This window comes from Mesorhizobium sp. B2-4-3, assembly GCF_006442815.1.
Taxonomy (GTDB): Bacteria; Pseudomonadota; Alphaproteobacteria; order Rhizobiales; family Rhizobiaceae; genus Mesorhizobium.
Genome location: NZ_VFVL01000022.1, coordinates 53,558 through 98,236 on the forward strand (window position 1 = coordinate 53,558; position 44,679 = coordinate 98,236).

Here is a 44,679-nt window from a genome sequence, read left to right on the forward strand (position 1 = left end):
TCGCCTGCGGCATGTCGGAGCGGCCAAAGCCCGGCAGGTCGGGCGCGATGATGTGGAATCGGTCGGCGAGCAGCGGAATAAGATCTCGAAACATATGGCTCGAACTTGGAAAGCCATGCAGCAAGAGCAGTCTTGGCGCGCCCGGCTGGCCCGCCTCGCGATAGAAAATACTGAAACCATCGACATTTGCGGTACGGTAAGCGGTCATTGTTGTTTCTCTCCGTTATTAGTAACTGACATGTTTTGTTAGAGGAGGTTATTGCGCGAGCATTAGGTGTCACGCTTCCCGCGCCAGCGTCCGCTCCAGCGCCGTGGTCGCGTCCTCGAACGATGCGGCAGCGGCGGCGCCACCAAGATATTGAGCCTTGCGCGGCAAGCGCCGCCCATGGACCGGCACGACTCTCACGTCCTGCGGGGCATGCAGCTTCCTCCTGTTGAATTGATAACCGCACTGAATATTCCGAAACGGTTACCGCTGTAAGAGATAACTTGTCAAGAAGCCTCAAGCCGGTTATCACGGAGTCGTGTTTACGGATGGACGCCCCAGGGCAGACGATTGCCGGGCGTGAACTGGAGTTTCGATGATTCGCTCACCCGCGCTTTTCGTCGGCGACGCACCCGGCCTGGATTTCCTCAACTCGATCGCCACTCCGCTCGACAGGCCCGTCGATTGGATCGACGGCGGAGAGGGGCTGCTGGACTGGCTCGGGCAGGCGCGGCTGGTGCCCGCGGAAGCGCTGGCAACCGTCAGGAGTAGGGCGCTGCCCGGCGAGCTCGACAAGGTCGCCGATCAGGCGCGGCATTTGCGCGAATGGTTCCGGGGCTTTGTGCATGGGCACAAGGGGCGGGCGCTGGCGGCGGCGGATCTGGCGGAGCTCGATCCGCTCAACCGCCTGCTGGAACGCGACGAGACCTTCAGCCGGATCGCGCCGGCCGACGGCGGCGCTGCGTTTGCGCTTCAGACGGCTCGCAAATGGCGCACGCCCGAGGCGCTCCTGCTGCCGATCGGCGAGGCGCTGGCCAAACTCGTCTGCACCGAGGATTTTTCACATGTGAAGGCTTGCGAAGGTCTCGCCTGCACGCTGCTTTTCGCCGACCATACGCGCGGTCACAGGCGCCGCTGGTGCAGCATGGCCGCTTGTGGCAACCGGGCAAAGCAGGCCGCGCACCGGCACAGGCACAAGGATCATGACCACAACTAAGTCGAGCGAGGCGCGGCGCACCTCGCTCGACCGGTAGGTCGGATCAAGGGGCTACCTCGATATGGCCCTTCATATTGGGATGGAAGCGGCAGAAATAGTCGACCGCTCCCGCTGCCTTCAGCATGACCTTGCCCTTCGATTTTGGCGGGATCATCACGTCCCAGCCACCTTTGACCGTGGCGGTGTGGGCGAGAATATCGTTGTTCGTCCACTCGATCGTATCGCCGACCTTGGCCTGAATGCTTGCCGGCGAGAAGACCAGCTTGTCGATCGTCACCTCGATCGTGGTCGAAAGCGCCGGCGATGCGATGAGCGCCAGCGCCATGGCAAGAGGCAGCGGCCTCATTTCAGCATGCCGGCGACATGTTCGGCATGCTGCTCATGTCCCTGGAAGATCTTGAGACCAGTCTCCAGCAGGCTCTTCAGTTCGGCATTGCTGGCCGAAGGGATGAGCAGGGTTTCGAGCGCGCCGTTGACCTGCTTGTGATAGGCCACTTCGTTGTCGATATAGGCCTTGTCGAAGGCAGCCCCTTTCAGCTTCGCCAGCTTGGCGCGTTCTTCCTTCGCCGCCTTGGCCAGCGCCTTGCTGGTGTCGTTGTCCTCGGGCGTGACCTTCAGCTTCTTCACCAGGTCGAGCGCCTGCTTGTTCACCGCCTCATGGTCGCGCTCCATGTCCTTGGCGAAGTCGACGACCTCCCTGTTCTTGGACTTCTTGATCGCCAGCTTGGCCGCTTCGATGTCGATCGCGTCGGCCGTATAGGCGATGTGGGCGATCTGCGGGTCGGTGGGCTTTTCGGCGGCTAGCGCCAGCGGCACGGTGCTGACGAAGAAAAGGGCTGCGAGGGTGGCGGTCGGTCGCATGAACATGATATCTCCTTCGCCCGGCGCGCATGGCCCTGGGCTTCATCTGGTGTTGACTGCCATTGGATGCGGGCGAGAACGAAAAGTTCCCGCGAAAAGACCGAAATCAGTGCTCGTATCCGAGCCTTGTCATCACCGCCTGAGTCAGCCGATCGCAGCGCCGGCCGGCGAAGGGGAAGGCGTCGAGGAGCACCGGGCCGATCTCGTCATCGAGCGCCTTGCGCACCAGGGCACGCGCCCGGTGCAGCCTCGTCTTCACCGTTTCCTGCCGGATGCCCAAAAGCTCGGCGGTTTCCTCGATACTCAAGCCCTCGATGACACGGGCTACGAAAACGGTGCGATAGACATCGGGAAGGCTGTCGGTCGCCCGTTCGACAAGTCCCAGAATCTGCCGCTGCGCCATCGTCCGCTCCGGATCGTCACCTGGATTCAAGTCGTTTTGGTTCAAGGGAAACCGGATGATCTGCGCCTCCGGGTTTTCGGGCATCGCCACGACGCGCTTGCGCTTGCGCAGCCGGCCGAGCGCTTCGTTGATGACGATGCGTGACAGCCAGGTGGAAAGCGAAGCCTCGCCGCGAAAGGCGCCGAGATTGGCGAAGGCGCGCATATAGGCCTCCTGCACGACGTCTTCGGCCTCTGCGTCGTTGCGCATGACGCCGCGCGCGATGCGGTAGAGCCGCTGGTTGTGCGTCTTGATGATGGCGCGGAACGCACCCGGATCGCGCGCAAGCGCCCTGCGAACCAATGCCATATCGCTGGCTTCGGCCGCACCGATCTCGACGGTTTCGATAGCGGGCTTTCTCATCGCGCCCGATCTCCCGGCAACGTTACATCCGCGATTGGATGCGCGTGCCGACAAAAGGTTCCCGAGTGGGTTGCACCCGCCATGCTACTGCTTCGGCAGAGGCTTGTCTGCCGGTCGGAATCTTCGGCCGATCAGCCTGTCATCCGGCTGCAGCCGCCGCAGCCAGCCCGCGCAGAATATCGGCCTTGAGGTCTTCGACATCCTCGAGCCCGATCTGCAGGCGGATCAGCGAGCCGGCATACGAACCTTTGGCAAGCATGCGGTCGCCGAGGAAGACCGGAACGGCGAGGCTCTCATAGCCGCCCCAGGAATAACCGAGGCCGAAGATCTTGAGCGCATCGAAGAAGGCATGCTGCGCCTTCTGCCCGCCGCCCTTGAGCACGACCGAGAAGACGCCGGTCGAGCCGCAGAAATCGCGCTTCCAGAGCGCGTGGTCGGGATGGCTTTCCAGAGCCGGGTGCAGCACCTGCGCGACGCCCGGCTGCTCCTCAAGCCACCGCGCGATATCGAGCGCGCTCTTGCGGTGATGCTCAAGGCGCACTCCCATCGTGCGCAGGCCGCGCAGCACCTGATAGATGTCGTCGGGTCCCGAACAGCAGCCCAGCGCGCAGAAGCCCTCGTAGAGCTGTTTCCAATAGGCCTCGTTGGCGGAAACCAGGCCGAGCAGCACGTCGGAATGGCCGGCCGGATATTTCGTCGCCGCATGGATCGAGATGTCGACGCCATGGTCGAGCGGCTTGAAATAGAGCGGGGTCGCCCAGGTGTTGTCCATCATCACGATGGCGTTCGCCGCATGTGCCGCCTTCGCGATCGCCGGGATATCCTGAACCTCATAGGTATTCGATCCCGGCGATTCGGTGAACACCACCTTTGTGTTTGGTTTGATCAGCGACGCGATGCCGGCGCCGATGCGCGGCTCGTAATATTCGACCTCGACGCCGAGCCGCTTCAGCATCGTATCGGCGAAGTGGCGCGTCGGGTGGTAGACGCTGTCGACGATCAACAGGTGGTCGCCGGCGGCAAGGAAGGTGAGTAGCGGTATCGTCACCGCCGCCAGCCCGGAAGGCACCGCGATCGTGCCGGCCGAACCTTCCAGCGCATCGACAGCGAGCGTCAGCGCGTCCATCGTCGGCGTGCCGCGCGTGCCGTAAGTGTATTTCTGGCTGCGCCCTGCCATCGAGGCGGCGTCCGGATAGAGCACGGTCGAGGCATGCACGACCGGCGGATTGACGAAGCCGAAATAGTCGCGCGGGTTGTTGCCGGAGTGGGCAAGCAGCGTGTTGGTGCCCATTTCGATGCCGTCTCTAGCCATGGTTCGTCGCCTGTCGAATGATGTCAGGAGATCAGCCATAAAGCGGCGGCAAAGCCGGCGCAACCGCGCCGGGCCCGCCAAAAGCCGGTCTTCCGCTGGGCCAATCCAAAGGCGCGCAAGCCCAGTAAAGCACCGCTATTGCCGCAGCGGATTCTGCCGCCGGACCACGGATTAGCGACGGCGCGACTTGGCTGATTTGTTTGCATGGCCTGCCGGTTTCATGTGCTCTTGTCCGCAATTCAGGCATTTGCGGCAATTGCTTTTCAAACCTCCCCGGATTCGGTCATTTCCCTTGACCTCACGGGAATAATCGCCTTCGATGCGCTTCGTGAATGGGAGGCAGCGCATCGGCAACCGATGCGGGTCCGGGAGTAGGCCTTGAAGTGGGAGCTGCATTCACAAACGAAAAAAGATCAAGTGTCGCCTGGCAGCAGGGGGCGCCTGTAACAGAAAAGGGTCTGTGGGTCATGAAACACATTGCAATCGGCATTCTTGGCGCCGCTGCGCTCGGGTTCATGGCGTCCGCCGCTTCGGCCGGCACGCTCGATACCGTGAAGCAGAAGGGCTTTCTCCAGTGCGGCGTCTCGACCGGCCTCGCCGGCTTCTCGGCGCCGGACGACAAGGGCGACTGGAAGGGCATCGACGCGGACTTCTGTCGCGCCGTCGCGGCCGCCGTCTTCGGTGACGCTTCCAAGGTCAAGTTCACGCCGCTCAGCGCCAAGGAGCGTTTCACCGCCCTGCAGTCGGGCGAGATCGACATCCTGTCGCGCAACACCACCTGGACCAGCAACCGCGACAGCGCGCTCGGCCTCGATTTCGTCGGCGTCACCTACTATGACGGCCAGGGCTTCATGATCAACGCCAAGAAGCTGCCGGGCGTGAACTCCGCGCTGCAGCTTTCGGGCGCCGCCGTCTGCGTGCAGAGCGGCACCACTACCGAGCTCAACCTCGCCGACTACTTCAAGAAGAACAAGATGGAATACAACCCCGTCGTGTTCGAGAAGCTGGAAGAGGTCAACGCCGCCTATGATGCAGGCCGCTGCGACGCCTACACCACCGACCAGTCGGGCCTTTACGGCATCCGTCTGACGCTCTCCTCGCCGGCCGACCATGTCGTGCTGCCCGAGATCATCTCCAAGGAGCCGCTCGGCCCGGCCGTGCGCCAGGGCGACGACCAGTGGGCGCATATCGCGCGCTGGACGTATTTCGCGCTGCTCAACGCAGAGGAGGCCGGCATCACACAGGCCAATGTCGATGAGATGAAGACGTCGACCGACCCGAACATCCAGCGCCTCCTCGGCACTGAACCAGACGGCAAGTACGGCGCCGATCTCGGCCTCTCCAACGACTTCGTCGTCAACATCGTGAAGGCTGTCGGCAACTACGGTGAAATGTTCGAGCGCAATGTCGGCTCGGGCAGCCCGCTCAAGATCGCACGCGGCATCAACGCGCTGTGGACTAAGGGCGGCCTGCAATACGGTCCGCCGATCCGCTGATTGAAACGTGATCCGGGAGGCAGGTCGTCTGCCTCCCGGTTTCTCTTTCCAGAGGACGGTCCATGGCTTCGCAGGAAATCCTTCGCGAGGAGCCGAGTCGCGGCTCCTTCGTCAACGACCCGAGAATACGCGGCCTGTTCTTCCAGACGCTGGTCGTGATCCTCCTCTTCGGCTCGATCTGGTGGATCGTCCACAACGTCATCGAGAACCTCCAGCGATTGCACATCGCCTCGGGCTTCGGTTTCCTCAAGAGCAGGGCCGGCTTCGACATCTCCGACACGCCGATCGCCTATACGTCCGACTCGAGCTATTTCCGTGCGTTGGTCGTCGGTTTGCTCAACACGATCATCGTGGCCGTCGCCGGCATCGTGCTTGCCACCATCGTGGGCTTCACCATCGGCATCGGACGCCTGTCGCAGAACTGGCTGATCCGCAAGATCTGCGCGGTCTATGTCGAGATATTCCGCAACATCCCGCCGCTGCTGGTCATCTTCTTCTGGTATTCGGGCGTGCTCGCCGTGCTGCCGCCGCCGCGCGAGAGCATCCATCTGCCTTTCGGCTCCTTCCTCAACCAGCGCGGCTTCTATTTTCCGCGCGCCGTTTGGGGCGATGGCTCCTGGCTGATCGGCGTCGCACTGCTGCTCGCCATTGCAATGGCCTGGTTCGTCGTCCATAGGGCGCGACAGCGGCAGAAGGCGACCGGCCAGCAATTTCCGGTCTTCTGGACATCGGTCGCGCTTATCGTCGGCTTGCCGGTGCTGGCCTTCCTGCTCGGCGGCATGCCGCTCACCTTCGATTTTCCGAAGCAGTCGACCTTCAACCTGACCGGTGGCTTCTGGGTCAAGCCGGAGTTCCTGTCGCTCTTGCTGGCGCTCTCCTTCTACACAGCGGCCTTCATCGCCGAGATCGTGCGCGCCGGCATCAGGGGTGTCAGCAAGGGCCAGAGCGAGGCGGCGGGCGCACTCGGCCTCCGCTCCGGTCCGATCCTGCGGTTGGTGGTTATTCCGCAGGCAATGCGCATCGTCATCCCGCCGCTCACCAGCCAATACCTCAACCTGACCAAGAACTCCTCGCTGGCGATCGCCATCGGCTATCCCGACCTGACCGCGACCGCCGGCACGGTCCTCAATCAGACCGGCCAGGCGGTGGAGGGCGTATTCATCATGATGATCGCCTATCTGGTGCTGAGCCTGGTGACGTCCGCTGTCATGAACGTCGTCAACGCCAGAATGGCGCTGGTGGAGAGGTAGGGCCATGCAGGAACACGACATGTCCTGGGTGCGCACCGAGATGGCGCTGGCGCAGCCGGCGCCGGCTGCGGAACGCGGCGCCTACGCCTGGGTGCGCAAGAACCTGATCGGGTCGGTCGGCGACATCATCCTCACCGTGCTCGGCATCGCCATTGTGCTGTGGGTCGTGCCGCAGGTCATCAACTGGGCCTTCATCAATGCCGTGTGGACCGGGCCGGACCGCGCGGTGTGCGCCACCGCCGCGCAAGGCGGCATCCAGCCCGAGGGTTGGACGGGCGCCTGCTGGGCCTTCGTCAACGCCAAGTTCGGCCAGTTCATGTTCGGCCGCTATCCGATCGAGGAACGCTGGCGGCCGATCCTGGTCGCCATCCTGTTCGTGGCGCTCTTGGTGCCGATGCTTATCCCGCGCGTGCCGCGCAAGGGGTTGAACGCCATCCTGCTCTTCGTGGCGTTGCCGATCGTCGCCTTCTTCCTGCTGGTCGGCGGCATTTTCGGCCTGCCGCTCGTCGAGACGCCACTGTGGGGTGGGCTGCTGGTCACGCTAAGCCTATCCTTCGTCGGCATTGCCGTGTCGCTGCCTTTGGGCATCGTGTTGGCGCTCGGCCGCCGCTCCAAGATGCCAATCATCAAGATGCTGTGCGTGATCTTCATCGAGGCGGTGCGCGGCATTCCGCTGATCACGGTGCTGTTCTTCGCCAGCGTCATGCTGCCGCTGTTCCTGCCGGAGGGCGTCAGTTTCGACAAATATCTGCGGGCGCTGATCGGTGTCTCGCTGTTTGCCGCCGCCTATATGGCGGAAGTGGTGCGCGGCGGTCTTCAAGCGATCCCGAAGGGGCAATATGAAGGCGCCGACTCGCTCGGCCTCGGCTACTGGCAGAAGATGAGCCTGATCGTCCTGCCGCAGGCGCTGAAGCTGGTCATTCCAGGCATCGTCAACACCTTCATCGGCATGTTCAAGGACACCACCCTGGTGCTGATCATCTCGATGTTCGACCTGCTGGGCGTGGTGAAGCAGAACTTCGCCGACCCCAACTGGGCCTCGCCGCAGACCCCGAAATCCGGCCTGATCTTCGCCGCCTTCATCTTCTGGCTGTTCTGCTTCGGCATGTCGCGCTATTCAATGTACACTGAACGCCGGCTCGACACCGGCTACAAACGATAAAAAGGGAACAGCTTATGGCCACCGAAAACGCCGTCAGCGCGGAAGAGATCAAGGTCAACGCCGCCAAGATGCACATCTCCACCACCGATGTCGCCATCGACATCGTCGGCATGCACAAATGGTATGGCGAGTTCCATGTGCTGAAGGACATCAATCTCAAGGTGATGCGCGGCGAGCGCATCGTCATTTGCGGTCCGTCCGGCTCCGGCAAGTCGACCATGATCCGCTGCATCAACCGGCTGGAAGAGCACCAGAAGGGCAAGATCATCGTCGACGGCAAGGAGCTCACCAACGATCTGAAGAAGATCGACGAGGTGCGCCGCGAGGTCGGCATGGTGTTCCAGCACTTCAACCTGTTCCCGCATCTCACCATCCTGGAGAACTGCACGCTGGCGCCGATCTGGGTGCGCAAGATGCCGAAGAAGCAGGCCGAGGAGATCGCCATGCATTTCCTCAAGCGCGTCAAGATCCCGGAGCAGGCCAACAAATATCCGGGCCAGCTCTCGGGCGGTCAGCAGCAGCGCGTGGCGATCGCGCGCTCGCTGTGCATGAACCCGCGCATCATGCTCTTCGACGAGCCGACCTCGGCGCTCGATCCGGAGATGATCAAGGAAGTGCTGGAGACGATGGTGGGGCTGGCGGAAGAGGGCATGACGATGCTGTGCGTCACCCACGAGATGGGCTTTGCCCGCAAGGTCGCCAATCGCGTGATCTTCATGGATCAGGGCCAGATCGTCGAGCAGAACACGCCGGCCGAGTTCTTCGACCATCCGCGCCATGAGCGCACGAAGCTGTTCCTGTCGCAGATACTGCACTGAGGCGGAGCCGTAACAGGCTGCTCGGAGGTTGCTCGAACCACCCCTCGGCTTCGTCATTCTAGGGCGGAGCAAGGAGCGAAGCGACGCGGCGCAGACCCTAGAATCCATGCCGTGACATCGAGGTGTTGCTGCGGTTCAGAATTTTGCACCGTCGCGCCCTACGGCAGGGGTCACGGCATGGATCCTCGGGTCAATCCCGAGGATGACGAAGTCACGAACGGCTTCGGCCAATCTCGAAAGCTGCGACAAATGCGGCCGACTTACCGCGCCTGATGCGAAAATTCCTGCGATATTTGGCAATGCTCGTCGCAGCGGTGGTGCTTGCCGCCGCGCTCGGCACGCTGGTGCCGCGCCCGCTCTGGCCAGCCGCCGCTGAAGGCGAGGGGACGCGGCACATATTGGTGCTGAGGAACCCGATCCACACCGACATCGCCGTGCCCCTCGATGATGGCGTGCGCCGGCGCTTTGCCTTTCTCGCCGATGCCGGCCTGCCGATCGAGGCTCCGGAGGCGCGCTACATCGTCTTCGGCTGGGGTGGCCGCGCTTTCTATCTGGAGACGCCGACATGGTCGCAGTTGAAGCCCGTGCCGGTGCTGAAGGCGCTGACGCTCGACGTCTCGGTGATGCATGTCGATGTCGCCGGCGCGATCAAGGAGCCGCATACCGCCGTCGCCGGCTTCGACATCGACGAAGCGCATTTTGCGGCGCTGCTCGACCATATCGCGGCGAGTTTTCGGCAGGGGCCGGATGGCCCGATGATGATCGAGAATGCTGGGTATTCGACCTACGACCGCTTCTATGAGGCCAACGGCCATTTCAACGCCCTGGTCGGCTGCAACACCTGGACCGCTGCGGCACTGCGCACTGCCGGCATCCGGACAGGTTGGTGGAACCCGCTGCCGGTATCGCTGGGCTGGTCGTTGCGGTTATTCAATTGAGGGTGGCGCGAGGTCGCAAACGTCGTGTTCCTTCGCGCCCCCCTCTGTCCTGCCGGACATCTCTCCACGAGGGGGGAGATTGGCGGTTTCGCCGTCGGCGCTTCTCCTGCGACGTTGGAGGTTGGCGAAAGCCGCCGTGACATCTGATCTCCCCCAAGTGGGGTAGATATCCGGCAGGACAGAGGGGGGCGCTGTCCCGCCGCCTATCTTGCTTTCGCACAATCAAGCTTACCTCCTGACAACCTTCCGCTCCTCCCAGCCATACAGCCAGTCCAAGTCCGCGGCGAGCTTCTCCGCCGGCCGCGTCGCCAGCACCAGGTTGCGGGCGATCGCCACCGGTCCCTTGGCATGCCAGGCGAGGCGATTGAGCGCGCCGCGTTTCAGCACCTTTTCGACGCGCGGCCGTCTGAGATTCTCCCAAACCGTCAGGCTCTGCCTTGGATCGCCGGGAAAATCGGCGATCAGATTGGCGAGCATCGAGGCGTCCTCGATCCCCATCGCCGCGCCCTGGGCCGCGAACGGCGTCATGGCATGCGCGGCGTCGCCGATCAGCGCGATGCCGTCCGGCATCGTCCAGCGGCGCTGCTCGACCGTGTGGATGGGGAACGCCGTCCAGGGGCCGGCGAGCGCAACCAGCCTCGACAGCGCCGTCGCCGTGCCTCGGATGGCGCCTGAAAGGATCGCAGGGTCCGCATGACCGGACCAGCCTTCGGCGATGCGCTCGCCTTTGGTGAAGGCCGCAAGGTTGAAGGCGCGGCCCTTGCTCACCGGATAGGCGACCATGTGGAAGCCAGGATGCAGGAAGGTGGTGACGCAGTTTGCGGCGCCGATTTGCGCAAAGGCCTGGCCGGCGGCGCTTTCCGCAGGGACCGTCGCGCGCCAGGCGAGCTCGCCCGAAAAGCGGCTCGCCGCAAAGCCGACCCTCTTGGCAAGCCCCGCGCGAAGCGAAGACCAAACACCGTCCGCTCCGACCAGCAGGCCGCCCGTGACATTCGTCGCTTTGCCGTCGATCTCGACCGTCGCGGTCACGCTTTGCGGGTCGACGGCGATGCCGGTCACGCGCGCGCCGGTGACAAGCTCGATGTCCGGCCGTTGTGCCACTGCAGCCGTCAGCGCCGCCTGCAGGTCGGCGCGATGCGCCGCCAGATAGGGCGCGCCCCAGCGCTTTTCTCCGGCTTCCCCAAGCGGCACGCGCGCCAGCTCGCGCAGGCTTCTTGCGTCCTTCAGCACTACCGCTTGCGGCCGGATCGCGTCGGGCAGCAGGCGGTCGAGCACACCAAGCCGGCGCAGGATGCGGGTCGCGTTGGGGGAAAGCTGGAGGCCGGCGCCGGCCGCCTCGAGTTGCTTTGCCTGCTCGAACAATTTTACCGGGAAACCGCGCTCGGCAAAGGCGAGCGCCGCCGTCAGCCCGGCAATGCCAGCCCCGGCGATGACGATTTGCCGGGACCGTGTTTCAGCCATGGTTGGGAAAAAAGGTCAGGCGGCCTGGTCGACATAGAGGCAGCCGGCCGGCTGCGTCTCCGTCGCCTTCAGTGACGGTGAATAGCGATAGAGCGTCGAGCAGTAGGGGCAGACTTTTTCATTGTCGTCGCCCATGTCGAGGAACACGTGCGGATGGTCGAAAGGCGGGTTTGCGCCGGTGCACATGAATTCCCTGACGCCGATCTCGATGACCGGATGGCCCGCGTCGTTCTGGAAATGGGGAATGCTACCGCCTGCCATCGTCGTCTCCAATTGGGTTCGGCCAGTGGGTGTGACCCGTCTGCATCTGGAGCATAACAGGTCCGTTTGCAAGATCGATGAAATCAAACTGTCGCAAAAGGCTGGCAGAGGATAAGTTGAGCCGGTTAAGCGCATGGGGCCGGCACGGATCGATTCCGTGACGATCATGCGTCACAAAGACATGTTAGAGCGTCGCCCAACGGCAATATGCGGGCGCCTCCTGGGAACGGTTGCGGGTAGAGCGGGAAACCATGAACGAACTGAAGCCTGTGCAGAGCGAGTTCATCACCGTCGAGGCGGCCAGCCCGGACGGCGGCAATCCCGACCGTTTCGTCAACCGCGAGTTCTCCTGGCTGCAATTCAACCGCCGCGTGCTGGAGGAATCGCTGAACGAGCACCATCCGCTGCTCGAACGCGTCCGCTTCCTGTCGATCTCGGCCGCCAATCTCGACGAGTTCTTCATGGTCCGCGTCGCCGGCCTTGCCGGCCAGGTGCGCGAGGGCATCGCCCTGAAAAGCCCTGACGGCCGCACGCCCGAGCAGCAGCTCGAGCAATTGCTGCGCGAGGTCGAGCGCCTGCAGGAGGACCAGCAGAAGAGCCTCTCGGCGCTGATGGTCCTGCTCAATAAGGAAGGCATCGAAAGCATCACCCGCGATGCGCTCACCAAGGACGAGAAGGCCTGGCTGGAAGAGCATTTCCAGGAGCAGGTTTTCCCGGTGCTGACGCCGCTGTCGATCGACCCGGCGCATCCGTTTCCGTTCATCCCCAATCTCGGCTTTTCCATCGCGCTGCAACTGCGCCATCGCAAGAATGGCGAGGAGATGAGCGCGCTGCTGCGCCTGCCGGTGGCGCTCAGGCGTTTCATCCGCCTGCCCGACCGCAAGAACCATGTCCGCTTCATTCCGTTGGAGGAAGTGGTCGGCATCTATATCGGCAAGCTTTTCCCCGGCTACGAGGTCAAGGGCTCCGGCACGTTCCGCATCATCCGCGACAGCGACATCGAGGTCGAGGAAGAGTCGGAAGACCTGGTGCGCCTGTTCGAAACGGCGCTGAAGCGGCGCCGCCGCGGCTCTGTGATCCGCATCGAGTTCGACACGCTGATGCCGGCCGCGTTGCGGGACTTCGTCGCCGGCGAGCTCGGCGTCTCGTCGAGCCGTATCAGCGTGCTCACCGGTCCGCTTGCGCTCAACCAGATCTCCGAGATCGTCGCCATTCCGCGCGACGACCTCAAATTCACGCCCTACAATCCGCGCTTTCCCGAGCGCATCCGCGAGCATGGCGGCGACTGCTTCGCCGCCATCCGCGAGAAGGACATCGTCGTTCATCACCCATACGAGTCCTTCGACGTGGTGGTGCAGTTCCTGCGCCAAGCCGCCGCCGACCCGGAAGTGGTTGCGATCAAGCAGACGCTCTACCGCACCTCCAACGACAGCCCGATCGTGCGCGCGCTGATCGACGCCGCCGAGGCCGGCAAGTCGGTCACGGCGCTTGTCGAGCTCAAGGCGCGCTTCGACGAGGAAGCCAACATCCGCTGGGCGCGCGACCTCGAACGCGCCGGCGTGCAGGTCGTGTTCGGCTTCCTGGAGCTGAAGACCCACGCCAAGATGTCTTTGATCGTGCGCCGCGAGGATGGCCGGCTGCGCAACTACGTGCATCTCGGCACCGGCAACTACCACCCGGTTACCGCCCGCATCTACACCGACCTGTCCTTCTTCACCACCGACCCGACGATCGCGCGCGATGTCGCGCAGCTCTTCAATTTCATCACCGGCTACGCCGAGCCCGCCGAGGAGATGCGCCTTGCCGTATCGCCCTTCACGCTGCGCAACCGCATCCTGAAACACATCTCGGACGAGATCGTCCATGCCCGCGAAGGCCGACCGGCGCGCATCTGGATGAAGATGAACGCGCTAGTCGATCCGACCATCATCGACGCGCTTTACGACGCCAGCCGCGCCGGTGTCGAGGTCGACCTCGTGGTGCGCGGCATCTGTTGTCTGCGGCCGCAGGTGCCGGGTCTTTCCGAGAATATCAGGGTGAAATCGATCGTCGGCCGCTTCCTCGAGCACAGCCGCATCTTCTGCTTCGGCAACGGCCACGGCCTGCCGTCGGACGAGGCGGTCGTCTACATCTCGTCGGCCGACATGATGCCGCGCAATCTCGACCGCCGCGTCGAGACCCTGGTGCCGATCACCAATCCAACTGTGCATGAACAGGTGCTTGGCCAGATCATGCTGGGCAACATCATGGACAACCAGCAAAGTTTCGACGTATTGGCTGACGGCACCTCCCGGCGCGTTGTGCTGGAGGAGGGCGAGGAGCCGTTCAACGCGCAGGAATATTTCATGACCAATCCGAGCCTCTCCGGGCGGGGCGACGCGCTGAAATCGCATGCGCCCAAGCGCATTGCCCAGTTCAAGCGCCGCAAGAAGAACAGCGCCGCGTGATTGCAGTTTCCCAGGGCCGGCTTCAGGACCGGCGGCCGCTGTCGATCATCGACATCGGATCGAACTCGATCCGCCTTGTCGTCTATGAAGGGCTGGCGCGCTCGCCGACGCTTCTGTTCAACGAGAAGATGCTGGCCGGCCTCGGCCGCGGCATCGTTTCGACGGGCAAGCTCGACCCCGAGGCGGTGACGCGATCGATGGAGGAATTCCGCCGTTTTCGCGCGCTTTCGGATCAAGCCGGCGCCGAGCATATGTATGTGCTGGCCACCGCGGCGGCGCGCGAGGCAGGCAACGGCCCTGATTTCATCCATCGTGCCGAGGACGTTCTGAAGACCGACATCCGCGTGCTCACCGGTCGTCAGGAAGCCTATTATTCGGCGCTCGGCGTCATTTCCGGCTTCCATCCGGCCAACGGCATCGCCGGCGATCTTGGCGGCGGCAGCCTTGAGCTGATCGACATCAATGGCGAAGCGATGGGCGACGGCATCACGTTGCCGCTCGGCGGCCTGCGCCTGCAGGACATGGCCAGGAACTCGCTCGTGCAGGCGCAGAAGATCGCGCGCCAGGAACTGGCGCGGGCGAAGCTTCTGAAGGGCGGGCAGGGCAGGGTTTTCTACGCCGTCGGCGGCACCTGGCGAAACCTTGCCCGGCTGCATATGGAGATGAACAACTACCCGCTCGGCGTCATGCATCACTACGAGATATCGGCCGACAGCGCGCAGACTTTCCTAAAGCAGGTCGCCCGCAGCGAGGTCGAGAAGGTGAAGGGCATCGAGGGCGTCTCCAAGAACCGCCGCTCGCTCCTACCCTACGGCGCCATCGTGCTGCAGGAGATCATGTCTGCCATGCAGCCCTCGAAGATTGTCGTCTCGGCGCAGGGCGTGCGCGAAGGCTTTCTCTATTCGCTGCTCGACGCCGCCGAGCAGAAGGCCGACCCGCTGATCTCGGCCGCCGAGGAATTGGCGCTATTGCGCTCGCGCTCGGTGCATCACGCGCATGACCTGGTCGAATGGACCGGCAAGGCGTTCAAGGCCTTCGGCATCGACGAGACGGAGGATGAGGCGCGCTACCGCCACGCCGCCTGCCTGCTTGCCGACATCGGCTGGCGCGCGCATCCGGAATATCGCGGCCGGCAGTCGCTCAACATCATCGCGCATGCCTCCTTCATCGGCGTCGACCATCCGGGCCGCGCCTATCTGGCTTTGGCCAGCGCCTATCGCCATGACGGCGTCTTCAACGACGGCATCGCGCCTGAGATCAAGGCGCTGGCGCCGCCGCGCATTCTGGAACGCGCCCGCACGCTCGCGGCCATGATGCGCGTGGTCTATTTGCTGACGGCGGCAATGCCGGGCGTGATGCCGAGGGTGAAATGGGAAAGCCGCGGCAACGGCGCGCTCGCGCTGGTGCTGCCGGCCTCGCTTTCCGACCTCTATGGTGAGCGCCCGGCCGGCCGGCTGGCACAACTCGCGCGCATCACCAACCGCCGGCTCATGCTGGCGGTCGAGGGCGGGCCGAGCGTTTCGGTGAAATAACAGATCAGGTGACGTTGGCGCCGATCCCAAAGCCACGCCCGTCAGTCGACCATGCGCCGGCGCCAGCCATGGCGAGCGCCAGGAAGCCGCCGGCGATGGCGATGTCCTTCATCAGCATCTGCTGGTGCAGGAAGGCCAGCGTGGCGTCGTCCGCGCCCTGGCCGTAATGGCCGATGAAACCGGCGGCTACGCTGAAGGCGGCAAGCAGCAGCGCCACGATCCGCGTCTGGAAACCGACGAGGATCAACAACCCGGCGATCAACTCGAACAGGCCTGTGCCCCAGGCCGCCAAGGTCGGTAGCGGCAGGCCCAGGCCGGCGAAGTAACTGGTCGTGCCGGCGATATTGGTGAGCGCCTGGAAGCCCGACGGTACGAACAGCGCGGCCAACAGCAGCCGTGAGACCAGAAGCAACGCGTTGCGAAACATGGCCAACCTCCCTTGCCGGCGTATGAGGCCGGCTGCCGGTGCAGTCTACGCCTGCAACGAAAAAGCGGCGCGGAAAATTCCGCGCCGCTTGCGTTTAAGGCTTGGGAGGAAAGGCTCAGGCGCGCTTGGCGTCGATCGAATAGGCGCCGGCGCCGGACGAGGCGAGCAGGATGAAGCCGCCGGTGATGGCGAGGTTCTTGAGGAACTGGATCATCTGCATCTGGTCGGCCCAGCCGGTGTGAGCGACCAGCCCGGTGGCGATGGTGAAGATGGCGAGCACCCAGGCGGCGATACGGGTCTGGAAGCCGACGAGGATGGCAAGGCCGCCGAGCAGCTCGATCAGGCCGACGACGATAGCGGTGACGGTCGGCACCGGCAGGCCGAGGCTGCCGAAATAGCCGGCGGTGCCGGAAATGGCGGTGAGCTTGCCGAAGCCGGAAAGCAGGAAGATGACGGCGAGCAGAACGCGCCCCAGGAGGATCGTGGTGGAACTATTGGACGCGGTGCCGGCGACGGAAGAGTTGATGGACATGGCGGTTCTCCGAACGGGTTGAATGGTCCGTCAGATAGACGACGAAGACTGTTCACCAAAGCCGCCTATGTGGCGACACATTGTTCACAGGATGGATGTTCCTGACATTCGCGGTCGCGCGCGAAAATCATGTCGGCGGATTGGGTTGGAGAAGCAAATTATGTTGCCGCAAAATGCTTTGGAAATTAGCCGAAACGCTCGTCACTTCGTCATCCACGGGCGAAGCAAGGAGCGAAGCGACGCGGCGCAGACCCGAGGATCCATGCCATGACATCAAAACAGCCGCGGCCACGCAGGTTCTGCTCCGCTGCGTCCTTCGACTCAGGTAACGGCATGGATTCCAGGGGTCTCCGCGACGGAGCTTCGCTCCTGCTTCGCCCTGTAATGACGACGTCGCGAGGCTATGGCAGCCTGAAGCAACGACCGTCTACCCCGGATGCGTCATGTCCTCCGGCCGTACCAGCCGGTCGTAATCGGCTTCGTTGACCAGCCCGGTGGCCAAGGCCTCCTCGCGCAAGGTCGTGCCGTTCTTATGCGCGGTCTTGGCGATCTTGGCGGCGTTGTCGTAACCGATGGTCGGCGCCAACGCCGTCACCAGCATCAGCGAGCGCTCGAGCGCGGCCTTGATGTTGTCCTCGCGCGCCTCGATGCCGACCACGCAATTGTCGGTGAAGGACACGGAGGCGTCGGCCAGCAGTTGCACCGACTGCAGGAAATTGTAGGCCATCAGCGGGTTGTAGACATTGAGCTCGAAATGGCCCTGGCTGCCGGCGAAGGTGAGCGCTGCATTGTTGCCGAACACCTGCACGCAGACCTGCGTCAGCGCCTCGCACTGGGTCGGGTTGACCTTGCCCGGCATGATCGAGGAGCCCGGCTCGTTTTCCGGCAGCGACAGCTCGCCGAGGCCCGAGCGCGGTCCGGACCCGAGCAGGCGGATGTCGTTGGCGATCTTGAACAGCGCCCCCGCCGCCGCGTTGATCGCGCCATGCGAGAACACCATGGAATCATGTGCCGCGAGCGCCTCGAACTTGTTAGGCGCGGTCACGAAGGCGATGCCAGTGATCGAAGCGATGCGGTCCGCCACCTTTTCCGCAAAGCCGACCGGCGCGTTGAGGCCGGTGCCGACGGCGGTGCCGCCCTGCGCCAGTTCCTGCAAGCCCGGCAGCGTCAGATTGATGCGCTTGATCGAGGAGGCGACCTGCGCGGCATAGCCGGAAAATTCCTGGCCAAGGGTCAGCGGCGTGGCGTCCTGCGTGTGCGTGCGGCCGATCTTGATGATGTGGTTGAAGGCGCGAGCCTTGGCGTCGAGCGCCTTGTGCAGATGATGCAACGCAGGGATCAGGTGATGCACGACCCGCTCTGCGCAGGCGATGTGCATGGCCGTCGGATAGGTGTCGTTGGACGACTGGCTCATATTGACGTGGTCGTTCGGATGCACCGGCTTCTTCGAACCCATCACGCCGCCGAGCATCTCGATCGCCCGGTTGGAGATCACCTCATTGGCGTTCATGTTGGATTGCGTGCCGGAGCCGGTCTGCCAGACAACCAGCGGGAAGTGCTCGTCGAGCTTGCCGTCGATCACTTCCTGCGCCGCCTCGACGATCGCCTTGCCTATCGCGGGATCGAGCCGCTTCATCTCCATGTTCACTTCGGCCGCGGCGCGCTTGACGATGCCGAGCGCGCGCACGATCGAAGCCGGCTGCTTCTCCCAGCCGATCTTGAAATTGCCCAGCGAACGCTGCGCCTGCGCGCCCCAATAGCGGTCGGCCGCCACCTCGATGGGACCGAACGTATCGGTTTCGGTTCTGGTCTTTTGAGCACTCACGGGAAATCTCCGGTCTGTCGATTTGGGCAAGGGCGTATCGCGTTGCACAAACGGCATCAAGCGGAGATTGCGGGCCAGCGTGGCGCAAATCGGTTGAAGGGCGCCCCTCTTCCTTCTCCCCTTGTGGGAGAAGGTGTCGCCGAAGGCGACGGATGAGGGGTGTTCCAGGGAAAACCAGCGTCCCGCTCCGCTGGAACACCCCTCATCCGTCTCGGCGCTGCGCGCCGATCCACCTTCTCCCACAAGGGGAGAAGGGAAGGCTCACCCTAGCGGCGGCCCAACAATATCGATGCCGTTCTGCGCGCACAGCCTTGTCAACTCCGCAACCATCTCCGGCGTCGGCATCGCCACTGGCGGCAACTCGGCACGCTCCGCAGGGCGACTAGCCTTGCGCACCATCGTCTCAAAATCCGAACCGCGCGTCACGGTGAGTGTATGCGCGCCTTCGAGAGACTCGACCCTGTAAGTGTGCGGCAGGCCTTTCGGCGCTAGCACCGTTTCGCCGGCGCCTGCAATCCGCTCGCGGCCATCGACGACGAAACGTATCCGGCCCTCGAGGATATGAAAAACCTCGTCCTCATTGCGATGCACGTGCAGCGGCGCGGAATCGCCGTGGGGCTGGCGGTGCTCGACGACGCAGATGCCGTCCTCGCCGTCGGTTGACGAAACCTGGATGGCGACGAGCGTGTTGTTGAACCAGAGGAGTTCCTTGCCTGCGATGGTCGTGTTGATCATTGTCATAACTGCTCTCCCTTTCGACGGTGACCTAAGCAAGGACGAGCCGGCGATGGAAATCGAATGATCGTATGGGGCGGATTGATGCGATGAATTTGAACGCGCTCGACCTCAACCTTGTGAGAGTTCTCGACGCGCTTCTGCGCGAGAAGAGCGTGACGCGCGCCGGCGAGCAGATCGGCCTCAGCCAGCCCGCGGTGAGCGCCGCACTCAACCGCCTGCGCCATGCGCTGAACGACCAGCTCTTCGTGCGCCGCGGCAACGACATGGTGCCGACGCCGCGCGCCGAAAGCCTGGCGGAGCCGGTGCGCGCGGCGCTGGGTGAGATCGAGCGCGCCTTTCAGCCGACGACCGATTTCGATCCGGCAAGGCTGGAACGGACCTTCACCTTCATGGGCGCGGATTTCTTCTCCATGCTCCTGATGCCGCCCTTCGCCACGCGCATTGCGGCGGTGGCGCCCGGCGTATCGTTCCGTTTCCTCGACAGCGCCATTGGCGACGTCTCGAAGCTGTTGCAGGAAGATCGGATCGACCTTGCGCTGGAGCGCCCGCTGGAGGTCGCGGAGTGGGTCTCAAGCGTGGCGCTGTTTGGCTCGCCTTTCGCCATTATCGCGGCGAAGGACAATGCCGCGCTCGGCCAGGCAGGGATCGCCGAGGGCGAAGAGGTGCCGCTCGACCTCTTCTGCGCGCTGCCGCACGCGCTGCGCTCCATCGACGGGTCGATGTCGGGCTTCACCGACGATGCGCTGGGCAGGATGGGCCGGAGGCGCCGCGTCATGCTCGCTTTGCCGCACTTCCAGGCCGTTGCGCTGGCGGTCGCGAGCGGACCTTATCTAGCCGCAGTTCCAACGCAGTTCGCGGTCTCGGCGGCAAAATCCCTGCCGATCGGCATCTATCGGGCGCCGATCGCGATTCCGTCGCCGGCGGTCAGGATGTACTGGCACGCCCGCCGCGACGATGAGCCACCGCATCGCTGGATCCGCGAGCAGATCCTCGATGAGATCGGAAAACTTGGGTTCAAGGATTGGGACGGCCCTGCCAGCGCTCACCTGGCGGTGTAGCCGCCCTTGGAGCGGGAATGCAGGGCCGAGCAACGGGGCGGTCAAGCGCGGCAGCTACCGCCGGGTCTGAACCTTATCCGGCCGAGGCTAACCCGACGGGCGCGGGCTGGCGAAGGGCAAGCCGCCCCGCGACGAAATCCTTGACCTGGCGCACCGCCTGCTCGCGCGTGACGCTGCCCGGCTGCAGGCCGAGCCTGAGCCACAGCCCGTCGATCAGCGCGGTAACGCCGAGCACGATCTCCTCGGCCAGTTCCGGCGAAGCGAGGCCGCGCAACCCGGACAGAAGGTTCGAGCGCATGCGCGCGTGGATGACCCTCTGGATGCGCGCCAGCTTCTCGTCGCGCGGCACCTCGGCGCAGAGTGACAGCCAGGCATGGCAGAGCGGCGGCAGGAACAAATGCTCCTCGAAATTGCCCTCGATCACGGCGTCCAGCCGTTCCAACGGCGTCCGCGCCCGCTGAAGCCGGGCGACCACGGCGTGACAGAGCACGGCGTTCGCCTCGCGCATGGCGTGCTCGAACAGCTCCTGCTTGTTGCGGAAATAATGCAGCACGATGCCCTTCGAGGCGCCGGCCTGGGCCGCGACCTTTTCCAGCGTCGCGCCGGCGATGCCCTCGCGCTCCAGAACGGCGAAGGCCGCCTGCCGCAGCTCCTTGCGGCGTATGTCGCTGAGGCGCGTGAGTTTCACTGGAGCGATCCATGCATGGCGAATCCATGTTGACATTTTCGCCCGTCCAGATCAACAATTGACCAATGGGACAATAAAATGACCTATGGGTCAAAACGATCCGAAAGAGGAGAACCGGAATGTTGCGCATGCTTGCGAATGGCGTTTGTCTCGCGGCCCTGATGCTGGCTTCCCAGGCGGCCCGCGCCGCCGAGGCCGAGAGCTGCAAAACGGTCCGCATGGCCGAACCCGGCTGGAACGATCTCGCCTTCACCACCGGCGTGGCCAAGGTGCTGCTCCAGGCGCTCGGCTACGAACCGCAGAGCGAGGTGCTCGGCATCAACGTCATCTATGAGGGGATCAAGAACAAAGACCTCGACCTGTTCCTCGGCTACTGGGATCCGGCGATGGTCACCTATTACGAGCCCTACAAGAAAGACGGCTCGATCGAGAATGTGCGCGTCAACCTGGTCGGCGCCAAATACACCTTCGCCGTGCCGACCTATGTCTGGGACGCCGGCGTCAAGGACCTGTCGGACCTGCACAAATTCGCCGACAAGTTCGGCAAGAAGATGTACGGCATCGAGCCCGGATCCAATCAGCTCATGATGGACGCCATTGCCGATCCGCAATACGGCCTGGACGGCTGGCAGGTGGTCGAGTCCAGCGAGGCCGGCATGCTCTCGGAGGTAGGCTACGAGATCAAGGAGAAGCAGTTCATCGTCTTCCAGGGCTGGGCGCCGCATCCGATGAACACGATGTACGACTTCAAGTATCTGACCGGCGGCGACAAGTTCTTCGGCCCGAATTTCGGTGCAGCCACCGTGACCACCCAGGTGCGCAAGGGCTTTCTGCAGGAATGCCCGAACGTTGGGCAGTTCCTGAAGAATCTCAGCTTCGACATCGACATGGAAAATGTCGGCATGGGCTACCTCATCAATGATGGCATGAAGCCGGAGGACGGGGCGCTGAAGTCGATCGCCTTGCACAGGGACCGCCTCGATGCGTGGCTCGCCGGCGTCACCACCTTCGATGGCAAGCCCGGCCTTGCCGCGGTCAAGGAAAAGCTCGGACTGTGAGGCCGGCGCTATCGGAGCCTGAGGAGCAGGAAGTCGAGCAGGCCGCCTGGGCCGGGCGCAAGCGTATCGCCGAGGTCGGCGGTCTCGACCTTGCCTATGTCGAGATCGCCGGCTCGGAGCCGCCGCTTGTTCTGGTTCATGGCTTCACCGACACCAGCCGCAGCTTTTCGCTGCTGGCGCCGCATCTTCCCGGCCGCCGGCTGATCATGCCGGATCTGCGTGGCCACGGGGCCTCGCAGGCGGGCGAGGGCTGCGGCGTCGCTGATTTCGCCAACGACATGGCCGGGTTGATCCGGCGCCTGCGGCTCGACCGGCCGGTCGTCGTCGGCCATTCGCTGGGCGGCATGGTGTCGATCGCGCTGGCCGCACAATATCCGGACCTGATCGGTGGGCTGGTGATCCTGGCCAGCACCCTGAAGGCCGATTTCGGATTGGATCACCAACTGATCGATGGCGTGGCGGCCTTGCGCGACCCGATCTCGCCGTCCGATCCGTTCTATGAGTGGTGGCATGCCTGCCGGCTAGGCGTGCCGCGGGCTTTTCTCGCCGGCCTCGCGAAGGACGCGTCCGCGATTCCCGCGGCGCGCTGGCGCGCCATTCTTGAAGAAGTCCGCCGCACCGATCTGACCGCCGCTGCGCGGGCCATTCAGGTCCCAACACTGATCATCGCCGGCGGGCGCGATCCGCTCTTCGGCGAAGCGCACCAGCAGTCGATGGCAGGGGCGCTGGCCGGATCGCGTACGATCTGGGCGCAGGATTGCGGCCACAACCCGCATTGGGAAGATCCTGCCTTTGTCGCCGAGGCAATAGCAGGCATGCTGCCGACCGGGTGACTATCTCAAAAGCGATCGGGCTGTAGGCACGAGGCGCAACATCTCGGCCGGCTTCGTGGAAGCGGCTTGCAAGGCTTCGTGGATCGCACGCCATGCCGGCGAACCGGCGAGGGCGGCCCGATGGCCGGCATGGGCATCGCCATCGTCGGACCCAGTGACGATGACGAAGACATTGTCAGCGGCGCGCACTGGCAAGCGCGGAAAGGTGTTTTCGGCATGCTCGCTGACGAAGGCGCCGAGCAGCCGGGCGCCATCTGCCGCGAGCAGCGGGACCGCCTCCGTCCGGAAACGCTCGGCAAAGGCGGTCTCGGCGCCTGGCCGCAAATGATGAATCGAAATCTCAACAAAACCAGGCAAACGCCTTCCGCCGTTCATGCTTTCAGCTTCGGCGGTTGTCGGTCGCTGTAAGTCTGAGAGGTCGAACGCCGCATCCGGCCAGGCCGGCTTCAGCAGCAACACGTCGTCGGAATCGATCATCGTCGCATTGGCGGCGTCGCGATGCGCTGCCCAAACCGGCCCGCCATAGAAGGCGCCTAGCGCACCCTTTCTCGCCTCCATGTCCTCGAAGCCGCGCAGCCAGACGAACATGTCGGGGCGGTCGAGATCGCGGAACTGGCCGATGATGGTCATGCCCGTCGCTTCCTGCGTTTCGACGAACTCCCGGTCGAACAGCGTGATCAGCGTCTCGCGCTGCTTCGGCTTCAGCGTGTATTGCCTGAGCTCGACGACGGGTGAGGCAAGGCGGGAAGGTCGGTTCATGGCCAGAATCTCAAAACAGGGTGATCGTCCTGTTTTATAAACAGACCGGTTGTCCTGTTTTGTCAATCTGCTATCGTGATTTTCCCCTTCTCCCCTTGTGGGAGAAGGTGGATCGGCGCGCTAGCGACGAGACGGATGAGGGGTGTTCCAGCGGAGTGAGACGCTGGCTTTCCCGGGAGCACCCTTATCCGGGCTCACTTTGTTCAGGTAACTCTCCAACAAGCGGAGAAGGGGAGATCGCCATGGCCCCGCGCAAGAAGCGCACCAACGACCCGGAAGGCATGCGCCGGCGCGTCCTCGACGTGGCGGAAGACTCCTTCCAGGCGCGCGGCTATCACGCCTCGAGCCTCAGCGACCTGATGGCTGCGGCCGGCGTCACCGGCGGCGCCCTGCACCACCATTTCCCGACCAAGAAGGCGCTGGCGCTGGCGGTGATCGAGGAACGGGTGGCGACGGCGGTCCAGGAGACCTGGATCGACCCGGTGCTGGCGGCGTCATCGGCTCGCGAAGGCGTGCGGGCCGTGTTCGAGGCGGTGGCTGCGGAGCTTGAGCAACAGGGCTATGTGCGCGGCTGCCCGCTCAACAACCTCGCGCACGAGCTGTCGCTGGCCGACGATGAATTCCGCCTGGCGCTTGCCAGGATCTTCGCCGGCTGGCGAAGGGCGATCGCCGACAAGATACGGGCCGACCGGCTGGACGGCGGGGAGGGCAGGATCGATCCCGACCGCTTCGCCGCGCTTGCGGTGGCTGCTTATTCCGGCGCCATGTCGATGGCCAAGACGTCGCAGGATGCAGGGGTGCTGCGGGAGTGCTTGAGGGCGCTGGAAAGTTTCGAGCCATCGCAGAGCGGGTTGACGGCAAAGCGGCGGCGTCGCGTGTTGCCGCGGCGGATGATCGGTTGATGCCGTCGGGGCACAGGCGTGAAGGATCGCGTCGTTTGACAATTGCGCCTCACTCCTTCAACGGCTTGATCGTCTCGAATCCCACCTCGCTCTGCGCGCTCGTCCCCTCATCATACCGCCGTGCCAGCACCGCCTGCAGTTCGGGCGAGTAGAGCGCGGTGAAGGTGTCGATGACATTGCCGTTATCGCCGGTGATCGTTTCGCCGACCACGAGCACGTTGTATTTGCAGTCGCCGAGCTTGTAGCTGTCCTTGCCCTTGACGGCCAGAGCCAGCGTCTCGGTGCCCTTCGGCGCCTTCTTCGAAGACAGCCGCACGAATTCGGTCTTGCTCTTGGCGCCAGCCTTCAACGGGAACAGCTTCTTCAAGTCGCCGAGCGGGATCATCGACAGCCGTCCGGTGTCGCTGTCGCGGAACACTTCGATCAGCCCGGCATAGAGATACTGCGTCTGTGGCGAGTCCGATTCATACGTGTTGGCGACCGCGACCATGCCGCCCGGCGCCGGCCGGAATTCGCTGCTTATGCCCGGCTTTTCGAGCACGAAGCCGGCTTTTGCGGATTTGGCGTCGACGCAGTCCGCGGCCTGCGCGGCGCCGGCGAGCATGGCCAACGCCATACCGGTTATAAGGGTTTTCATGCCTTCCTCCCCTGGATGCATGTTCCAAAGCAATGACAGACCCCCGCCGCGCTGTCGACCCAAGAGCGTTTCATGCCTTGGCATGAAAAGTCTCCAGCGCGCTGGCCGGGCATTGAACTGGACGAGGCGGTTCGAGGATGTTTAATCGGGTGACGATGAATCGCTCTTCGCCAGCAACCGTTTCGCGCCGCATCTTCATGGCTCGGTTGGGCGGCCTCGCTGCCGCCGGCGTCTTTCCGCGCGCGGCCTTCGGCCAGACCGGAAAGCGCATCCAGCCGATCGACGCCACCTTCCTCTTCATCGCCGATATCCATGCCTGCCGCATGGCGGGCGGGCTCAGCCCTCATTGCCTGCAGGAAGGCAAGACCGATGCAGCGCTTTTGCGCAACGTCGCGGCCCTGAACGCGATTGCGGACAAGAGGTGGCCGGCCGAGATCGACGGCGTTTCCACCGGCCTGCATTCGGCCGGCACCCGCATCGGCACGCCGCTCGGCCTCGTTACCGGCGGCGACATCACCGACGATGGCGGCGGCCAGGTCACCGAGCCCAGCGAAGGCACGCAGCTTCTGCAGTTCTCTCAGCGCTATCAGGAAGGCGTCGGGCCGGACCGCGTCCACATTCCGGTCTATGTCGGGCTGGGCAACCACGATCTCGACCAGAACGGTTCGCCGCCGCATGTCGATTGGTATCGCCGCGAGCTGCGCGACTATGTCGAGGTCAACCATCGCCCCGGCGTGTTCTTCAAGCCGCCGGTGCCGGCGACCGAATATGACGTCGATACCGACTGCTATTCCTGGGACTGGGGCGGGCTGCATCTTATCCAGACACACCGCTTCGCCGGCGACACCGGCCATGGCGCGCCAAGCAGCCTGCCCTGGCTGAAGCAGGACCTCGCCACCTATGCCGGCGACGGCCGGCCAGTCGTCCTGTTCCAGCACTATGGCTGGGACACTTTCTCGACCGAGCGCTGGGATCCGGTGAAACGCACCTATGATGACGACGGCTCCGGCCGTCCGCACTGGTGGGGCGAGGCCGACCGCCAGGCGCTGCTGGCCGCGATCAAGGGCTACAATGTGATTGCCGTCTTCCACGGCCACCAGCACCAAGTGCCGATGATCTACCAGCGCGACGGCCTCGATCTCATCAAGCCGAAGGCGGCCTATATGGGCGGCTTCGCGCTGGCGCGCGTGACGGCCGACAACATGGACGTGGTGCTGGGCGAAGCGGCCGGCGACCATGGCGAGATCGTCTTCACCAACGCCTTTGCCAAGCAATTCCAGACATGAAAAGGCCGCCTCGCGGCGGCCTCCATGTCCTGTCGTCAAGGCAGGCGGCTGAGAGGTCAGAACGCCCTTTTGACCTTGTCCTTCACGTCGCCATAGGCCTTCTGCACCTTGCCGGCGAGCTTGTCGGCAGCGCCTTCGACCTGGGTCCGCCGGTTGCCGGTGGCCTTGCCGGCCGCCTGCTTGACCGAACCCTTCATTTGCTTGGCAAGACCGGCGACCTGATCCCTGTTCACCATGCGCGCATCTCCTGGGTCTGGATAGGAAGCTGGACACGAGAACCCGCATCCGGGTCTGACAACGTGCTGGAGCGGTTTGGGTTCCAGGCCGCGGCGATCTCTTTCGCGGTGCGGTTGCATCGGACAAGGCAATGCGGTTAGGGTTCGCCGCGGCTGCGGGAGAGGGCAGCCGAGGGGGAAGCGGGTTTGCGTTTTCGTGTGGCCTTTGTCGCAGTCTTGATGGTCGTTGCCGGCTGCGTCGCCGACGATGTCGGACCGATCAACACGCTGGCCAGGGAAGTCGGCCACCCTTCGCCCACCTACATCCCCGATCCAGCCGATGACGGCTCGACCGTCGTCGGGCTGGCGTTCTCCGGCGGCGGCACCCGCGCCGCTGCTTTCTCCTACGGCGTGTTGCAGGCGCTCGACGACGTCGTCATCGACGAACGGCCCAAACGCCGCACGCTGGTCGACGACATCAGGATGATTTCGGGCGCCTCGGGAGGCGCCGTCGCCGCCGCCTATTTCGGCTACAAGGGCAGGGACGGTTACCGGGATTTTCGCGGACGCTTCCTGACCCAGAATGCTGAGGCCGACCTCAGGACATCGTTCTCGCCGGTCAACTTCGTCCGCGCCTATTATGGCGGGGTCAACGACCGCAGCGGTTTCGCTAGATGGCTGAACGACCATCTGTTCGACGGGGCGACCTTCAAGGCCCTACACAGGCCGAAGGGGCCGATCGTCTGGATCAACGCTTCAGACATCTACAATCGCACGCCGTTCCTCTTCACCTACGACACCTTCGCCGCCCTGTGCAGCGACCTCGACAAGGTGCGGATCGCCGACGCGGTCGCGGCATCGGCCGCCGTGCCGATCGTCTTCGCGCCGATCGTGGTCTCGGCGACCAGTCCCCATTGTGGTTACCGCAGGCCGCAATGGCTGAGTGAGGCGCTGGCCGACCGCAACGCGTCGCTGCGGCTCAAGGCCTACGCCAGCGCGCTCGATTCCTACCAGAATGCCGATCCGCTCGACTACGTGAAGCTGCTCGATGGCGGCCTGACCGACAATATCGGCGTCACCGGCTTCACGCTTGAGCGCTCCGCCGCGGGTACGCCTTACGGGCCGCTGTCGCCCTCGGCCGCGGTGCGCCTGACGACGCTGATTTTCATCGTCGTCGATGCCGGCAGCGACAGCGACGTGAGCTGGGCGAAATCCCTGCATGGACCAAAGGCTTCCGAGCTCTTGGACGCCGTGACCAGCACCACGCTGGCCGCCTCCGTGCGCGACGAATTCGATGCGCTGAAGCTCGCCGTCTCGCAGTGGAAGGGCGAACTGGTGCGCTATCGCTGCGGGTTGCCGGCCTCCACCGTTTCCGCCTATCGCGGTTCGGCTGCCGGCTGGAACTGCCGCGACGTCCGCCTTGTGGTCCAGTACCTGTCTTTCGCCGATGTCGACCCGGCGATGCAGGGGAAGCTCAACGAAATTCCAACCAGGCTGAGGCTGCCGGTGGAGCAAGTCGATCTGGCGATCGAGGCCGGCCGCAAGGCGCTGGAGGTCAACCCCGACATAAAAGCGGCGGTCGCCGCCATCCAGGGCCGCGCCGGCGTCAGGCCGTCGGCGATCACGACGGCCGAAGCGGATTGACATCATCAGGAGACGGTCTTGGCGGAATTCACCCTCTATATCGGCAACAAGTGCTTTTCCTCCTGGTCGCTCAGGCCATGGGTGGCGATGAAGCACTTGGAGATCCCTTTCGAGGAGGGCTTCGTGCGGCTGCGCACGCCGCAGACGGCAGCCAACCTCGCCAAGGTGTCGCCGACCGGCCTGGTGCCGGTTTTGAATCATAAGGGCAGGATCGTCTGGGAAACGCTTGCCATCCTTGAATATCTTGCTGACCTCTATCCCGGGAAAAAGCTCTGGCCGGAAGACCTCGGCGCCCGTCAACTGGCGCGCTCGGTGGCGACCGAGATGCATTCCGGCTTCCGCGAGGTGCGCTACGGCTGGCCGATGAATCTGCGCCGGCCGAAATCCCACAAGCCGCTCGATGCCGAGGGCGAGGCGCAGCGGGCGAGGATCGAAGCGATCTGGCGTCGGTGCCGCGAGCAATATGGCCAGGGCGGTCCCTTCCTGTTCGGCCATTTCACCGCGGCCGACGCCATGTATGCGCCGGTGGTGACGCGCTTCGACACTTATGGCGGTGAGCTGGCGCCCGTCACCCGCGCCTATGTCGATGCGGTGTTGGCGACTCCCGCGATGCGTCACTGGTATGCGGAAGCGGCGAAGGAGCCCTGGCCGGAGCCCGGACCGCACGAACAGGATTGATCGCGACCGGGTCGGCAAATTGCGTCAACTGCTCTGATGGGGGACTTCAAGCCTTGGCGGCGCGGCCTATGTGAAGGAGCGGGCCGGGCTCCTGGAGATTTCTCATGACATCCGCAAATTCAACACCCACGGGCAAGGTTGCGCTCGTCACTGGCGCCTCGTCCGGCATCGGCGAGGCTACCGCCGCAGCTCTTGCCGCGTCCGGCGCGAAAGTCGCGGTCGCCGCCCGTCGTGCCGATCGCCTCGAGGCACTGGTTGCCCGCATCGAACAGGCGGGCGGCGAGGCACTCGCGATCGAAGCCGACATTGCCAAGGCCGGCGACATTGTCGCGATGGTCGACAAGGTCGTATCCGAATGGGGACGGCTCGACATCCTCGTCAACAATGCCGGCGTCATGCTGCTTGCCCCCGCGGCTGAAGCCGATCTCGACGACTGGCGCCAGATGATCGAGCTCAACCTGATCGGCCTGATGGCGACGACCAAGGCGGCGCTGCCGCACCTGAAGGCTTCAAAGGGCCATATCGTCAATGTCTCCTCGGTGGCCGGCCGCGTGGCCAATCCGGGCGCGACCGGTTACGCGGCGACCAAATTCGGCGTGGTGGCCTTCTCGGAGTCGCTGCGCCGGGAGGTCTTTGCCGACAAGGTGCGCGTCACCGTCATCGAGCCAGGCCTGGTGCGCACCGAACTCGGCGATCACATCACCAACGCGGAATTGAAAGCCGGACTCGAACACCGTCTCGCCACGATGGAAGCACTGACCGCCGAGGATATCGCGAACGCCATTTTCTATGCCGTCAGCCAGCCGCCAAGGGTCAACGTCAACGAGATACTTATCCGTCCGACCGACCAGGAACGGTGATCAGGACCGATGGCCAGCAATGAAGCTCCGGGTGAAGCGGCGGCGTCAAAAATCTTCCATTGCCGGTTGATCCCGCCGTGGCCGGATTTCGCCTTCACCGTGACGGAGGAGGAAAAGGTACTGATGGGCCGGCATGCCGACTATCTCCGCGAGAAGCTGCGCGAAGGTGTCATGATCATGGCTGGTCCGGTCGCCGATCCGGCCGGCCCGTGGGGGCTGCTGATCCTGCGTGCCGGCAGCGAAGCCGAGGCGAGGCCCGTGACCGATGGCGACCCGGTGTCGAGATCGGGCCTCGGCTTCCGCTATGAAATCCTGCCGATGTTGAGCGTGATCATGTAGGTGGCACACAAAAAGAACGCCCCTCGCGCGTTTTATGGCGCGGGAGGCGTTCTTTTTGTCAACCTTTCCGAGATTTCTCCCTGAACTGCTGACCGTACCCCAATGCGCGGATGCCGAAATGGTTCCCGCCCATCGCAATTTATTTGGAATCCGGCACTCTAGAACCGAATTCAGCCTTGCCGGTGGCCACGGAGGTACCGGCGCCGATAGACAGCGAGACGAGGGTCAGGTCGTTGCCTGCCCCTTTTTCGGTTTCGGTCAGTGAATTGTGCGCCGCAGGTCGATTTGGATGTGCTAAGCACCGCCCCAGAAAATTGAATGCTCCAGACCAGGTGAATATTTTGTCCCTCACTTCCAAGATACAAACCGACTTGAAGCCACAAGGCGGTCAGGCTGAATCGCTTTTCAGCAAGACTCGGACCCAGTCGATGTCGCTCGGCCGCATCATCTCCGAACAGGATGCGGTCAACCAGGCCCGCGAGGCCAAGACCGCGCGGCTTCGCGAACTGCGCCTGGAAAAGGAAGCCGAAGAGAGCGCGGCAGCCGCTGTCGCGCCCAAGCGTGCGGGCAAACGCTGATGGCCACCAAGCGCGTGCCATCAACGCCGATCGCCGCCGATGCGACCATCGCCGACATGGTCGAAACCCTTGACAAGCCGGTCGAATATGTTCGCCGCGTGCTGGAAAAGCTGGAACGCTGCAAGCGCGCCCATGGCGATGCCCAGGTGCGGGTCGGCGTACGAGGCCGGGCCGAAGCGCCGAATTATCTGATCGAATATGTGCGGGAAGACGCCAAGACCCGCGAGCGGACGACGCATCAGGATGCTGCCTACAGCGGCAGCACGCATCGTGAGCTGGCGCCGCACCACATCGAGGCAGCCGCGAACTGGTCGCCCGAGGAAATGAACATCACGGCGGTCTCGGCGCTGATCGGCCGCTTGCGCAACCCGAATGCGCCATCATCGCGCTTTTCTGACGAGGACTGACATGGCCATAAAATTCTCCACCAAGGACCAGCCGGCAGCTCCGTCCGCCACTGCCAAGCCAGCCAAGCCGGCGGCGAAGCCGGATGCGTCCGCAGAGGTTGCGACCGATCTGTTCAAGTCGCCGGCCGAAGCGCCGGCGCGCAAGATCAGGAAGAAGTAGCGCCCTTGCCGCAGGACGCCGGTCGCACAGCCGGGCCGCTCGGGCTGCCCGGTCAGTCCTTTGCGTCTGTCGACGAGGATGCCGGCGCGGTCGCCGTGTTCGATTGCCAGAGCTGCGGTGCCTGCTGTTCCTATTCGGCCGACTGGCCGCGTTTTTCGACCGAGGAGGACGAGCAGCTCGACCGCATTCCGGAAAAATTTGTATCGGTCGACCTCTCCGGCATGCGTTGCGAAGGCGTGCGGTGCTCGGCGCTCACCGGCGAGGTGGGTAAGCACACGGCCTGCGGCATCTACGAGCTGCGCCCCGACGTCTGCCGCGCCTGCATGCCCGGCGGCGACGACTGCCTGATGGCGAGGGCGGCGCATGGGCTCGAACTGCCTATCTCCCCCCTTGTGGGGGTTGAGGACTGGTCCGCGTAGCGGACGCGAAGCCAATTGCTTGGCTTTGCGACGCGTTCCTTCGCGCCCCCTCTGGCCTGCCGACCATCTTCCCCACATGGGGGAGATCAAGCTCTCCGCCGCTTGCCGACACCCATTCCTCCCGGTACCTTCCCGCCGGGCAAGGCTGCGGAGGAAATCCATGAGCATCGAATTCCTGTTGACGTCGCTGATCATCGTGGCCTCGCCGGGCACCGGCGTCCTTTACACGCTGAGCGCCGGCCTCTCGCGCGGCGCGCGCGCTTCAATTATCGCCGCTTTCGCCTGCACGCTGGGCATCATCCCGCATATGGCGGCCGCGATCACCGGCCTCGCAGCGGTGCTGCATACAAGCGCCGTCGCCTTCGAGACGCTGAAATATCTCGGCGTCGCCTATCTGCTCTACATGGCCTGGAACACGTTGAAGGAAAAAGGCGGCCTCAGCATCGACGAGGACGCAGCGCCGCGCTCGACTGCCAGGACCATCACCTCCGGCGTCCTGGTCAACATCCTCAACCCGAAACTATCGATCTTCTTCTTCGCGTTCCTGCCGCAATTCGTCAGCACCAACGAGCCGCATGCGCTGCCCAAGATGCTGGAGCTCTCCGGCGTCTTCATGCTGATGACCTTCGTCGTCTTCGCCATCTATGGTGTGTTCGCGGCGTCGGTGCGCAGCCACATCGTGTCGCGGCCGAAAGTGCTGACCTGGATGCGCCGCAGCTTTGCCGCCGCCTTCGTCATGCTCGGCGCCAAGCTGGCGCTTGCCGATCGGTAGCCCTTGAGCGCCAGCCCTCTACATAGCCCATGGTCGAGCCTCGGGGGAGCTTTGGGTTGATGAGGCTCGAGAGATCCAGAAATCCGAATAAGGCCGGAAATCCGAGTAAGAAAGGCGGTCGCAATGACGCTTGAATGCATCAATCCCCAGGATCTACCCAGGCCCGACACATACAGCCAAGTCGTCGTGGCGAAGGGTACCAGGCTGATATTTATCGCCGGCCAGGAATCTGAAGACCTAAACGGCAAGCTCGTCGGCGAAGGCGATTTCACGGCTCAAACGCGCCAGGTGTTCGCCAATCTCGGTCGGGCTATTGCCGCCGCAGGCGCCCGTCCCAACGACGTGGCGAAGATCATGATCTACGTCGTCGGCTACCGGCTCAATGACCATTACCCGATCATCGACGCGGCCCGCGTCACCCTGTTCGGGGACCACAAGCCGGCCAACGTCGTGTTGGGAGTAGCCAGCCTGTCGCCTGGATATCTGATCGAGGTCGATGCGGTTGCGGTGGTCGACGCTTAACCTTTCACATAGCCCATCGCCTCGACGATTTGGCCATCGGCGACACGCATCAGGTTGACGCCGCGCAGCGACCTGCCGTCGGCCATCCAGAAGCGCCAGCGGATCGTGGCGCGGTCGCCGGCGACGAACGTCTCTTCGATGTCGAACCGCGTGCCGGGTCCGGTGGCGATCGCCGACCACAATTCGACGCAGGCGGCCTTGCCGGTGCGGCGGGCGCCATCCGGCGCCGGCGTCGTGTTCTCGATCACGCAGTCCTGTGCCACCAATTCGTTCAGTGCGGACGGGTCGTGGCGCTGGAAGACGTCGTTGTAGCGCCGCATGATTTCCGCCGTTTCGGCGGAGCGCTTGGCCGTGTCGATGTCGATGATCAATTCCTGGGTCATTGGATTTTCCTCCTAATATGTAGACCGATTTACATATTATGTAGACCGATTGTCATATTTGGGGCAAGTCTTATAATGCGCACTCCTGACAGAGGTTGACATTCGAGAGGTCGACGTGGCGACGGACACACGCACCCGCATGATCGAGGCGACCGGGCGGCTCATCCGGCAGCGCGGCTATCACGGCACGTCGCTGAACGACATTTTGAGCGCCAGCGCAGCACCCCGCGGCTCCCTCTATTTCCATTTCCCCGGCGGCAAGGACCAACTGGTCATCGAGGTGACGCGCGCCAGCGTCGCCGATGTGACGGAGCGTCTGGGCGCCGCGCTTTCGGAGGAAAGCGATCCTGCCGTTGCCGTGCACCACATCTATCAGTCGGTGGCACGCATGCTAGAGGAGAACGAATTCTCGCTCGGCTGTCCGGTGGCGCCGGTGGTGCTCGACGCGCCGAACGATGTGCCGGACCTGGTTGAAATCTGCCGCTCGGCCTTTGAGCAGTGGATCGGGCTGCTGCGCCAGGCATTCGTCAGGGCAGGGGTGCCGGAGCGGCGCGCGCAGGCACTGGCCTTGCTGGTCGAATCTTCGCTCGAAGGCCTGATGGTGATCGCCCGCGCCACCCGCGACCGCACGCCGGTCCAGGCGGTGGCCGACGAGGTCGCCGCGCTCGTCGAGCAGGCGGTGCTTGCGGGCAAGGTGGGGCAGCAGGCGGACGCTACGGCCTGAAAGGTGGATGCTTCGCAAACAAAAAGGGCGCCTTTCGGCGCCCTTTCCATATCTGGGATGGATTGGACTTCTTAGAAGTCCATGCCGCCACTCAAGCCCGCTTGCGGGCTTGAGCAATGTTAGTTGATGGGCGTGCTTTATGGACTTCTTAGAAGTCCATGCCGCCCATGCCACCCATGCCGCCGCCGCCCATGCCGCCGGGCATGCCGCCGCCAGCCGACTCCTTCTTCGGAGCCTCGGCGATCATGGCTTCGGTGGTGACCAGCAGGCCGGCGACCGAGGCCGCGTCCTGGAGAGCCGTGCGCACGACCTTGACCGGATCGACGATACCCATGGCGATCATGTCGCCATATTCGCCGGTCTGGGCGTTGTAGCCGAAGGTCGCGCCCTTGTTCTCAAGGATCTTGCCGGCAACGATCGATGCTTCCGCACCGGCGTTGGACGCGATCTGACGGGCCGGAGCCTGCAGGGCGCGACGAACGATGTTGATGCCAGCGGTCTGGTCGGAGTTGGCGCCGGTTGCCTTGATGCTCAGCGAAGCGCGCAGAAGCGCGACGCCGCCGCCGGGAACGATGCCTTCTTCGACGGCCGCGCGGGTCGCGTTGAGGGCGTCATCGACGCGGTCCTTCTTTTCTTTGACTTCGATCTCGGTCGCACCGCCGACGCGGATCACGGCAACGCCGCCGGCCAGCTTCGCGAGACGTTCCTGCAGCTTCTCCTTGTCGTAGTCCGAGGTGGTCTCCTCGATCTGCTGCTTGATCTGGGCAACGCGGCCCTGGATCTCGGCCTTCTTGCCGGCGCCGTCGACGATGGTGGTGTTCTCCTTGGAGATCGACACCTTCTTGGCGCGGCCGAGCATGTTGAGGCCGACATTCTCGAGCTTGATGCCGAGGTCTTCGGAAATGACCTGGCCGCCGGTGAGGATGGCGATGTCTTCCAGCATGGCCTTACGGCGGTCACCGAAGCCCGGCGCCTTGACGGCGGCGATCTTCAGGCCGCCACGCAGCTTGTTGACGACCAGCGTGGCCAGAGCCTCGCCTTCGACATCTTCCGAGATGATGACCAGCGGCTTCGAGGTCTGCACGACAGCCTCGAGGATCGGCAGCATGGCCTGCAGGTTGGAGAGCTTCTTCTCGTGGAGAAGGATGTAGGCGTCCTCAAGATCGGCGACCATCTTGTCGGCGTTGGTGACGAAGTAGGGCGACAGGTAGCCGCGGTCGAACTGCATGCCTTCGACGACTTCGAGCTCGGTCTCGGCGGTCTTGGCCTCCTCGACGGTGATGACGCCCTCATTGCCGACCTTCTGCATCGCTTCGGCGATCATCGAGCCGACCGAGGCATCGCCATTGCCGGCGATGGTGCCGACCTGGGCAACTTCTTCCGAGGTCTTGATCTTCTTGGCGTTCTTGATCAGCGTCGCGACGACGTCGCCAACGGCGAGGTCGATGCCGCGCTTCAGGTCCATCGGGTTCATGCCGGCGGCAACCGCCTTGTGGCCTTCCTGGACGATCGACTGCGCCAGAACGGTTGCGGTCGTGGTGCCATCGCCGGCGATGTCGTTGGTCTTCGAAGCGACTTCGCGGACCATCTGGGCGCCCATGTTCTCGAACTTGTCCTCGAGCTCGATCTCCTTGGCGACGGTGACGCCGTCCTTGGTGATGCGCGGGGCGCCGAACGACTTGTCGATGACGACGTTGCGGCCCTTGGGGCCGAGGGTGACCTTCACCGCGTCGGCGAGGATGTTGACACCGCGCAGCATGCGCTCACGGGCATCGCGGGAGAATTTTACGTCTTTGGCAGCCATGTTTTAGCTCCTGGCAGGGGCTCGGGAAGAGCCCGAAGATGAAGATTCAGGTGAGGCCGATGATCAGCCGATGATACCCATGATGTCGGATTCCTTCATGATCAGAAGGTCTTCGCCATTGAGCTTGACTTCGGTGCCCGACCACTTGCCGAACAGGATGCGGTCGCCGGCCTTGACGTCCAGCGGAACGAGCTTGCCGCTTTCGTCGCGGGCGCCGGAGCCGACGGCGATGATCTCGCCTTCCTGCGGCTTCTCCTTGGCCGTATCCGGGATGATGATCCCGCCGGCGGTCTTGGATTCGGATTCGACCCGGCGAACGACCACGCGGTCATGAAGCGGGCGGAACTTGGACTTTGCCATGTTTTCTTCCTCGAATGAGAACGGTGAGAACTGTTCCTCCATCCGGCGAGGCCGGATATGAGTTAGCACTCACCAAAGGAGAGTGCTAACGTGGCGCTGAAATAGGCCGGCGCCTTGCCGGAGTCAAGGCGCGCGCAAGGGGGCGGCGACGCGAAATTTTTCTCACGCGGAACGCCAGCCCGAAAAGCGCCGGGTGTCGCGAGGCGCCGACGAGCAATCTCGTCCGTTAGTCCCGGCGCTTCGGCGACCGCAGCACCAGCAGCGGGCAGCGTTCGGCGAGCCCGTATGTGCCGGTCGAGGCAATGCCGACATCGCCGAAATACGCCTCGGCCTCTTCGACGATGGCTGCCGCCGGCGCGAAACTGTAGATGGCCGGCGAGTTCCGGTAGACGTCGATGGTTCCGATGACCGGCAGTTCCCATCCGGTTCGAGCCGACAGCTCCTCGCGGTCGGGAAACATCCTGTCGAATTGTTCGAGGATGCCCCTGACCGGTATCGTGTAATCAGGCACTCCGCCGATGGCGGTCATGGCCACGCGCCATTTGAGCTCGTGGAAGGTCGAGACGCCGCCGCTCAGCGTCAGGGCGCGGACATCCTTCGGGTCGTCTGGAGTTCCGGGGGAAGCATAAAGCCTGATGCCGGCGCGGCCGACTGTTTTCAAGGCACGCGCGATCGACGCAAACAGCGCGCGCCTGAGGTCGGCGGCGCCGATGACCGAGAGGCATCCATCGCCGATCAGCGCATCGACGCTTGCGCCGGGAAACGGCAGGTCGAACCAGTCGCCTTGCACCGCCTTGCGCGTATCTGTGTCGCCTGGCCAGATACCGGCAATCATGTCGGGAGACTCGTCGACCGACGTCATCGTGGCGCCAAGTCCGGCGAGCTCGGGTGTCACGCCGAGCATGACGACATGCGACCGGGAAAGGTCGAGCTCGCGGTCGTAAGTCTCGACCACCTCCGCCGGCGGCCGCAGAGGTGAGCCGAGCAACTGCCAATGTTTACGAATTGCATTCCAATGCTCGGTCATGCAAACCCCCAGCCCAGCAGCGCGTTGTATTCGATCGAATAATCGACAACGCTTGATAAGCCAAGTGAGGGGCGGCATGGCGCGCATCGCGGTGATCACGCACGAGTTCGACCGCTTCCAAAGCCGTCGCGGACTGCTGATGCGCCGCGATAGCCCATATATGCTCTTCGACCTGCTGGAAGAGCTGAAGCGCCGCGGCCATTCGGTCCAGATATTGAGAGGCACCTCGGCGAAGCCGGCCGCGGACATCGCGGTGCTGCATCTCGACGTGACCGTGACGCCGCCCGACTATGTCGATTATGCGCGGCGCTTTCCCTTCTGCCTCAACCTCGGGGCCACCGACATTTCGAAACGCCGCATCAGCGGCGCCGCGATTGGCCGAGGCGACGACTGGCAGGGACAGGTCATCCTCAAGAGCAGCCTCAACCATAGGGGAACGCCGGAACGGCAGTTGAACCAGCGCGCGCGGCGCGCCGGCAGGCCGGAGCCGTTTCCCGGCGTCGAACCTTTCGACCAATACGAGATCCATGCCTCGCTCGCCGAGGTTCCCGTCAAGGTCTTCGAGCGCCAGGAACTGGTCGTCGAGAAATTCATTCCCGAGCCGGAGCCGGACGGTTTTGCCGCCCGCTTCTGGCTGTTCTGCGGCGAGCGCGAGCGCTGCACCCGCCATGTCTCGCCGCAGAGCCTCGTCAAGGGCGACGACACCATCCGCCGCGAGGCGGTTCCGGTTCCGGACGAGTTGCGCGCGCTAAGGCGCCGGCTCGGCTTCGACTACGGCAAGTTCGATTTCGTCATGCATGAGGGCAAGGCGGTGCTGCTCGACGCCAACAAGACGCCCGGGCGAGCCGGGAACCTGTCAAGCTTCATCGCCGCCGGCAATGCCAACCTTGCCGACGGCTTCGAAGGACTGATCCGCCAGGTCACGTAGTGCATGATCCCGAACCGAAGGTCAGCGTAGCAAAAAGTGGGAACCGGTTTTCGGAAAAGATCATGCTCCAACAAAAAGTTAGATGTTCATGCCGCCCGAGACTTCGATGCGCTGGGCGTTGACCCAGCGATTGTCGTCCGACAGCAGCGAGGCGATCATCGGGCCGATGTCTTCGGCAACGCCCGCGCGGCCGAGCGCGGTGACGCCGGCCACCATGCGGTTGATCTCGGCGTTGTCGCGCACATGGCCGCCATTGAAGTCGGTGGCGATCGCGCCGGGCGCCACCGTGTTGGCGGTGATGCCGCGCGCGCCAAGCTCCTTGGCAAGGTAGCGCGTGAACACCTCGATGCCGCCCTTCATCATCGCGTAGGCCGACGAGCCGGGCGCGGCGAAACGGGCCAGCCCGCTCGAGATGTTGATGATGCGGCCGCCATCGTCGATCAGCGGCAGCAGCGCCTGGGTGAGGAAGAACACGCCCTTGAGATGGGTGTTCATCAGCGTGTCGAATTCCTCTTCCGTCGTCTCGGCAATCATCTTGCGCAGGCCGGTGCCGGCATTGTTGACGAGATAGTCGAAGCGGTCGCGCTGCCAGGTTTCGTGAAGCGTCTTCTTCAGCGCCTCGACGAAAGCCGGGAAGCTGGCGATGGCGCCGGTATCGAGCTCAAGCGCGGCGGCCCGGCCCCCGGCGGCCTCGATCTCGGCGATTCCCGTCTTCGCCTCATCGGCGCGCGAGCGATAGGTGACGATGACGTCGACACCCCGGCGGGCGAGGTGGAGCGCGGTGTTGCGGCCGAGGCCGCGGCTGCCGCCGGTGATGAGGGCAATGGGACGAGTGGTCATGACGAAATCTCCTTCTTCTTGGATGGAGATGCATATACTCGCCTGATTGCCTGATATAATCAGGCATGGATTGCCAACACTATTCAGTATATGCGAACAATCGGCGATGGATCGGTTTGACAGCATGCGGCTCTTCACCCGCGTCGTGGAACGCCACAGCTTTACCGCGGCTGCCGCCGATCTCGGCCTGCCGCGCTCCAGCGCCACCGCCGCGATCAAGCAGCTTGAGGAGCGGCTCGGCGTGCAACTGCTCCGCCGCACCACGCGCCACGTCACCACGACGCTCGATGGCGAGGCCTATTACCAACGCTGCCTCGGCATCCTCGCCGACATCGAGGAGGCCGAGGGCAGCTTCGGCGCGCATGAGGTGCGCGGGCGGCTCAGCATCGACATCAACGGCCATTTGGCCCGCACCCTGGTCATCCCGGAATTGCCGGCGCTGCTCGCGCGCCATCCCGGACTCAGCGTGCATATCGGCGAAGGCGATCGCTTCGTCGACCTGGTGCGCGAGGGCGTCGACTGCGTGGTGCGTGCCGGCACGCTGCCCGACAGCGACATGATCGCGCGCCGCATCGGCATGGCGCGCGAGGCGACGCTCGCCAGCGACGCCTATATCGAGCGCCATGGCCTGCCGAGCACCCTGGACGAGCTCGCCGGGCATATGATGATCGGCTTCGTCTCGTCGCGCACCGGCCAGGTGATGCCGCTGGAGTTCACCGTCGACGGCAAGATCCGCGAGATCGTGCTGCCATCGCGCGTCACGGTCTCCAATTCCGACACCGCCGCCACGCTGGTGCGCCAGGGGTTTGGCCTTTATCAGGCGCCGCGCCGCCGCTTCGTCGCCGACATCGAGGCCGGCCGGTTGGTCGAGGTGCTGCCCGGCAACCCGCCGACGCCGACGCCGATCTCGGTGCTCTATCCGCGCAGCCGACAATTGTCGCCCAGGGTAAGGGTGTTCGTCGACTGGCTGGTGGAGATCCTGGGGCCGAAGCTGGATGTGTCTTAGGGGCTCTTCGCAATGCTGGCGGGACAGCGCCCCCCTCTGGCCTGCCGGCCATCTCCCCCACGAGGGGGGAGATCAGATGTCACGCCGGCTTTCGCCAATCGCCGGCGTTGAAGAAAGGGCGCCGCCGGCGAGGCTGCCAATCTCCCCCCAAGTGGGGGAGATGTCCGGCAGGACAGAGGGGGGCGCGAAGGAACTCCACGTTCCCATTCTTCAGCAAGCCGAAACCTAAAGAAACAACCGCAACTGCGTGTGGATGATCGAACGATAATCGTCGATCGTGCGCCGGCCTTCTTCCTTGTCTTGCGTCAGCGCCAGCCGCACGACGCCGCCGGCAAGCTGGAAGATGAGGAACACGACGCGCCCGAATGCCTCGCGCCGCTCCGGCTCGATCATCGGACCGACATGGTCGCAGAACATCTTGGCCTGATGCCGCGTCTCGGCGATGTCGAGATGCTGCAGCGCCTTGTCGGCCTGGATGGCGTTCTGCAGGTCCTGGATGGCCGGGTCGGCGGCGACGCGGGCATGATAGTCGTCGAGCAGGCGGTCGGCCGCCGCGGTCACGTCGCCCAGCCCGCCTATCTCGGCGATGATGGCGCCGAATCGCGCCCGGCTTTCCTCGGAAAACCGCTCATAGAGCATTGCCAGGATCGCCGACTTGCTGGGGAAGTAGTGATAGACGGTGGCGATCGGCCCGCCGGCCAGCGCGCCGACTTCCTTCATCGTCACCGCGTCGATGCCTTTTTCGCCGATCAGCCGCATGGTGGTGGCGAGGATCGCGTCGATGCGCTCGCGGCTGCGTTCCTGCTTCGGCCTGCGCCGCGGTTCCGTCGCCGTTCGCCTTGTCTGCGTCATGCGCCAAATCCCGTGGGAGCTCGCGAATTCGTGGTTGACAAGAAACATGATCAAGTATCAGTTTCGTGAAATACTGACAACTTGTCAGTTTTTCGATCGAGCTGCAAGGGAGAGCACTCGTGGCCGCATCGCAAGCCGCGCAGGCGGAAAATGACGACTGGCTTGTCGGCAATCCGACCGGCCTGCAACTGGCCTCGGCGCTGTGGATCGGCTCGGTCGGTCTGCTCATCCTCGGCCTGCAGCCGGTGTTGCTCGGTGCGCTCTACACTGAGGGCCATGTCACCGGCGACGAGCTCGCGCTGGTCGCCACCGCTGAGATGATCGCGATTGCCATCGGCTCGGGCGTGGTGGCGATGCTGCTCCCTGCCAGGAACATGCGCTGGAAGAGCGCGGTGCTGCTCGTGCTGCTCGCGCTCGCCAATGTCTGGACGGCTTATGCCGGTACTCCCAATGCGCTGATCGGCGCGCGCACGCTGGCCGGCTTGGCGGAGGGCGGGCTGGTCGCGGTCGCCACCGAATTGATCGCCCGCTCGCGTCGCGCCGAGCGCATCGGCGGCTATTTCGTGACGCTGCAGACCTTGGCGCAGTGCGCGCTGGCGCTGATCCTCGCGCTCTATGCCGTGCCGCGAGCCGGCTCGGCCGGCGGCTTCATCGCGCTCGGCGTCGTCTGCCTGCTGTCGCTGGTCGTGGCCTGGACCGTGCCGGACGACTATGCCGACCTGCCCAAGGAAGAACAGTTCGCCAATGTGGCGACCGTCCCGGCGATCACCGCGCTCTTGTCGATCTTTTGCTATTTCATGTTCTTCGGCGCCGTCTGGGCTTTTCTCGAGCCCATCGGCGCGCAGTTCGGCATTGATGGCCGCACCGTCGGCTTGATGGTTTCGGCAAGCCTTGCCGCGCAGGTGCTCGGCGCCATGACCGCGACAATCTTCGAGGCGCGCATCGACTACCGTTTCGCCATCACGATCATTGGCATTGTCGCGGCGATCAGCTCGGTGCTGCTTGCGTCCGGTCCCGGTCTTTCGCTGTTCTGGGCCGTGGCGCTGGTGATGGGCTTCATCCTGCTTTTCATCGTGCCTTATCAGATCCGCCTCGCCATCACCGCCGACGAGACGCGCAACGCCGTATTGCTGGTGCCGGCCGCGCAACTCTTCGGTCTCGCCATCGGCCCGATCGCCGCCTCGCTGCTGATCGACGGCGCGAATTTCCGGCCCGTGTCCGAATTCGCCGCCGCCACCGCTCTGGCGAGCGTGCTTTTGCTCGGCGTCTTCGTGCTGGTCGCGCGCCGGCGCGGCCAGGCCTGAGCGGGAGGATTAGGATGGCAACCGCCTGGAGCAACTGGTCGGGCTTCGTCACGGCTTCCCCGCAATTGGTGGCGACCCCGGCCGATGCCGGGGAACTGGCCGAGCTGGTGCGCTCGGCGCCCGGTCCGCTGCGCGTCGCCGGCGCCGGCCATTCCTTCACGCCGCTGGTGCAGTCCGACGGCAGCATCGTCTCGCTGGAGAAGATCGAGGGGCTGGTCTCGCACGATGCCGCGAACAACCGGGCGCGGGTGAGGGCCGGCACGCGGCTCGGCGCCCTGATGCACATCCTGCAGGACATCGGCCAGGGTCTGCCCAACATGGGCGACATCGACCGCCAGGCGATCGGCGGCGCGCTGGGCACGGCAACGCACGGCTCGGGCTCCTCGCTCGGCGCCTATCACACGCAGCTCGAGGCGCTGCAACTGGTGGATGGGCAAGGCAAGCTGCGCGAGTACAGCCGAGCAGACGACCTCGACATGATCCACGCCACCGGCGTCGCGCTGGGCAGCTTCGGCGTGCTGACCGAAGTGACGATGAACAACGTCGCGACCTATCGGCTGCGCCGCCGCAAATGGGTGCTGCCGGTCGGCGACATGCTGCGCGATTTCGAGACGATGATGGCCGCGCATCGCTCGGCCGAGTTCTACTACATTCCATTTGCCGGATATGCCCAGTTCATCGCCAGCGATCTTAGCGACGCGGCGCCAACGGCGCGGCCGACCGAAGACGACGAGGAAGGGCTGGCGACTTTGCGCAAGCTGCGGACCGCGTTGCGCTGGCTGCCATCGCTTCGCCGCGCGCTGATCAGGGGGGCGGTGAAGAAAGTGCCGGCGGAAGACTATGTGCAGGACTGGCTCAACGTCTACGCCAGCGAGCGTCGCACCAAATTCAACGAGATGGAGTACCACCTGCCTTACGAGGAAGGTCCCAAAGCGTTGGCCGAGATCATCGCGCTGACGGAGAAGCGCTTCCCGGAAGTCTATTTCCCGATGGAGGTGCGCTCGGTGGCGCCCGACGAATTCTGGCTTTCGCCTTTCTACAAACGGCTGACCTGCTCGATCGCCATCCACCATGACGCGGCCAACGACCCGTTGCCCTTCATGCGCGCCGCCGAACCCATCTTCCGCAAATATGGCGGCAGGCCGCATTGGGGAAAGATGCACAGCCTGAAGGCGGCAGACTTCAGAAAACTCTATCCGCGCTGGGATGACGCCATGGCGGTGCGCCGCGACATCGACCCCAAAAACCGTTTCGTGTCGCCCTACATGGCCGGCCTGTTCGGCATCGAACCCAGTCCTTTTGGCATCCGACGATGAGCGCCTATTTCGCTGCCCTGTCCGACGCATTGCGGGCCGCCGAGATTTTCCGACCCTGCCTGCTGCTCGACCGCGACCGGCTGGACGGCAACATCGCGCTGCTGAAGCAGAGGCTGGCGCCGGACTTGGCGGTGCGACTGGTCGACAAGTCGCTGCCTTGCATGCCGCTGCTCTCGCACATCGCGCGAGCACTCGAAACCAACCGCTTCATGACCTTCCATCCGCCGGTGACGCAGGCCGTGCTCGACGCGTTTCCCGAAGGCGACCTGCTCTATGGCAAGCCGATGCCGGTGGGCGCCGCCAGGGCCGCGCTGACGAGAGGCGGCGCCGGCTGGTGGTCGCGCGTCTGCTGGCTGATCGATACGCCGGAGCGGCTGGCGGAATATGGCGCGCTCGCTGCCGCGCTCGACACCGAATTGCGCTTCGCTTTCGAGGTGGACGTCGGCCTGCATCGCGGCGGTTTTTCCAGTCCCGCCGAGATTAACGCGCTCACGATTCCAAAAGGTCTGCGCTGCGAAGGCATCATGGCCTATGAGGCGCATGCGCCGGAGATACCTGGCCTGTTTGGCGGTGCGCCCAAGGCGCTGAAGCGGGCCTCTGCCAAGGCCGCTGAGTTCGCCGCCGCCCTCGACCCGGACCAGCGCCGCATCCTCAACATCGGCGGCTCCAAGACGGCGCTGCTGCACGGCTCGGGCGTCGCCAACGAAGTGTCGATCGGCTCGGCCTTCGTGCTGCCCAAGGATTTCGACACGCCGGGCCTGGAGGGCTTCCAGCCGGCGGCCTTCATCGCCACACCGATCCTCAAGGCGCTCGATCCGATGCTGCCCGGTCCACCGGCGGTGTCGCGCATGTTGCGGGCGCTCGGCCTCTTCCCTCGCAAGGGCTGCTATCTCTATGGCGGCAAGTGGATGGCCGAGCCGGTGTTTCCCGAAGGCATGAAGCCGAACGGACTGATCGGCCTGTCCTCCAACCAGCAGTTCATGGGCCTGCCCGCCGGGGCGACCGCGAAGCCCGGCGACTACGCCTTCCTGCGGCCGACGCAGAGCGAGGCGGTGCTGCAGCATTTCGGGGCGATTGCGGTGTTTGCCAGCGGGCGCATCGCGGAGTTCTGGCCGGCGCTGCCGATGGGGTGAGGGCAGCTGCGGTCGCGACTAAGGCCCGCTCCGCGATCTCGTCATTCTAGACGTTATGACCGTGGTCTGAGCGGCGGCCCGTCCTAAGTCTTTGCAGCTGTAAAGCAAACGGGGATTGCT

General features: G+C 64.2%; 50 protein-coding genes (1 of these 50 running past the window's edge). 29 read left to right on the forward strand and 21 right to left on the reverse strand.

The genetic code is table 11. The annotated features are described in order from the left end of the window. Positions 1-208, reverse strand: the 5' portion of a protein-coding gene (locus tag FJ956_RS20240) for an alpha/beta hydrolase (protein WP_140678546.1). The gene continues 635 nt to the left of window position 1, outside the view; 208 of the gene's 843 nt are visible here — the first part of the coding sequence; its start codon is at positions 206-208; its stop codon lies beyond the left edge, outside the window. Between the two features lie 373 nt (positions 209-581). Here FJ956_RS20240 and FJ956_RS20245 point away from each other — a divergent pair, with 373 nt between their 5' ends. Then, complete coding sequence (locus FJ956_RS20245) at positions 582-1,202, forward strand: ABATE domain-containing protein (RefSeq protein ID WP_140678544.1); 621 nt, start codon at positions 582-584, stop codon at positions 1,200-1,202. A gap of 43 nt (positions 1,203-1,245) precedes the next feature. On the opposite strand, the gene FJ956_RS20250 is transcribed toward FJ956_RS20245, so the two are convergent. The 4 genes from FJ956_RS20250 to FJ956_RS20265 form a co-directional block, all read right to left on the reverse strand. Then, positions 1,246-1,548: a cupredoxin family copper-binding protein gene (locus FJ956_RS20250; RefSeq protein ID WP_140678542.1), complete on the reverse strand. Its 303-nt coding sequence runs from the start codon at positions 1,546-1,548 to the stop codon at positions 1,246-1,248. Continuing rightward, positions 1,545-2,069 (reverse strand): DUF4142 domain-containing protein, encoded by a 525-nt coding sequence (locus tag FJ956_RS20255; protein ID WP_140678540.1) that lies wholly within the window; start codon positions 2,067-2,069, stop codon positions 1,545-1,547. Before FJ956_RS20255 ends, FJ956_RS20250 begins: the two co-directional genes overlap by 4 nt. A gap of 100 nt (positions 2,070-2,169) precedes the next feature. Continuing rightward, positions 2,170-2,868: an RNA polymerase sigma factor gene (locus FJ956_RS20260; RefSeq protein WP_140678538.1), complete on the reverse strand. Its 699-nt coding sequence runs from the start codon at positions 2,866-2,868 to the stop codon at positions 2,170-2,172. 139 nt (positions 2,869-3,007) lie between these two features. After that, positions 3,008-4,180, reverse strand: a complete 1,173-nt coding sequence (locus FJ956_RS20265; RefSeq protein WP_140678536.1) for a cystathionine beta-lyase — start codon at positions 4,178-4,180, stop codon at positions 3,008-3,010. A gap of 467 nt (positions 4,181-4,647) precedes the next feature. Here FJ956_RS20265 and FJ956_RS20270 point away from each other — a divergent pair, with 467 nt between their 5' ends. From FJ956_RS20270 to FJ956_RS20290, 5 genes are all read left to right on the forward strand, one after another. Further along, positions 4,648-5,676 carry an amino acid ABC transporter substrate-binding protein gene (locus FJ956_RS20270; RefSeq protein ID WP_140678534.1) on the forward strand — a complete coding sequence of 343 codons (1,029 nt, stop codon included), beginning with the start codon at positions 4,648-4,650 and terminating at the stop codon, positions 5,674-5,676. A 62-nt stretch (positions 5,677-5,738) separates the two neighbouring features. Further along, the gene (locus tag FJ956_RS20275) at positions 5,739-6,926 is read left to right on the forward strand and encodes an amino acid ABC transporter permease (RefSeq protein ID WP_140678532.1); all 1,188 of its coding nucleotides are present in this window, start codon (positions 5,739-5,741) and stop codon (positions 6,924-6,926) included. Between the two features lie 4 nt (positions 6,927-6,930). Next, complete coding sequence (locus FJ956_RS20280) at positions 6,931-8,088, forward strand: amino acid ABC transporter permease (protein ID WP_140678530.1); 1,158 nt, start codon at positions 6,931-6,933, stop codon at positions 8,086-8,088. A gap of 14 nt (positions 8,089-8,102) precedes the next feature. Beyond that, positions 8,103-8,906: an amino acid ABC transporter ATP-binding protein gene (locus FJ956_RS20285; protein ID WP_095768430.1), complete on the forward strand. Its 804-nt coding sequence runs from the start codon at positions 8,103-8,105 to the stop codon at positions 8,904-8,906. A 272-nt stretch (positions 8,907-9,178) separates the two neighbouring features. Then, a complete protein-coding gene (locus FJ956_RS20290) occupies positions 9,179-9,844 on the forward strand; it encodes a TIGR02117 family protein (protein ID WP_140678527.1) in 666 nt (221 codons plus the stop codon). A 228-nt stretch (positions 9,845-10,072) separates the two neighbouring features. Here FJ956_RS20290 and FJ956_RS20300 read toward each other — a convergent pair whose 3' ends face one another. Together FJ956_RS20300 and FJ956_RS20305 are read right to left on the reverse strand one after the other, a co-directional pair. After that, positions 10,073-11,305: an FAD-dependent monooxygenase gene (locus FJ956_RS20300; RefSeq protein ID WP_140678525.1), complete on the reverse strand. Its 1,233-nt coding sequence runs from the start codon at positions 11,303-11,305 to the stop codon at positions 10,073-10,075. Positions 11,306-11,320: 15 nt separating this feature from the next. Beyond that, entirely contained in the window at positions 11,321-11,566 is a 246-nt protein-coding gene (locus FJ956_RS20305; RefSeq protein ID WP_112097842.1) for a zinc-finger domain-containing protein, read from the reverse strand. Between the two features lie 251 nt (positions 11,567-11,817). On the opposite strand from FJ956_RS20305, the gene FJ956_RS20310 reads away from it, so the two are divergent. Together FJ956_RS20310 and ppx are read left to right on the forward strand one after the other, a co-directional pair. After that, on the forward strand, positions 11,818-14,013 hold the full coding sequence (locus FJ956_RS20310; RefSeq protein ID WP_140678523.1) for an RNA degradosome polyphosphate kinase: 2,196 nt from the start codon (positions 11,818-11,820) through the stop codon (positions 14,011-14,013). Beyond that, on the forward strand, positions 14,010-15,545 hold the full coding sequence (ppx, locus tag FJ956_RS20315) for an exopolyphosphatase (protein ID WP_140678521.1): 1,536 nt from the start codon (positions 14,010-14,012) through the stop codon (positions 15,543-15,545). The genes FJ956_RS20310 and ppx overlap by 4 nt, the downstream gene beginning before the upstream one ends. 4 nt (positions 15,546-15,549) lie before the next feature. Here ppx and FJ956_RS20320 read toward each other — a convergent pair whose 3' ends face one another. The 4 genes from FJ956_RS20320 to FJ956_RS20335 all read right to left on the reverse strand — a co-directional run bounded on the left by FJ956_RS20320 (position 15,550) and on the right by FJ956_RS20335 (position 19,064). Continuing rightward, positions 15,550-15,972 (reverse strand): DoxX family protein, encoded by a 423-nt coding sequence (locus tag FJ956_RS20320; RefSeq protein ID WP_140678519.1) that lies wholly within the window; start codon positions 15,970-15,972, stop codon positions 15,550-15,552. A 115-nt stretch (positions 15,973-16,087) separates the two neighbouring features. Beyond that, positions 16,088-16,504, reverse strand: a complete 417-nt coding sequence (locus FJ956_RS20325; protein ID WP_140678517.1) for a DoxX family protein — start codon at positions 16,502-16,504, stop codon at positions 16,088-16,090. Positions 16,505-16,931: 427 nt separating this feature from the next. Beyond that, the gene (gene fumC / locus FJ956_RS20330) at positions 16,932-18,329 is read right to left on the reverse strand and encodes a class II fumarate hydratase (RefSeq protein ID WP_140678515.1); all 1,398 of its coding nucleotides are present in this window, start codon (positions 18,327-18,329) and stop codon (positions 16,932-16,934) included. A 261-nt stretch (positions 18,330-18,590) separates the two neighbouring features. Beyond that, positions 18,591-19,064 (reverse strand): cupin domain-containing protein, encoded by a 474-nt coding sequence (locus FJ956_RS20335; protein WP_348641071.1) that lies wholly within the window; start codon positions 19,062-19,064, stop codon positions 18,591-18,593. Positions 19,065-19,153: 89 nt separating this feature from the next. On the opposite strand from FJ956_RS20335, the gene FJ956_RS20340 reads away from it, so the two are divergent. After that, complete coding sequence (locus FJ956_RS20340; protein WP_140678511.1) at positions 19,154-20,125, forward strand: LysR family transcriptional regulator; 972 nt, start codon at positions 19,154-19,156, stop codon at positions 20,123-20,125. A gap of 73 nt (positions 20,126-20,198) precedes the next feature. On the opposite strand, the gene betI is transcribed toward FJ956_RS20340, so the two are convergent. Then, on the reverse strand, positions 20,199-20,849 hold the full coding sequence (gene betI, locus FJ956_RS20345; RefSeq protein WP_140678509.1) for a transcriptional regulator BetI: 651 nt from the start codon (positions 20,847-20,849) through the stop codon (positions 20,199-20,201). 83 nt (positions 20,850-20,932) lie between these two features. Between betI and choX the strand changes: the two genes are divergently transcribed. Both choX and FJ956_RS20355 read left to right on the forward strand, forming a co-directional pair. Further along, positions 20,933-21,871 (forward strand): choline ABC transporter substrate-binding protein, encoded by a 939-nt coding sequence (gene choX / locus FJ956_RS20350; protein ID WP_140678507.1) that lies wholly within the window; start codon positions 20,933-20,935, stop codon positions 21,869-21,871. After that, a complete protein-coding gene (locus FJ956_RS20355; RefSeq protein WP_140678505.1) occupies positions 21,868-22,704 on the forward strand; it encodes an alpha/beta hydrolase in 837 nt (278 codons plus the stop codon). The genes choX and FJ956_RS20355 overlap by 4 nt, the downstream gene beginning before the upstream one ends. Here the strand turns inward: FJ956_RS20355 and FJ956_RS20360 are convergent, their stop codons facing one another. Next, positions 22,705-23,463 carry an NIPSNAP family protein gene (locus FJ956_RS20360; RefSeq protein ID WP_140678503.1) on the reverse strand — a complete coding sequence of 253 codons (759 nt, stop codon included), beginning with the start codon at positions 23,461-23,463 and terminating at the stop codon, positions 22,705-22,707. 242 nt (positions 23,464-23,705) lie between these two features. Here FJ956_RS20360 and FJ956_RS20365 point away from each other — a divergent pair, with 242 nt between their 5' ends. Continuing rightward, a complete protein-coding gene (locus tag FJ956_RS20365; RefSeq protein ID WP_140678501.1) occupies positions 23,706-24,365 on the forward strand; it encodes a TetR/AcrR family transcriptional regulator in 660 nt (219 codons plus the stop codon). A gap of 49 nt (positions 24,366-24,414) precedes the next feature. Here FJ956_RS20365 and FJ956_RS20370 read toward each other — a convergent pair whose 3' ends face one another. Then, on the reverse strand, positions 24,415-25,002 hold the full coding sequence (locus tag FJ956_RS20370; RefSeq protein ID WP_140678499.1) for a hypothetical protein: 588 nt from the start codon (positions 25,000-25,002) through the stop codon (positions 24,415-24,417). A gap of 155 nt (positions 25,003-25,157) precedes the next feature. On the opposite strand from FJ956_RS20370, the gene FJ956_RS20375 reads away from it, so the two are divergent. Further along, positions 25,158-26,288 (forward strand): metallophosphoesterase, encoded by a 1,131-nt coding sequence (locus tag FJ956_RS20375; RefSeq protein WP_181170234.1) that lies wholly within the window; start codon positions 25,158-25,160, stop codon positions 26,286-26,288. A gap of 56 nt (positions 26,289-26,344) precedes the next feature. Here FJ956_RS20375 and FJ956_RS20380 read toward each other — a convergent pair whose 3' ends face one another. After that, positions 26,345-26,524 (reverse strand): CsbD family protein, encoded by a 180-nt coding sequence (locus FJ956_RS20380; protein ID WP_140678495.1) that lies wholly within the window; start codon positions 26,522-26,524, stop codon positions 26,345-26,347. Between the two features lie 219 nt (positions 26,525-26,743). Here FJ956_RS20380 and FJ956_RS20385 point away from each other — a divergent pair, with 219 nt between their 5' ends. From FJ956_RS20385 to FJ956_RS20425, 10 genes are all read left to right on the forward strand, one after another. Next, positions 26,744-28,147 carry a patatin-like phospholipase family protein gene (locus tag FJ956_RS20385; protein WP_140678649.1) on the forward strand — a complete coding sequence of 468 codons (1,404 nt, stop codon included), beginning with the start codon at positions 26,744-26,746 and terminating at the stop codon, positions 28,145-28,147. Between the two features lie 18 nt (positions 28,148-28,165). Then, on the forward strand, positions 28,166-28,825 hold the full coding sequence (locus tag FJ956_RS20390) for a glutathione S-transferase family protein (RefSeq protein ID WP_140678493.1): 660 nt from the start codon (positions 28,166-28,168) through the stop codon (positions 28,823-28,825). A gap of 104 nt (positions 28,826-28,929) precedes the next feature. Further along, positions 28,930-29,685: an SDR family NAD(P)-dependent oxidoreductase gene (locus tag FJ956_RS20395; protein WP_140678491.1), complete on the forward strand. Its 756-nt coding sequence runs from the start codon at positions 28,930-28,932 to the stop codon at positions 29,683-29,685. A 9-nt stretch (positions 29,686-29,694) separates the two neighbouring features. Next, on the forward strand, positions 29,695-30,024 hold the full coding sequence (locus FJ956_RS20400; protein WP_140678489.1) for a YciI family protein: 330 nt from the start codon (positions 29,695-29,697) through the stop codon (positions 30,022-30,024). A 359-nt stretch (positions 30,025-30,383) separates the two neighbouring features. Further along, positions 30,384-30,602, forward strand: coding sequence for a hypothetical protein (locus FJ956_RS20405; RefSeq protein WP_140678647.1), 219 nt, complete (start codon positions 30,384-30,386; stop codon positions 30,600-30,602). Continuing rightward, entirely contained in the window at positions 30,602-31,009 is a 408-nt protein-coding gene (locus tag FJ956_RS20410; protein WP_140678487.1) for a hypothetical protein, read from the forward strand. Before FJ956_RS20405 ends, FJ956_RS20410 begins: the two co-directional genes overlap by 1 nt. 1 nt (position 31,010) lies before the next feature. Beyond that, entirely contained in the window at positions 31,011-31,169 is a 159-nt protein-coding gene (locus FJ956_RS30570; protein ID WP_181170228.1) for a hypothetical protein, read from the forward strand. Between the two features lie 44 nt (positions 31,170-31,213). After that, on the forward strand, positions 31,214-31,588 hold the full coding sequence (locus FJ956_RS20415) for a YkgJ family cysteine cluster protein (protein WP_140678645.1): 375 nt from the start codon (positions 31,214-31,216) through the stop codon (positions 31,586-31,588). A 160-nt stretch (positions 31,589-31,748) separates the two neighbouring features. Further along, a complete protein-coding gene (locus FJ956_RS20420; RefSeq protein ID WP_140678485.1) occupies positions 31,749-32,360 on the forward strand; it encodes a LysE family translocator in 612 nt (203 codons plus the stop codon). A 123-nt stretch (positions 32,361-32,483) separates the two neighbouring features. Next, positions 32,484-32,882 carry a RidA family protein gene (locus FJ956_RS20425; protein ID WP_140678483.1) on the forward strand — a complete coding sequence of 133 codons (399 nt, stop codon included), beginning with the start codon at positions 32,484-32,486 and terminating at the stop codon, positions 32,880-32,882. Here the strand turns inward: FJ956_RS20425 and FJ956_RS20430 are convergent. Then, entirely contained in the window at positions 32,879-33,265 is a 387-nt protein-coding gene (locus FJ956_RS20430; protein ID WP_140678481.1) for a nuclear transport factor 2 family protein, read from the reverse strand. The two genes, FJ956_RS20425 and FJ956_RS20430, sit on opposite strands and share 4 nt — an antisense overlap. 115 nt (positions 33,266-33,380) lie before the next feature. On the opposite strand from FJ956_RS20430, the gene FJ956_RS20435 reads away from it, so the two are divergent. Next, positions 33,381-33,989 carry a TetR/AcrR family transcriptional regulator gene (locus FJ956_RS20435; RefSeq protein WP_140678479.1) on the forward strand — a complete coding sequence of 203 codons (609 nt, stop codon included), beginning with the start codon at positions 33,381-33,383 and terminating at the stop codon, positions 33,987-33,989. A gap of 148 nt (positions 33,990-34,137) precedes the next feature. Here FJ956_RS20435 and groL read toward each other — a convergent pair whose 3' ends face one another. The 3 genes from groL to FJ956_RS20450 all read right to left on the reverse strand — a co-directional run bounded on the left by groL (position 34,138) and on the right by FJ956_RS20450 (position 37,180). Beyond that, positions 34,138-35,793 carry a chaperonin GroEL gene (gene groL / locus FJ956_RS20440; protein ID WP_140678477.1) on the reverse strand — a complete coding sequence of 552 codons (1,656 nt, stop codon included), beginning with the start codon at positions 35,791-35,793 and terminating at the stop codon, positions 34,138-34,140. Positions 35,794-35,856: 63 nt separating this feature from the next. Continuing rightward, complete coding sequence (gene groES / locus FJ956_RS20445) at positions 35,857-36,153, reverse strand: co-chaperone GroES (protein ID WP_010915433.1); 297 nt, start codon at positions 36,151-36,153, stop codon at positions 35,857-35,859. A 226-nt stretch (positions 36,154-36,379) separates the two neighbouring features. Further along, positions 36,380-37,180, reverse strand: coding sequence for a class I SAM-dependent methyltransferase (locus FJ956_RS20450; RefSeq protein WP_140678475.1), 801 nt, complete (start codon positions 37,178-37,180; stop codon positions 36,380-36,382). A 76-nt stretch (positions 37,181-37,256) separates the two neighbouring features. Between FJ956_RS20450 and FJ956_RS20455 the strand changes: the two genes are divergently transcribed. Next, positions 37,257-38,108 carry a hypothetical protein gene (locus tag FJ956_RS20455; protein ID WP_140678473.1) on the forward strand — a complete coding sequence of 284 codons (852 nt, stop codon included), beginning with the start codon at positions 37,257-37,259 and terminating at the stop codon, positions 38,106-38,108. A gap of 78 nt (positions 38,109-38,186) precedes the next feature. Here the strand turns inward: FJ956_RS20455 and FJ956_RS20460 are convergent, their stop codons facing one another. After that, entirely contained in the window at positions 38,187-38,948 is a 762-nt protein-coding gene (locus tag FJ956_RS20460) for an SDR family oxidoreductase (RefSeq protein WP_140678471.1), read from the reverse strand. 106 nt (positions 38,949-39,054) lie between these two features. Here FJ956_RS20460 and FJ956_RS20465 point away from each other — a divergent pair, with 106 nt between their 5' ends. Further along, positions 39,055-39,954 (forward strand): LysR family transcriptional regulator, encoded by a 900-nt coding sequence (locus tag FJ956_RS20465; RefSeq protein WP_140678469.1) that lies wholly within the window; start codon positions 39,055-39,057, stop codon positions 39,952-39,954. 225 nt (positions 39,955-40,179) lie between these two features. On the opposite strand, the gene FJ956_RS20475 is transcribed toward FJ956_RS20465, so the two are convergent. Continuing rightward, positions 40,180-40,806: a TetR/AcrR family transcriptional regulator gene (locus FJ956_RS20475; RefSeq protein WP_140678465.1), complete on the reverse strand. Its 627-nt coding sequence runs from the start codon at positions 40,804-40,806 to the stop codon at positions 40,180-40,182. Positions 40,807-40,925: 119 nt separating this feature from the next. Between FJ956_RS20475 and FJ956_RS20480 the strand changes: the two genes are divergently transcribed. Genes FJ956_RS20480 through FJ956_RS20490 form a run of 3 tightly spaced genes read left to right on the forward strand, consistent with a single transcriptional unit; the run spans position 40,926 to position 44,559 of the window. After that, on the forward strand, positions 40,926-42,110 hold the full coding sequence (locus tag FJ956_RS20480) for an MFS transporter (protein WP_140678463.1): 1,185 nt from the start codon (positions 40,926-40,928) through the stop codon (positions 42,108-42,110). Positions 42,111-42,124: 14 nt separating this feature from the next. Continuing rightward, positions 42,125-43,426, forward strand: coding sequence for a D-arabinono-1,4-lactone oxidase (locus FJ956_RS20485; protein ID WP_140678461.1), 1,302 nt, complete (start codon positions 42,125-42,127; stop codon positions 43,424-43,426). After that, entirely contained in the window at positions 43,423-44,559 is a 1,137-nt protein-coding gene (locus FJ956_RS20490) for an alanine racemase (RefSeq protein WP_140678459.1), read from the forward strand. Before FJ956_RS20485 ends, FJ956_RS20490 begins: the two co-directional genes overlap by 4 nt. The last annotated feature ends 120 nt before the right edge of the window (positions 44,560-44,679 follow it).

What these genes read in the sequence shown, in the direction of transcription:
- FJ956_RS20245 (WP_140678544.1), top strand. Translation starts at nt 582, where the DNA reads ATGATTCGCTCACCCGCGCTTTTCGTCGGCGACGCACCCGGCCTGGAT.
- FJ956_RS20250 (WP_140678542.1), bottom strand. Translation starts at nt 1,548, where the DNA reads ATGAGGCCGCTGCCTCTTGCCATGGCGCTGGCGCTCATCGCATCGCCG.
- FJ956_RS20255 (WP_140678540.1), bottom strand. Translation starts at nt 2,069, where the DNA reads ATGTTCATGCGACCGACCGCCACCCTCGCAGCCCTTTTCTTCGTCAGC.
- FJ956_RS20260 (WP_140678538.1), bottom strand. Translation starts at nt 2,868, where the DNA reads ATGAGAAAGCCCGCTATCGAAACCGTCGAGATCGGTGCGGCCGAAGCC.
- FJ956_RS20265 (WP_140678536.1), bottom strand. Translation starts at nt 4,180, where the DNA reads ATGGCTAGAGACGGCATCGAAATGGGCACCAACACGCTGCTTGCCCAC.
- FJ956_RS20270 (WP_140678534.1), top strand. Translation starts at nt 4,648, where the DNA reads ATGAAACACATTGCAATCGGCATTCTTGGCGCCGCTGCGCTCGGGTTC.
- FJ956_RS20275 (WP_140678532.1), top strand. Translation starts at nt 5,739, where the DNA reads ATGGCTTCGCAGGAAATCCTTCGCGAGGAGCCGAGTCGCGGCTCCTTC.
- FJ956_RS20280 (WP_140678530.1), top strand. Translation starts at nt 6,931, where the DNA reads ATGCAGGAACACGACATGTCCTGGGTGCGCACCGAGATGGCGCTGGCG.
- FJ956_RS20285 (WP_095768430.1), top strand. Translation starts at nt 8,103, where the DNA reads ATGGCCACCGAAAACGCCGTCAGCGCGGAAGAGATCAAGGTCAACGCC.
- FJ956_RS20290 (WP_140678527.1), top strand. Translation starts at nt 9,179, where the DNA reads ATGCGAAAATTCCTGCGATATTTGGCAATGCTCGTCGCAGCGGTGGTG.
- FJ956_RS20300 (WP_140678525.1), bottom strand. Translation starts at nt 11,305, where the DNA reads ATGGCTGAAACACGGTCCCGGCAAATCGTCATCGCCGGGGCTGGCATT.
- FJ956_RS20305 (WP_112097842.1), bottom strand. Translation starts at nt 11,566, where the DNA reads ATGGCAGGCGGTAGCATTCCCCATTTCCAGAACGACGCGGGCCATCCG.
- FJ956_RS20310 (WP_140678523.1), top strand. Translation starts at nt 11,818, where the DNA reads ATGAACGAACTGAAGCCTGTGCAGAGCGAGTTCATCACCGTCGAGGCG.
- FJ956_RS20320 (WP_140678519.1), bottom strand. Translation starts at nt 15,972, where the DNA reads ATGTTTCGCAACGCGTTGCTTCTGGTCTCACGGCTGCTGTTGGCCGCG.
- FJ956_RS20325 (WP_140678517.1), bottom strand. Translation starts at nt 16,504, where the DNA reads ATGTCCATCAACTCTTCCGTCGCCGGCACCGCGTCCAATAGTTCCACC.
- FJ956_RS20335 (WP_348641071.1), bottom strand. Translation starts at nt 19,064, where the DNA reads ATGATCAACACGACCATCGCAGGCAAGGAACTCCTCTGGTTCAACAAC.
- FJ956_RS20340 (WP_140678511.1), top strand. Translation starts at nt 19,154, where the DNA reads ATGAATTTGAACGCGCTCGACCTCAACCTTGTGAGAGTTCTCGACGCG.
- betI (WP_140678509.1), bottom strand. Translation starts at nt 20,849, where the DNA reads ATGTCAACATGGATTCGCCATGCATGGATCGCTCCAGTGAAACTCACG.
- choX (WP_140678507.1), top strand. Translation starts at nt 20,933, where the DNA reads ATGTTGCGCATGCTTGCGAATGGCGTTTGTCTCGCGGCCCTGATGCTG.
- FJ956_RS20360 (WP_140678503.1), bottom strand. Translation starts at nt 23,463, where the DNA reads ATGAACCGACCTTCCCGCCTTGCCTCACCCGTCGTCGAGCTCAGGCAA.
- FJ956_RS20365 (WP_140678501.1), top strand. Translation starts at nt 23,706, where the DNA reads ATGGCCCCGCGCAAGAAGCGCACCAACGACCCGGAAGGCATGCGCCGG.
- FJ956_RS20370 (WP_140678499.1), bottom strand. Translation starts at nt 25,002, where the DNA reads ATGAAAACCCTTATAACCGGTATGGCGTTGGCCATGCTCGCCGGCGCC.
- FJ956_RS20375 (WP_181170234.1), top strand. Translation starts at nt 25,158, where the DNA reads ATGAATCGCTCTTCGCCAGCAACCGTTTCGCGCCGCATCTTCATGGCT.
- FJ956_RS20380 (WP_140678495.1), bottom strand. Translation starts at nt 26,524, where the DNA reads ATGGTGAACAGGGATCAGGTCGCCGGTCTTGCCAAGCAAATGAAGGGT.
- FJ956_RS20385 (WP_140678649.1), top strand. Translation starts at nt 26,744, where the DNA reads ATGGTCGTTGCCGGCTGCGTCGCCGACGATGTCGGACCGATCAACACG.
- FJ956_RS20395 (WP_140678491.1), top strand. Translation starts at nt 28,930, where the DNA reads ATGACATCCGCAAATTCAACACCCACGGGCAAGGTTGCGCTCGTCACT.
- FJ956_RS20400 (WP_140678489.1), top strand. Translation starts at nt 29,695, where the DNA reads ATGGCCAGCAATGAAGCTCCGGGTGAAGCGGCGGCGTCAAAAATCTTC.
- FJ956_RS20410 (WP_140678487.1), top strand. Translation starts at nt 30,602, where the DNA reads ATGGCCACCAAGCGCGTGCCATCAACGCCGATCGCCGCCGATGCGACC.
- FJ956_RS30570 (WP_181170228.1), top strand. Translation starts at nt 31,011, where the DNA reads ATGGCCATAAAATTCTCCACCAAGGACCAGCCGGCAGCTCCGTCCGCC.
- FJ956_RS20420 (WP_140678485.1), top strand. Translation starts at nt 31,749, where the DNA reads ATGAGCATCGAATTCCTGTTGACGTCGCTGATCATCGTGGCCTCGCCG.
- FJ956_RS20425 (WP_140678483.1), top strand. Translation starts at nt 32,484, where the DNA reads ATGACGCTTGAATGCATCAATCCCCAGGATCTACCCAGGCCCGACACA.
- FJ956_RS20430 (WP_140678481.1), bottom strand. Translation starts at nt 33,265, where the DNA reads ATGACCCAGGAATTGATCATCGACATCGACACGGCCAAGCGCTCCGCC.
- groL (WP_140678477.1), bottom strand. Translation starts at nt 35,793, where the DNA reads ATGGCTGCCAAAGACGTAAAATTCTCCCGCGATGCCCGTGAGCGCATG.
- groES (WP_010915433.1), bottom strand. Translation starts at nt 36,153, where the DNA reads ATGGCAAAGTCCAAGTTCCGCCCGCTTCATGACCGCGTGGTCGTTCGC.
- FJ956_RS20450 (WP_140678475.1), bottom strand. Translation starts at nt 37,180, where the DNA reads ATGACCGAGCATTGGAATGCAATTCGTAAACATTGGCAGTTGCTCGGC.
- FJ956_RS20455 (WP_140678473.1), top strand. Translation starts at nt 37,257, where the DNA reads ATGGCGCGCATCGCGGTGATCACGCACGAGTTCGACCGCTTCCAAAGC.
- FJ956_RS20460 (WP_140678471.1), bottom strand. Translation starts at nt 38,948, where the DNA reads ATGACCACTCGTCCCATTGCCCTCATCACCGGCGGCAGCCGCGGCCTC.
- FJ956_RS20465 (WP_140678469.1), top strand. Translation starts at nt 39,055, where the DNA reads ATGGATCGGTTTGACAGCATGCGGCTCTTCACCCGCGTCGTGGAACGC.
- FJ956_RS20475 (WP_140678465.1), bottom strand. Translation starts at nt 40,806, where the DNA reads ATGACGCAGACAAGGCGAACGGCGACGGAACCGCGGCGCAGGCCGAAG.
- FJ956_RS20485 (WP_140678461.1), top strand. Translation starts at nt 42,125, where the DNA reads ATGGCAACCGCCTGGAGCAACTGGTCGGGCTTCGTCACGGCTTCCCCG.
- FJ956_RS20490 (WP_140678459.1), top strand. Translation starts at nt 43,423, where the DNA reads ATGAGCGCCTATTTCGCTGCCCTGTCCGACGCATTGCGGGCCGCCGAG.